Below are 57671 nucleotides of genomic sequence, written 5' to 3'. Positions count from 1 at the left end.
AACATGACTATTAAAAAAGTGATTATTCGTTGCCATAAGCTGGATGGTTTTTCTGAAAGCTGGGATAAAACGTCCTCGGTAAAAAAACCGTCGGTAAGCTTTACCTGCTTTGAAGCGGAAAAAGCGGATTATCCCGAATCTCTGGTGCCATTTCACCAGCATCCGCTGTATCAGAAACTTGATCATGAAACCAAGACGCGTATTCTTTCTGCGGCATGGATATGGTATAACGAAAAAACGGAGTTCCTGGAAGAATTAATAGTCAACCCTGCCTGCCAACTGATTGTAACCAAACGCTTTTTCGGTGCCTGTTCTAACGAAGTGAGGCGCTTAATATCACAAATTATGGTTGATGAACAGTATCATGCCTATATGAGTATCTATCCTTCCATTTTTACCCGGGAAAAGCGGGATCTTGAAGGATTATATTTTGAATATCCTCATGTGATAAAAAGATACCGTGATATTGACAATACTCACAATGATGAAGGTACGAAAAATATCTTGCTGCTTGCCTTTATGGTTGTTGCGGAATTATCTATTAATGGCTATTTGAACTTACTTTCAAAAAATGAGGATATACAGCCTCTAAATAAGGAAATTACCTATAATCACCAAAAAGACGAGGCGCGTCACTCCTTTATTGTTAAGCAAGTAGCAAAGGATATCTATATTAATATGAGCGAAGAAGAGAAAACGCTTTTTTCTGGGTTTATTAATGAGGCGCTCATTGCTTTTGTGAAGGCCGAGTTTCTTCCATGGAAGATTATTCTCGAATTTATCGGCGTGCCTTTTGCAGAAGAGCTTATCCGTTTTAGTGAGGAAAAACAAAATGGCGCACCTCTGTTCCGAGATGTAAGGGTACTCCAGGGATTTATTAACGAGTTGGGGTTTGGTCATCGTGTACCCTATTTAGAAAAATTGGTTGGGTGAGATGTACATTCCAAATGAGTTCAAACCTTCATGTGAAAATTTTACATCTGAGCTAGTAGGTAGTGAAGTGTTAGGATGCCTGCTGAGTTATCAGGAAAACAGACTGATAACTACGGCGCTTCCCTTTTTACAGGATAAATCGGATCAAAAAATTTTAGTTCTTTTGTCGCATATGGCCGCAGATAATTCACACTGGAAAGTTTTACAGCAGCAGAAAGAGGCTCACCTGCTTTTTATGGGCCCGCATGCTTATGTTTCACCTCAATGGTATAGTTCTCCGGTTAATGCGCCCACATGGAACTACGTGATGAGCGTATTACGGGTCACTATTGAAATTATTCAGGAGCGCTCTGCACTTCTGGCCCTGATGCAAAAAACAGTCATGCACTTTGAAAAAAGGTATGCGCAACCCAGTCAGATTAATCTGCAACCTGAGCGTTTAGAGCGCTTGTTGGGACGGATTGTCGGCCTCAGATTATCCGTCACCGATGTTCAAGAAAAAGCCCAACTGAACCAGAACAGAAGTATTGATGATCAATACTCTGTGGCGAAATATTTGGCCGATTCTGATAATGATAATTCGAATTTCATTGCAAAAATGATGCTCAATAATTTAAGAGATATGCCGTAATAAGGCCATATCAGGAGACGGAATGAAGCATATAAGAGTGGGAGTCGTGGGTTTTACGGGGCGACTAGGGAATCATGCCTGTACGGTTCTACAGAAAAAAAATTACGATTTATCGCTACTGGTTAGCAGTCATCAACATATTTTTCATTCACCACCGCAGGTTATTTTTGAATGTGCACACCATAGCGCAACAAAAAAAACCATTGAACTTGCCAGGCGTTTTAATTGTGCGGTGATATTCGCGACATCGGGCAGGGAGGAAGCCGACGAGGCATATATCAGAGAAGCGGCTAAAGATTTGCCGGTCATTATTGCGACTAACCTGGCGCAGGGGGCGTTGTTACAAGCCAGGCTGTCTTTATTCGCTAATGAGCACTGTGGAGCATGTGAAAAGACGATAATCGATCGTCATGCCAGTATTAAACAGGATCGGCCAGGAGGAACAGCCCGGCGTCTCGCCGCGATGCTGGACGCTAAAATTGAAACGCTGAGGTATGGGCAAGGTGTGGCCGATCACCATGTGGTTTTTCACTGGCAGGATGAAACGCTGGAAATCACCCATCGTACGTTCTCTTTATTGCCAGCGGTTAACGGCGCTATTCGTGCTATCGACTATGCGTTAAATATTAATAAACCGGGTCTTTACGATTTTTCACAATGCGTAACTTCGCTCGGGGGATAGTTTTTTTAACGGCTGGATTGTTTCATTTTCTGATATTTTGATCCGTTGGGATGTCGCAGCAGGTATAGGCCGAATCCGTCAGTTAGCTTGAGCGGTTTACCACTTTGTTTACCAGCAAAAGGGTGTACTTCGAGTGAAGTTGAACGGATGTGTGTAGACGTTGGGTAAGGGGGCATCAGTGAATAGAAAGCAAAAAACCAGACGCCCGTAGACATCTGGTTTCTTAAATTTGGCTCCTCTGACTGGACTCGAACCAGTGACATACGGATTAACAGTCCGCCGTTCTACCGACTGAACTACAGAGGAATCGTGTGAACGGGGCGAATAATAATAATCTTATGGATAAGTGTCAACGGAAAAAGTGGCGCCGGGTCATTGACTGCTGTTGTTTGCAGCAACCTGATGATTTGCTAAACATTTTAGCTTGAATTTCATTGATGTCAGGCAGCGTACCCATTGCCAAAGATCTGTTTTTATCACCACCTCGGTGAACATATTCGTCAAATAAGCAGGTACGGCATCTGCTCTCAACGCCGTACCTGACTATCAGGTCAAAAGTACCTTGCGCTCGCGGCGCAGAGAATAAATAAATGCCACGGTAAAGATCAGGGCAAACAGCACCACGATGGTTGGGCCGGGGGCACTGTCAAGGAAGAATGACAGATACGTGCCGCTAAAGCAGACCGTAATTGCCAACAGTAATGCGCAGATCATCACCGATGAGAAAGTGCGCATTAACAGAATGGCAATGGCGCCAGGGGCGATAAGCAGCGCAATGGACAACACAATCCCCACGGCTTTTAGCGTGGCGACGATGGTCAGTGCAATCATGCTTAGCAAGCCGTAGTGCAGTAGCGTTGTGTTCAAACCACATGCTTTCGCCTGCTGCGCGTCAAAAGCATGCAGCACTAAGTCGCGCCATTTCATGCCAATGACCAGTGCAACAACGCAGGAAATCGCTGCGCTTTGCAGCATATCGCTGGTTGAGATACCCAGCATATCGCCGAACAGAATATGGTCGAGATGCACCTCGGATTTCACCGAGATATAGAGGATCAGACCAGCGGCAAACATCCCGGAGAAGATAATACCCATCACGGTATCCTGCTTGATGCGGCTGTTTTCCTTCACGTAGCCTGTCGCCAGCGCGCAGAACAGCCCGGCACAAAATGCCCCGATGGCCAGAGGAATGCCGAGGATCCAGGCCAGCACCACGCCGGGAAACACCGCATGGCTCATGGCATCGCCCATCAGCGACCAGCCTTTAATCACCATAAAACTGGAAAGCAGTGCACAGGGGATAGCGACAATCACCGAGATAGCCAGCGCGGTATTCATAAAATCAAACTGAAACGGGCTCAGCAGCAGTGCAGTCAGATTCATACGGCCTCCTGTGAGGAGTGGGCGACACGTCTGCGCCGTGCCAGTAGCCCGTGCTTAGGGGCCAATACAAATGCGATGAGAAACACCAGCGTCTGCGCCACCACGATGATGCCGCCGGTCGCGCCGTCAAGGTAGTAGCTTATCCATGCGCCAAAGAAGCTGGTGATGCTACCGATGGCGACCGCAATCATCAGCAGTGAAGGGAAACGGTCGGTCAGTAGATAAGCGGTAGCGCCGGGGGTGACCACCAGGCAAATAACCAGAAAAGCGCCGACGGTTTGCAGGGCGGCAATGGTGCAGGCCGCCAGCAGGGTGAAAAATAGCAGCTTCAGGCGCGTTGGGTTAAGGCCCACCGAGCGGGCATGATTTTCATCAAAGAAGGTCACCATCAGGTCTTTCCACTTGATCAGTAATATCAGCAGCGAGGTGAAGCCTATAATGGCGAGCTGAAGAATATCTTCCGGGGCAATGGCCAGAATATTGCCGAGTACGATTGTCTGAATATTCACCGAAGTGGGGTTCAGAGAAACCATAAACAGCCCAATGCCGAAGAAAGAAGAGAAGATTAGCCCGATAATCGCGTCCTCTTTCAGACGTGTTCGCTGATTAAGAAACAGCATGCTGCCCGCTGCCAGACCACCGGAGAGAAAAGCCCCAAGGGCGAAAGGCAGCCCCAGCATATAGGCCCCGGCCACTCCCGGCACTATTGAGTGTGACAGTGCATCGCCAATCAGTGACCAGCCCTTTAGCATCAGGTAGCAAGAAAGGAAAGCGCATACGCCGCCCACCAGCGCTGAAACCCACATTGCGTTCAGCATATATTGATAGTGGAAAGGTTCAGTCAGCCATGCCATCAGCGGTTCCCCTCAACGAGAGAGAGGGCAGGAGGATCCTCAGCATCGCTGAATGTCAGATCGCGCAATGCGCCGCTAAAGGCATTTTCCAAGTTGCTGCGGGTAAAGGTGGTGGCCGTAGGGCCGCAGGCCAGCACCGTGCCTTTGACGATAACCGTGTGATCACAATAATCCCTGACGGAGGCCAGATTATGGGTTGAAACCAGCAGGGTGCGCCCTTCGTCGCGCAGCTCATGCAGCAGGTTGATAATTTGCTGCTCGGTATTGACGTCAACACCGGTAAAGGGTTCATCCAGCAGGATCACCTGACCACGCTGTGCGATGGCGCGAGCGAGAAAGACACGCTTTTTCTGGCCGCCGGACAGTTCGCCGATCTGACGACGACGGAAGTCGGACATGCCAACTCGCTCCAGGGCGGCAGTGACCAGGCGTTTGTCTTCGTCACGCGCAATACGTAGCATGCCCATATGGCCATAGCGACCCATCATCACCACGTCTTCAACCAGTACCGGAAACGACCAGTCGACATCTTCGGACTGGGGCACATAGGAGACCAGGTTGTTTTTCAGCGCTTTGTGGCACGGCCGGTCGAGCAGGTCAATCGTTCCGGCAGAGAGCGGGACAAACCCCATAATGGCCTTAAACAGCGTCGATTTCCCGGAGCCGTTGATGCCCAGTAGCGCAGTGATACTGGCGGTGGGAACCTGTAATGAGGCATCGCGCAGGGCGGTGTGCCCGTTGCGATAGGTCACCGTGAGGTTATCCACCTTAATGCCATTCTGCTGTACGGCGTTGATGCTCACTTTGCTAACCCTTGTTGAATGCCGTGAACAATGGTTTCACTGGTGACGCGCAGCAGATCAAGATAGGTCGGAACCGGGCCATCTGCGGCACTGAGCGAATCAACGTACAGCACGCCGCCATAATGGCTGCCGGTTTCACGCGCAACCTGGCGCGCGGCCTTATCGGAGACGGTACTCTCGCTAAATACGGCCGGTATCTTGTACTGCCTGACCTTATCGATCACTTTACGCACCTGCTGCGGCGTTCCCTGCTGGTCGGCATTGATCGGCCACAAATAGAGTTCCTGCAAACCGAAATCGCGCGTCAGATAAGAGAATGCGCCTTCGCTAGTGACCAGCCAGCGTTTTTCTGCGGGCAGTTGTGCCAGTGCCTGCTGCACCGGGGCGATAGTGGCGCTGATTTTTTCCTTATAGGCGGCCGCATTTTGGCGATAGGTTTCGGCATGGGCCGGATCGTATTTCACCAGCGCATCGCGAATATTATCCACATAGATCAGCGCATTTTTCGGCGACATCCAGGCGTGGGGATTTGGTTTACCACTATAGGGGCCTTCGCTGATGCCCATAGGAATAACCCCGTCGGACACCACGACTTCCGGCACGCCGGACAGGTGTTGATAAAAGCGTTTAAACCACAATTCCAGGCTAAGGCCGTTGGCAAGGATCAGCTGCGCGCCTTGGGCACGTTTAATATCGCCGGGGGTGGGCTGATATTCATGGATCTCCGCGCCGGGTTTGGTGATTGAGGCGACTTCTGCCGCCTCTCCGGCCACGTTCTGCGCCATGTCGGCAATGATGGTAAAGGTGGTAATGACCTTAAATTTATCCTGTGCCACCGCGGTATGCAGGGGTAACGTGGCGAGGATGGCGGCACAAAGCCATCCTTTTAATCGATACAGATATGACATGAATTTCTCCCGAGGTGCTTAAAAATACGTCTTAAATAGCAATTGCTATAAGATATAGCACAGGCTATGTCTCGTTGTGAAATTTATTCGCATTTTGTTAGCGCTGGGAGTGCTGGTAGAACGGGAAGGCGGCAGCGGATGGTATGAGCGACCAGAGTCGGCGCGATGTGACAATAAAGAAGAGAGGCAAGGTGAAGAAAACCCCCGGTAAGCCGTGCTTACCGGGGGCTTGTTTAGCGTATATCGAAGCGATCGAGATTCATCACTTTGTCCCAAGCTGCGACAAAGTCGGTGACAAATTTCTGTCGGGCATCGGCAGAGGCATAAACTTCTGCCACGGCTCTCAGGATGGCGTTAGAGCCAAAGACCAGGTCGGCGCGTGTGGCACTGTACCTGACTTCTCCTGTTTTGCGGTCGTAACCGTCGAACAGCTCGGCGGCGTCATCGGCGGCACGCCAGGCGGTGCGCATATCGAGCAGATTGACAAAAAAGTCATTGCTGAGTACGCCAGCCCGTTCGGTGAGCACGCCGTGCTGGCTGTCATCAAAGTTAGTACCCAGCACCCTCAGCCCACCGACCAGCACGGTCAGTTCCGGCGTACTGAGCGTCAGCTGCTGTGCCTTATCAATCAGCAGCGTCTCGGTGGATGGCCCGTCGGTGATGCGCCGGTAGTTGCGGAAGCCATCCGCCAGCGGCTGTAGCAGCTCGAAAGAATCGATATCCGTTTGCTCCTGACGCGCATCGACACGGCCGGCGGTAAATGGCACTGCAATAGTGACACCCGCAGCCGCTGCTGCCTGTTCAATCCCCACCACGCCCGCCAGCACCAGGGTATCCGCTAACGACATTTTACCGGATGCCTGCTGTATCGCCTGAAGCTGCGGCAGAGCACGGCTGGCAATCGCATTGACCGGCCACGCTTTTTGTGGAGCCAGCGCAAGGCGGGCACCGTTGGCACCGCCGCGCTTGTCACCGCCGCGAAAAGTCGAGGCGGAAGCCCAGGCAACCGACACCAGTTCACCGACTGAAAGCCCACTCTGGGCAATCGCTGACTTCACATCGTTGATATCACCGAGTGAAGGCTGGTGAATCGGGGCAGGCAGCGGATCTTGCCAAATCAGGTCTTCTTTCGGCACTTCAGGGCCGAGATAACGCGCTTTTGGCCCCATATCTCGATGGGTCAGCTTAAACCAGGCGCGAGCAAAGGCTTCGTTGAACGACTGCGGGTCCTGCAGAAAACGCCGGGAGATCTTGCCGAACTCCGGGTCGAAACGCAGCGTCAAATCGGTCACCAGCATGGTGGGCTTGCGCTTCTTATTCGCATCGAAAGGATCGGGGATTGACGCTTGTGCATCCTGAGCCTCGAACTGGATCGCGCCTGCCGGACTGTGGGTCTGAACCCACTCATAGTTAAACAGGTTCTCGAAAAAGTAGTTGCTCCACTGGGTTGGCGTTTGCGTCCAGACGACTTCCAGCCCGGAAGTGATGGCGTCTGCGCCTGAACCGCTGCCGTAGCTGCTCGTCCAGCCCAACCCCTGAGATTCAAGAGGAGCCGCTTCCGGATCGACGCCAACATGGCTGGCTTCACCAGCACCGTGAGTTTTACCCAGCGTGTGGCCACCGGCGATGAGGGCGACGATCTCTTCATCATTCATCCCCATATTACCAAAGGTGGCGCGGATGGCCGGTGCGGCTGATGCCGGATTACCGCTGGCTTCAGGGCCTTCCGGGTTAACGTAGATAAGCCCCATCTCCGTCGCGCCTAATGGCGCATTGGCAAGGCTTTCCGGGTGACGGTGCGCCAGCCACTCTTTCTCGTCACCCCAGTTGATATCGAGGTCAGGCTCCCACACGTCTTCGCGTCCGGCGGCGAAGCCAAAGGTACGGAAACCGGCGTTTTCCAGCGCCACATTTCCGGCCAGAATATAGAGGTCGGCCCAGGATATTTTCTGACCATACTTCTGTTTCACCGGCCATAGCAGACGCCGTGCCTTATCCAGACTGACGTTATCCGGCCAGGCATTAAGGGGAGCAAAGCGCTGCTGACCGCGACCGGAGCCGCCACGACCATCTACGGTGCGGTAAGTCCCGGCGCTGTGCCAGGCCATGCGGATAAACAGGCCAATATAGCTGCCCCAGTCGGCGGGCCACCACTCCTGCGAGTCGTTTAGCAGCGATTTGAGGTCGGCTTTGAGTTGAGGATAGTCGAGCTTGCTGAACGCCTCGCGATAACTGAAGCTGTCATGGAGTGGGTTAGAGCGGTTTGAGTGCTGATTTAATAAATCGACACGTAATTGCTCGGGCCACCAGTCACGGTTACTGGTTCCACCACCAGCACCTCGGGCCAGAACGCTTTTTTCCTCTTTTTGGGCATGGAAAGGGCATTTTCCAGCAGCGCTATCATTCGTATTATGCGTACTCATCTTAAGGCTCCATCACTCTCATTGATGAAGCCAGCATAACGGCCGATGACGATAGGAGCTATCTGGATTAATCAACTTGTTTGATAGGTTTTTCCTTTCTTATTGTTGCACCGTGCTCCATATCAATATTGCACAATGGACAAAAAGGACGGTTTATACTTGCGGCTAATGGCCTGAGAGCGCGATCTTCAAATGCGGGTAAAAAGAACACCGAACCGGCTTTACCAGCAAAAGGGTATCGCTTCGGGGGATTTTTAGCAGACGTTTTCAGGCGTTGGGAAGGGGGGCAACAGCCAAATAGCAAAAAACCAGACGCCCATAGGCATCTGGTTTCTTAAATTTGGCTCCTCTGACTGGACTCGAACCAGTGACATACGGATTAACAGTCCGCCGTTCTACCGACTGAACTACAGAGGAATCGTGTGAACGAGGCGAATATTAGCGATCCGCTATCTGACTGTCAACCGTAAAAAACAGACTGGTTTTCAACTGGCTGCGTTTAAATCAATCCGCTTGATTACTGAGCGGTTGAGGTCGTGTGGTACTGCTGTAGACGCTGCCAGGGGTCCTGGCGATAAAACTGGCAGAAACGCCGGTATAGCGCCGGGAAACGGGCTACCAGCAGTTCCGGGGCGCTAAAGAAATACTCGGAGAGCACGGCGAAACATTCGGCCGGCTCGCTGGCCGCATAGGGATCTATGCTGGCGGCGTCTTCCCCGACGATATCTGCTTCATCGCCAATCTGCATCATCGCGGCGCGCAGGTCGTGTTCCCAGCCAGCGACGTCGCGCAGCGCAACAGACGGCACACCATTCGCTTCGCCACTGCCGCGTGCATCCAGTTTATGCGCAACCTCGTGGATGACCAGGTTATAGCCGGAACGGTCAAAGGAATCTTGTATATCCCGCCAGTTGAGGACAATCGGGCCCTGCTGCCAGCTCTGACCGGCCTGTACTATGCGCTCACGGTGTACCAAACCAAACTCATCCTGCCATTCGTCGTCGACCACAAAGGGAGAAGGGTAAATCAGAACTTCATGAAAACCGTCCAGCCAGTCATAGCCCAGGTTTATCACCGGCAGACAGAACAATAACGCCAGGCGGCAGCGATTTAACCGATCCAGCTCCAACTCCTGCAACAGGATCAGGCTTTTCTGGCGTAAAAAACGCGCGGCAAGCTGGCACAACGCCTGACTTTCAGCCGCGCTAAGGGTGGAGAGTAACGGTATGTCCAGCGCCTGTTGCCAGGGCAGTTCGGCGTCCCGCGCATCGTCTTTACTTTTCCACGGCCACTTAATCATCTCTCCTCGCTCCCGTTTGACATAAAGCTGGCGTCAATGTTTGACTCATCTTCACTGCGGGCTATTTAAAACGCTGCTGAATCGATAAGCAATAAAAGGTTTGTCGTCGGTGAACTGTCACCTTTCGTGCATAGCACATAGAGAAATTACGATATGTCATCAGTGACATGTTTTATAGCAACACCGGGCCTGAGGGTGAAAATAAGAGTTGGCTGATGTCGGGAACAGGATTAGGGTCGCGACAAAATCGGTACAGGTGATTGATATAAATGATTATTCTAACCAGTAACCTTTTATTGACCGTTGCATCATTTCATCAGAGAAAAGGGTTGTCCTGCATGAACATAGCCGGGCGGAAACGGCTGAAATAAAGCGTTAACGTAAAAAAATTGATGTGCTAACCCACGAACAAACGTTATAAGTTTGATGTGGATCTCACTTATGCCGTCGACATGGCTACCGGCTGCAAATGGGTAATCACTAATGACATCTCAAAAGTGTAAACAATAAGGAGAAGTCCATGACGCTGATGCAATGGCAATCACGTTTTGAACACTGGCTAAATGAAAGCTGGCAGCATGATGATAAAGCCCATGATGTGGCTCACCTCAAGCGGGTTTGGCAAACCGCGCAGCGCATCCTGCAAAGCACGGAGGCCGATGCGCTGGTGGTAATGGCCGGCTGCTATTTCCACGATATTGTTAACCTGGCGAAGAACCATCCGCAGCGTCATCTTGCCTCTGCACAGGCTGCTGTTGAGACCCGGCGCATTTTACAGCAGGTATTTCCTGAGTTTCCATCTGATAAAATTGATGCAGTGACGCATGCCGTCCATGCACATAGTTTCAGTGCGGAAGTGGCGGCTGAAACCATCGAAGCAAAAATCGTTCAGGATGCAGATCGGCTAGAGTCACTGGGGGCGATTGGCCTTGCGCGCGTATTTTACGTCTCTGGGGCCTTGGGGCGTGCACTATTCGACAGCAGCGATCCGCTTGGTCGTGAACGTCCGCTGGACGATGCGCAATGGACATTAGATCATTTTCAAAAAAAACTCCTCAAGCTACCGGAAACGATGCAAACGGCAGAAGGGAAGCGCCTTGCCCAATACAATGCTGATTTTTTGGTGACGTATATGGCGAAACTGTGTGCGGAACTGAAAGGGGATTTTGACGCGCTGGACGAAAGCGTGCTGGCTGAATTTGCTCGTTAACAATTTTTACCGTCAACAGATCGTTTCCCTACTCGGCGTCCCCGGTTACAGGGACGCAATCTCATCGTTTACAGAACAAACTGACTCACGCTACGTGCCAATCTTGCGGCATGACTAACCAGTAATTCAGACGTTTCAGCGCTGCGGTGCGTTAAGCGCTCGCTCTCTTTGGCCTGTTGATTCAGCTGGGCAATCTCCTGTGCGACAGCATTGACTCGCCGACTCTGCGCATCAGCATTCTGCTGAAGTTCATTGAGTAAACTGACAACGCCCGTCACGGCAGTGGCAATCTGATGATACAACCCATCCAACGTTTGAACCTGATGAAAACCGCTGTTGATATGCTGATGGGTATTATCTATCAGTCCGTCAATGGTTCGCGTTGAGGCGCTACTCTTCTCGGACAGCAGGCCAATCTCCTTTGCCACAATGGAGAAACTGCGCCCGTAGACGCCCGCATGGGCAGATTCAATCGCTGCGTTCAGCGCCAGCAGCCTGGTTTGCAGAGAAATCCCTTCCAGTAAGGTGACGAAACTGGCGATTTCACCGGACGCAGCAACAATCTGGTGCATCTGTGTTTCAACCGACGCGACAACTTTGCCACAGCGCTGCGCCAGAAGGTCAGCGGCCTGTACTTCGCGCGTGGCGTGGTGCGTAAACTCAACGCTATGACCGACTTCTTGCGCCACCCTGTTGAGACGCTGGCTGATATGATTGAACGCCAGTATCTGCTGCTGATGCTGGGCGCTGAACTCGTCATTTTGCTGAGCCATACATCCGGCGCTGTGATGTACCGCGCCAGAGATGGTATTGATTTCCCCAACAATGTGCTGTAATCCCCGCTGCATCGCGCCAATGCTTGCCGTCAACTGGTTAATTTCGGTCGACTGAAAACCGCCCCCGCCTGGCCGGTGTGAAATATCCCCGGTGGCAATCTGCGCCAGCCACTCAGAAACGCGATCCAGCGGCAAAATAACCCCGCGCAGTAACATTGCGCCACCCAGCAGCAGCAAGGTTCCCAACAGGGCTGAAATGGCCATTGCCAGATTGCGGTTGTTGGTCAGTGAGGAAAGAGTCAGTCGATTCAAATCAGCAGACTGCTGGTTGGCCTGCGCCAACGTTTGGTAGTACGCCTCATTGAACTGTTGCGAAAAGGCCTGCATGGGAACCATAAAGAAAGCGTCAATATTTTTGGCGTTTAGCCCTTTCAGTTGTTCCTGAAGCCCATCTGCAAGCAGCATAAAGTTCTGCGTCAGTGGGCTGTCTGCTGCCACGGGATATTGCTCAAACAGCTGGCGTGCGCGGTTTAGAGAGAGCTGCGCGGCTTCGGCCAGGCTTTTCCAGCTGTCAACCGAGCCGGTCTGATTATCCTGCATAAGAAATATGCCCGCGCGGTGGCTGTTATCACTTGCGCTAAGCAGTTCACTGCGGGTTTTATCCAGTAAGGCCTGGCGATGCGACAGCTGATGTGCTTCGGCAATATTGGTGCTGGTCGTGTTCACCAGGCGGGTGAGTAGCAGAATACTGACGCCCTGAACCAGGCCAAAAATAACCAAGAACAGGATAAATCCTCCGCGCAGACTTTTTAGCCAGACGGGGAAACAGAGTGTTAGAGATGGGCGCTTTAGCAGACGGAGCAGGGGGGAAATCGTTAACAGTGACATAATACATCCCGAAAAATAAATGAGAGTATTGGTTGCCATTATGTCACTGATATTACAGCTAAATGGGGAAGGGCTAAAACGGTGATATATCTGCCGTAAAGGCAAATTTCTTCAGGCTATTCCGCCTGATCATCACCGTAATAGAGCACGCCTAGTTTGATTAACGGACGTCCCTGGCTTTTACGATGCAGATTGGTGTCGCGTAGCGAGTACACACAGCCGCAGTATTCCTGCTGATAGAAACGTTCACGTTTGCTGATCTCAATCATGCGGGCAGAACCACCTTTCTTGCGCCAGTTATAGTCCCAATAACTGATGCCCGGATAGGGGGCGGCTGCGCGGTCACCGCAGTCGTTAATCTGCTGCATATTTTTCCAGCGCGAAATGCCCAGGGAGCTGGAAATGACCGGGAAATCGTTTTCCCATGCATAGAGAGCGGTACGTTCAAAGCGCATATCGAAACACATGGTACAGCGCACGCCGCGTTCTGGTTCCATCTCCATGCCTTTCGCACGTTCAAACCAATTGTCCGTATCGTAGTCGGCATCGACAAAGGGGACACCGTGCTGTTCAGCAAAACGAATGTTTTCTTCTTTACGCAGCAGATACTCTTTCTGCGGGTGAATATTCGGATTATAGAAGAAAATCGTGTAGTCAATCCCGGATGCCTGTATGGCCTCCATCACTTCGCCGGAGCAAGGAGCACAGCAGGAGTGCAGCAGGAGTTTTTTTGCGCCGTTGGGCAGCGTCAGCAGGTCGCGTTGTGGTGCGCTCATGGGAACAGTTCCAATACTATTAAGAAAACCGCACCATTGTAGTAGCACCCTGCGGTGCTGTCATTACCCTTCATCACGTCAGGGATGAATTATCCTGGCCATGTGTCATTGAAGTGATATGCTGTCACTCATTTATCCCATTTACCGAGTGATTATGAGCGACTTTGACCGAGTGGCTGCCGAACTGGCCCAACAGGCGCGAGTGCAGGCACAGCACAAAGAACAACAGGACCGGCAGCTTTTACTGCGCGTGCTGGAAATTTACGATCAGAAAACCGTGGCGGCAACGTTACGCAAGGTCAGCCAGCGCGAGTGGACGCGTGAGTCCGTCAACCGCTGGATAAAAGGCAGCAGGAGCACCACCCTGACCGAGGCTGAGGTCAGTATGCTGGGCAGTATGCTGCCCGCACCTCCCGCACATCATCCTGATTATGCGTTTCGCTTTATCGACCTGTTTGCCGGGATTGGCGGCATACGCAGCGGTTTCGAGGAGATTGGCGGTCAGTGCGTCTTTACCAGTGAATGGAACAAGCACTCGGTGCGGACCTACAAAGCCAACTGGTATTGTGATGAAAAACAACACGTTTTTAACCAAGATATCCGCGATGTTACTTTGAGCGGCAACCCGCAGGTCGATGAGCAGCAGGCTTACCAGCATATTCAGCAGCAGGTACCGGATCATGACGTGCTGCTGGCCGGTTTCCCCTGCCAACCCTTCTCGCTAGCGGGCGTGTCGAAGAAAAACGCGCTGGGGCGTGCGCACGGTTTTGAATGTGAAGCACAGGGAACGCTGTTTTTTGATGTCGCGCGCATTATCACGGCTAAAAAGCCGGCTATTTTTGTCTTGGAAAACGTCAAAAATCTGAAAAGCCACGATAAAGGACAAACTTTCCGTATTATTATGTCCACGCTGGATGAGCTGGGCTACGAGGTGGCGGATGCCGACGTCGTCGGGCCGCAGGATCCGAAGATCGTTGACGGCAAGCATTTTTTGCCGCAGCACCGTGAGCGTATCGTTCTGGTTGGTTTTCGTCGCGATCTCCAACTGCCCGCCTTCAGCCTTAGTGCACTACCTGCACTTTATCCGCAGCAGCGGATCCCGTTAAAAGCGCTGCTTGATAGCCCGGTGGAGGAAAAATATATTCTCTCGCCCACCCTGTGGAAATATCTTTATCAGTATGCCAAGAAACACCAGGCGCGTGGCAACGGTTTTGGTTACGGGCTGGTGGACCCGGCGCTTGAAAATGGCGTGGTACGCACGCTTTCGGCGCGTTATTACAAAGATGGGTCGGAGATCCTTATCGATCGCGGCTGGGATAAAGCGTTAGGCGAGCAGGATTTCGATAACGCCGACAACCAGCAGCGCCGACCGCGCCGCCTGACGCCGCGTGAATGCGCAAGGTTGATGGGCTTCGAGCAGCCCGGATCGCAGACCTTCCGTATTCCGGTCTCGGACACCCAGTCTTATCGCCAGTTTGGCAACTCGGTGGTGGTTCCCGCCTTTGCCGCCGTGGCAAAACTCTTGCTGCCGTGGATCGAGCAGGTGGTAAGTAAACGTCGTTGAAAAAGGCTGCGCTGCCGTCACTGCCGGGCAAGATTTAGCTATAATTAATGTCATCATTAAAGGAATATCAAGATGGCCGACGTTCACTCCTCTCAGGTGCGCAGCAAGAACATGCGCGCCATTCGTACTCGCGATACGGCAATCGAGCAGCACCTTGCGGCCCTGCTGACCGACCTCGGTTTGCATTATCGCTTGCAGGATAAATCGCTGCCCGGACGGCCAGATTTTATCCTGCCAGATTGGCGGGCGATTATTTTCGTCCACGGCTGTTTCTGGCACGGTCATCACTGCCATCTGTTTAAATTACCCGCAACGCGCACGGCGTTCTGGCAGGGGAAAATAGACAGTAACGTTGCCCGCGATCGGCGCCATATTGAAGAGTTGACGGCCAGCGGCTGGCGAGTATTACTGGTTTGGGAATGCGCAATGCGCGGAAAAACCCGGTTAGAGCAACAGGCGATGAGTGCGCGTCTGGAAGAGTGGATCTGCGCCGCTGCGGGCAACGGCGAGATCGACGAATGCGGAATACGTCAGTTGTAAGAGGTTAAGGTTCGCAGGGTTTAACGACGGGCTTCGCCGGTACCAGATATTTCCCCAGCGTCACCAGAATCACCGCTGAGACGATAATTCCGAGCGCCAGCCATTCGCGCCCCGAGAGGCTTTCACCCGCGAAGGCAATACCCAGCAGCACGGCGACCACAGGATTCACGTAGGCGTAACTGGTGGCAATGGCCGGACTCACATTGCGGATCAGGAACATATAGGCGCTGATGGCAATCACCGAACCGAACAGGCTAAGATAGCCAAGCGCCAGTATTCCGCTCAGCGCCGGTGTCTGTGTCAGATGTTCACCGCTGATAAAACTTGCCGTCAGTAACACCACGCCAGCAGCCAGCATTTCAACGGCTCCAGCCATCATACCAAACGGCAGATTAACCCGTGATCCCCAGACTGAACCAAACGCCCAGCTCAACGAACCGAGAAGAATCATCAATGCTGCCCAGGGATTGCCTGCCAGATGTCCTCCGCTGTTAAGCAGGATTATACCTGACAGCCCGATGCCAATGCCCAGCCACTCAATCCACCGGGTAGCGATACCAAAAAGACGGCTGAAACACATGGCGAACAGCGGTACGGTCGCGACCATCACCGCCGCCAGCCCGGAGGGAACGTGCTGATGCTCGGCCACGGTAACGGCACCGTTACCCATCGCCAGTAGCAGTACGCCGACCAGCGCCGCGTTCGCGGCCGATTGCAGCGAAGGCAGTTTCTCACCCCGCAGTAGCAGCACGGCCAACAGCACGGCGCCTGCCAGCAAAAAACGCAGTCCGGCCATCATCATCGGCGGCCAGCTTTCGACGCCGATACGAATAACCAGGTAGGTAGATCCCCAGATAAAGTAGAGGGCAAACAGAGCCGCTATTAGCGGCAGCACTTTGGGCGCACGGCGTAGTGTCATGTCAGAAGCTCATTCCCGAAGCCAATCAGGTTATCAGAGTGTTAAGTGGCAAGGAGTTTGCCACTCATTAACAGAATAAACGTCATTTTTTTTACAAAATTTGCACTCGTTGCGCATAATTGTTTAGATCGAGCTCTTTTTAATACAGCCAGTCAAAGGTGGGCCATGGGCAGTGTCAAGCTGACGGTAAGGCGTTTATATCAACTTAGCGGCGAACGCATGGTGAATACCCAGGCGACCGCGCGTATTTATGTCGGTGAACATCTGATCGCTACTGAACAGATCGGCGGAATGACAGAAAGCCCGGTCAGTAAGTATCTGCACCATGCGCACGCACAAGGTCAGGCGGTACGCGTTGAATGGGACTGTGACGGCATCGCCGACATGGCGGTGACTGAAATCGAACAGTGCCCCTGTTGTCACTATGATGAATGAGAAAAAGGAATAAGATTTTGGCTGGAAGTAGTTTACTGACCTTACTGGATGATATTGCCACGCTGTTGGATGACGTGGCCGTGATGGGCAAAGTGGCGGCAAAGAAAACCGCTGGCGTACTGGGTGATGATCTTTCGCTGAACGCACAACAGGTCAGCGGGGTAAAAGCCAACCGTGAACTGCCGGTGGTGTGGGCCGTGGCGAAGGGATCGTTCCTCAATAAGCTTATCCTGGTGCCGCTGGCGCTGTTGATTAGCGCCTTTGCTCCCTGGGCTATCACTCCGCTGCTGATGGTAGGGGGCGCGTACCTCTGCTATGAAGGCGTGGAAAAAGTCCTGCACAGCCTGCATAAAGACAAAAGCCAGGAGACGCCAGAGGCGCGGGAACAGCGGCTGCTGAAGATTGCGCAGCAGGACCCTGCCGCTTTTGAAAAGAAGAAGGTGAAAGGCGCAGTGCGCACCGACTTTATTCTCTCGGCAGAGATTGTGGCGATTACGCTGGGTATTGTCTCCGAGGCACCGCTGCTTAACCAAGTGATTATCCTGGCGGGCGTGGCGATTCTGGTCACCATTGGCGTTTATGGCATTGTGGCGGGCATCGTGAAAATTGACGATCTCGGCATGTGGCTGAAGCAAAAAAGCGCATCGTCTGCGCAGGCGGTAGGCGGGGTACTGCTGGCGGCGGCTCCCTGGCTGATGAAAATCCTGACGGTGGTCGGTACGCTGGCGATGTTCCTGGTCGGCGGCGGAATTATCGTGCACGGAGTACCACAGCTCCATCACCTTATCACTGAATTCAGCGCGCAGATGCACGGTTTGATAGCCGCTGCGATCGGCAACCTGGCCAATCTGGTACTGGGTTTTGTCGTGGGGTCGATTGTGCTGTGCCTGGTAAATCTGGTTGCTAAAATACGCCAGAAATCCGTATAAAGACGGATTGAAAGGTTTTGATAAGTGAGGATTGTCATGCAAGACGATATGTTCGAATTTGATATCGATGCTCAGCTAGAGCAGGCTCGTGCCCGCGCCGAGCAGAAAGCAGCCGAAGTTCCTGCCGATTTGGGCGATGAAGCGGACTGTGAAGGCTGTAAAATCTAGCGCTGAAATGCGATGCGTTTCACATAAAAAGCGAGTGCTCGGACCACTCGCTTTTTTTATTGCCAGATTTTTTAACGGCTTGATGATATTTAACAAATATTTAACATGGTATTGACGGGGTAAATAACAGGCGGATGCGATAACCTGATTAAAGAATGTTAATTCTGCAGTGAGGATTTATGGACTTATCTGTGAGTGACGAAGTTCAGCGCAAGGAAGGGGGGCCAGTGATGGTGGTAACCGATTTTCCAGCGATATGGTCGAGTGTTGCTGGTACCACCGCTTCAGCGTGCGGAAATAAGCGTTTCGCGAAGAGGAGCTGTCGCTATCAACGGCTGCCGCCAGCCTGTCTGGCTAACAAGGCGGGGCATAGGATATTGCTGCAATCGGACTGACTCCCCGATGAACAGCGCTTCGCGATCGTCCACGCGCTGTTCTTCTTGTGGGAAAACCCTCTAGAGCTCGTTTTTAATACAAAATTCTTCCCAGCTCATGCCCAACGCTTCTGCGTGGGTATGCAGGTATTGTTCAATCGCCGCTACCATCACCTCTTTATCCGGTTCGGCCAGTTGAATAGCAAACAGCACGCCATCGAGTTTCTTTTCACGAACCCAGGCCGCATAAGCGCGATCTTTCTGGATTGACTGCAACTGTTGCAGGCTCATACCTAGCGTGGCGGCCTGTTCGGTTGTCAGATTCTCAATGCCGGATTTCAGCGTGGGGTGCGCCTCAAGAAAGCGTTCTTTGGCGATGGCGTAATATTCTTCAACGGTTTTCATAGCGGTTCTGCCTGAATGAGTGCCTGGATAGATGCGGGCCATAGTGTACACGGGGCGTGGAAAGGGGGGAAGTCGACAGCAGGTCGACCCCTGTTGTGATATTCAACTTTCGCCCGTCAAGCGGCTTTACAGGCGGTTAATTTTATCTGATGGCACGACAGAACAAGCAGAAAGATGGCGGTAATAGCAGGACAAGACTTGCGGCAGGGCAGGTAAAGATTATAACTTATCGCGTTACTAAGAAAATCAGGATGAAAGAATGAAAAAGTGGATTATCGCGACGGTAGGAGCCATGATTTTGAGCGGCTGCGCAGAGCTGCCAAACTATTCCAGTGCGGTGAAAACGCCAGCTCCGGCCGAACTGGTCGGCAACTGGCAAACTCTCGGACCACAGAGTGGTCTGGTCAGTGACCAGGCGAAAGCCAGCCTGATTATCACCGCAGAAGGCGATACCCTTGACTGCCGCCAGTGGCAGCGCGTGCTGGCGAAGCCCGGTAAACTGACCCGGGCTGACGATCGTTGGGTTAACGTTAACAATCAGCAACGCGTGATGCCGCTGGAACTGGACGGTGCCGAGCTGCATTACGATCGACTCATTTTACAGAAGGTTGCGCAGCCGACGAAGGAATGCCAGCAGCAGCTGAGCGCCCTGAAGAAGTAGGCAGTGCGTGCACACCGGCCGGAAACCCGGCGCGGTGGCGTTCGTTAAGCGGCCATAGCCTGTCGCCATAATTTCACGCGCTGACAGGCTATTCGGCAGGCACCCACAGGCTGACGCTGCCTGGCTGACAGCGAAAAACGGCAGTGCCCTGTTTGTCGCTTTTTATCCGCTCTTTTTCATGGCCAAGATAGTCATACCACTCTCTTTCGGCAACGTTTTCTCCCAGTTCCAGCGTTTTTTCTCCCGCCTCACCGTTGGACATAATGACTATGCAACCGGGGTGTTCATCCGTGCCGCTGCGGGAAAAAGCGATGCAGTTAGGATGATCAAACCATTCGCTTTGCGCTCCGTGAGCAAAGAGCTGGCGCGCGCGCACCAGCGCCTCCAGCTCGGGTATCACCGGGATGTCAATTTTGTACTGTTCGCCGTCACCGCCTTCATCTTCGTAGCTGGCGCCAAACAGATCGGGATAAAACAGCGCCGGAACACCATTTTCACGCAGCAGGATCAGCGCGTAGGCCAGCGGCTTAAACCAGCTTTCGACCGGCGCTTCCAGCGCCTGAAGCGGCTGAGTGTCGTGGTTAGCGACAATAGTCACCGCATGCCACGGATCGGCCGCCACCAGCGTGCCGGTGAAGATCTGACTGAGATCGTAGTCAGCCCCTTGTTTAGACGCATTATGGAAGTTCATTTGTAGCGGGGCGTCAAACAGCATGGTCTTTCCTTCGACCTGATGAATATAGTGTTGCAGCTTCTCCACCTCGTGCGACCAATATTCCGCGACGATAAACAGCGGCTCTTCGGCCACCTCCTGGACATGTTCAATCCACTCCTTATAGAACCAGGCGGGGATATGCTTTACCGCGTCGAGACGAAAACCGCTACAGTGGACTTCATTCATCACCCAGCGCGCCCAGTACTTTAGCTCTTCGGTCACCGCTTTATTGCGGAAATCGATATTCGCGCCCATCAGGTAGTCAAAATTGCCCAGCTCGTCATCCACCTGCTGGTTCCAGCCCTCGCCGGTGTAGTCATTGACGATTTTAAACACGCCGTTCTCATCGGGGTTTTCAATATGATCGACGCCGCTGAAGCACTTGTAGTCCCAGACAAACTGTGAATACTGCCCGCCACGCTCCGGAAAGGTAAAGCGCGTCCAGGCCTCGGCCTCCAGCACCTCGGTATCGATCTCCTCGCGGTTCTCAGGATTAACGCGGTTGACCTGCACCTGCTCTTTTTCGTCGGCACCCATTTTATGATTCAACACCACATCGAGAAGCACCCCCACGCCGTGGGCTTTCAGTGTTTCTACCGCATGTAGCAGCTGCTGTTTATCGCCATACTTGGTCGCGCGTGAACCCTTTTGATCGAATTCCCCCAGGTCAAACAGATCGTAGCTGTCGTAGCCAACGGAATAACCGCCGGATTCGCCTTTAGATGCAGGGGGGAGCCAGACGGCACTGATGCCAATTTCCGCCAGCCATGGGGCGCGCTCGGCCGCTTCTGGCCAGAGTTTACCGCCAGTGGGGTAATACCAGTGAAAAAACTGCAACAGCGTGGGATTGTGCATAGACCTGTTCCATTTTCAACCGATGTGAAAATGAAGTATGCGCGAGAGTGGGAGAAAAGCGCGGGCCAGCACGAATTTATTTTTTCCGGGCTGGCCAGATGGCGGTACGACTCTTTTTTATCCGCTTATGCGGGTGGGAAACAGCACCACTCCGGCGCTTTTGCTATAGGCATTATTCACTGATTTTTGACGGCTGTTCTGCTGCATCAGGGTGGCAATTTCATCCTGGCGGTACTTGAGCAGCTTCTTAACTTCCGTTTCATTATCAAGGATATGGCGCAGCACGGGGCGCAGCCTGTCGTGAGTCTGCGGGGTGATCTGCTGATGCTGCATCGCCTGCTCCAGCTTTTTCACCGCGCCGACATAATGATTGACTTCACTGTCGATCAGCTCTTCCCACTGGTTGTTTGCCGCCAGACGCAGCATAGACTGACTGTGGGTTAAAATATCTTGATACAGCGCGAACAGATACTGGGCACTATTCATGTTAAAGCGTCCTAAACCAGAGCGGTAGTGCCAGAAACCTCTTTCCAGGCGTCGGCGATATTGCGCAGCAGCGCCTCAACTTCTTCAATGCCTTCGGCATCGTTATCCAGATTAGCGCGCAGCAGCCGATGCACCATATAGCGGTACAGCCCGGCCAGATTGCGCGTTAACTCGTCATCGCTGGTTTCATCTACACCCAGTTTCAAACCGTTATCGATAATATTTATTGCTTTGGAGAGTGATTCTCCTTTTTTTACCGTATTACCTTCCTGCAAGAACAGGCGTGCGCGCACCAGGGCGCTAAGCGCCCCGTCGAACAGTAAGGTAATCAGCTGGTCATTGCTGGCACTCATTACTGCACTTTCCACGCCGATTTTTGCATAGGCTTTGGTACCGCTGGCGCTATACATATTGGCTCCTTACTGCCTAACTGCTTGATTTACTTGATGTGTCGAACTGTGCCGTCAGATAATCACTGGTACTGTTCAGTTTACTGACGGTAAGATCCAAAGCGGTAAACTGCGTTTTTAAACGCGCGATGGTGGCATCAATACGGTCGCTCACCTTAGTGTATTGCGCGCTCAGGCTGGTCAGAGTTTTGCTGACGCCATCTTTCGCCGTTTGAATTTCACCGCTGCTGGATAACCATCCGGTCAGGCTGGTGGCCATCTTGCTGGCAATACCGGTGGTTTTGCCATCGCCGACAATCATCGCCTTAATCCCATCCGGATCTTTAGCCACGGCGGCATTGAGCGCCGTGGTGTCGGTGTTCAGCTTGCCGCTGGTGGGATCGCTGGTGATTCCGATCTGCGAAAGGGTTTTAAAGGTCGAGGTGCTGGAAGCGTTGGTGAGCATCGATTTCATCTGTGACTGAATCGAACGTAGGGTGCTGTCACCGAGCAGGGCACCGTTACTGCTGTCCTGGGTGGCGGTGTTGGTTTTCACCGCCGTGTATTTTGTCAGGGTATTAAATGTGTCCAGCAAGGTGTTATACGCCGTTGCCAAGTCGGCAATTGCCGTTGAGGTGCCGCTGCTGTCTTTAGCGATCGTCAGCGTCTGGTTACCGCTGGTCACGTCGCTAATATTGAGGGTGATCCCTTCCAGCGCATCACTAATGCTGTTGCTGCTACTCTCTATATCAACGTTATTCACCGACAGTTTGGCGTTCTGTGCCGCGACGCTCTGGGTCATGTTGCTGCTACTGCTGCCATCGTAATTCAGCATGCTCTGCAACGTACTGTCGCCGCTAACGGACAGCGTCATGGCGTTGTCGCTGCCGGTTTTTGTCGAGGACAGTGACAGTCTGTAGCTACCGTCACCGGTTTTAATAATGCTGGCGTTGACGCCTGCATTGGCTTTATTGATCGCATCACGAATGCCGGTCAGAGAAGAGTCTGCGGCGCTAACGCTGACATCCACGGCCTTATCACTTCCCGCCAGTTTAATCGAGATAGTGCTATCGCTGCTGGCCAGCGCTGTGCTGCTGCTGCTTTGTATGCCTGTCGTGAGCGTTTGTGCTTTAGCCAACGCGGTGACGCTAATGCTGTAGCTCCCCGCAGCGGCGGTGGAAGAGGTGGTCGCACTAAAGGCGCCGGTGCTGCTGCTGGTCTTACTGGCGCTAAACAGATCGGCGCTGTTTAGCTTGCTGTTGGCGGTCTGAAAGGTTTCCAACGCGCTTTTCATGGTGCTGTAGGCGCTCAGCTTAGCGGTGTAGGCTGTCTGCTGGGTAGCGATTGGTTTTAACGCGTCTTTTTCCGCCGTCTGTAATTTGTCCAGAGTGCTACTTAAGTCGAGGCCGGAGCCGATACCGAGAGTAGAGATGCTAGCCATGATTTTTTCCTTTTTATCCTGCGCACGGAGTGTCAATACCGTGGTTATCGGCTATTAATGAGCAAAGTTTACGATTATTTATCAGGCGGCAATAAAACGAATAGCGGTAATAAAGAGGGTTATTTCGTGCAGTAGTGGGCAAGAAAAAAAAACGGCGTGAGGCTAAAAAAGTTCTAAAGGTTAGCGCAGGACAGACGATAACAATTTTGACGGCGATGAAGCCGGGGGCGAATAACCCTAACCAACTTAACTGAAATGATTAAACAGGAAACTTTATCATGGCACAAGTTATCAATACCAACAGCCTCTCGCTGATCACCCAGAACAACATCAACAAAAACCAGTCTGCACTGGCCTCTTCTATGGAGCGTCTGTCTTCCGGTTCACGTATCACTAGTTCTAAAGACGATGCAGCGGGTCAGGCGATTGCTAACCGCTTCACCTCTAACATCAAGGGTCTGACCCAGGCGGCACGCAACGCTAACGATGGTATCTCTCTGGCGCAGACCACCGAAGGCTCTCTGTCTGAAATCAACAACAACTTGCAGCGTGTACGTGAACTGACCGTTCAGGCTAAAAACGGTACTAACTCTGATTCTGACCTCTCTTCCATCCAGGACGAAATCAAATCCCGTCTGGACGAAATTGACCGCGTATCTGGCCAGACTCAGTTTAACGGCGTGAAGGTTCTCTCTGGCGACAAAACGACCCTGTCTGTACAGGTCGGTGCTAACGATAACGAAACCATTGATATTAAACTGCAAAAAGTGGATTCCACAGCCCTTAACCTGAAAGATTTCACCGTGGCGTCTAAAGACAGCACCGGTACTGCTGTGACTCCTACAGCTGACCCGCTGGCACTGTTGGACAAGGCTATTTCGTCTGTCGATACCTTCCGTTCAAGCCTGGGTGCGGTGCAGAACCGTCTGGATTCAGCGGTAACTAACCTGAACAACACCACCACCAACCTGTCTTCTGCACAGTCACGTATTCAGGATGCTGACTACGCAACTGAAGTGTCTAACATGTCTAAGGCACAGATCATTCAGCAGGCCGGTAACTCAGTGTTGGCGAAAGCGAACCAGGTTCCACAGCAGGTTCTGTCTCTGCTGCAGGGCTAACCGTCGCGTTAACCCCCTTACTGAACTCGTTAAACCCCGCGCTCGCGGGGTTTTTTTTCTCTGGAGTGTTTTATGCGCTTCAATTATGACCTGATCCCCGGGGAACTGCTGCCGTTTGAGGAGATAAACGACCGCTACAGCAAAAAGTACCCTGATGATAAATCGTTAACCGCGCATGGGCTGCTCAGCCCGTCCACCTCCAGCAAAAACGGGACGATCCGCGCGGTGTTTGCCAGTAAAGACAGCCATATTGCCCAAGAAGATCTGTTGTTTATCAGCCAGGATAACGAGCGCAAAAACCATCTGGCGCGCTTTGAACACTATCTGTTAAGTCAGCAGAGCTTCCTTTATTTTCGTCGCCCGGTGATCCCGGCTCCGTGGAACACCTGGAAGGTGATGGGTGAAAGCCGGGTGTTGGCGATGCTCGATCCGGCGTCGATCATGGCGCAAAGCCTGCTGCAACAGCGCGGCTACACGCTGACGCTGCTGCGCACTGAAGAAGAGGATGAGTTTTGGCAGCTATATGACAGCCAGTCGCAGCCCTGTTTTGAATATGCCCGCCAGCTACAGTTTATCGTGGTGCTGACCTCGCCGCTGCTGCTGCCGCCTGCCGGAGTGATGGCCGGAACCCAGGTCGGGCGGCGAGTGAAGGCTCGGCTTTGGCACCGTGCCAGTCATCATGAGTTTACCGCCGCGCTGCGTGAGCGCTACGGGGCCTGCGTGGTGACCGGCACATTACTGGCCGATGAACAGGCATGGCCGTGGGTGGAAGCCTGCCACATCGACACGCGCGAAAATGAGCAGGGGTTCATGCTGGATAACAGCACGGATAACGGTTTGTTTCTGCGTAGCGATCTGCAACGGCTGTTTGCCAGCCGCCGCATGACCATCGATCCTGTTCAGGGTACGGTGCATTTTCGCTGCACGTTACCGCAGGATAGCGCCCTGTTGCCGTTTTATCAGCAGCTGGAAGGTCAGGTCTGTGCCTTATGGACGCAGGTGCCGCCCGCCACACGCCAGCGGCTGCAAAACAAAATATGACCTGACGGCTCCCCGCGCCAGCGATGCTGATTGCGTGGGGCCGTCGCTCAACAAAATGAAATAACCCGCCTTTTAACCGCTATTCCACCAATCAAAATACCTACAGAAACCGATAATCGTGCCGATAACTTAATTAATCCAGGGTAGGTCAGAGTGAACGATCTGTATACCGCCAATGGCGTGATGGACAAACATTCGCTGTGGCAGCGTTACGTACCGCTGGTACGCCATGAAGCGCTGCGGCTACAGGTGCGCCTGCCGGCCAGCGTTGAACTTGACGATCTGCTCCAGGCGGGGGGTATCGGCCTGTTGAATGCGGTAGAACGTTACGATGCCATGCAGGGGACCGCTTTTACCACCTACGCCGTACAGCGTATCCGTGGGGCGATGCTTGACGAGCTGCGCAGCCGCGACTGGGCACCGCGCAGCGTGCGCCGCAACGCGCGCGAAGTGGCCGGAGCCATGCATAAGGTCGAGCAGGCGCTGGGGCGCTCGGCCAGCGAGCAGGAGGTGGCGGCCCAGTTAGATGTTTCGCTGGACGAGTACCGACAAATCCTGCTGGACACCAATAACAGCCAGCTCTTCTCCTTTGATGAATACCGTGAAGAGCATGGCGACAGCGCGGAACTGGTGACGGAAGGGCACGAACAGGAAAATCCGTTGCATCAGTTGCTGGAAGGGGATCTTCGCGACCGGGTGATTGAAGCGATAGAGGCTCTGCCCGATCGCGAAAAAATGGTTCTGACGCTTTATTACCAGGAAGAACTGAATTTGAAAGAGATTGGCGCAGTGCTGGAGGTGGGGGAATCCCGTGTCAGCCAGCTGCACAGTCAGGCGGTAAAACGCCTGCGCGCCCGGTTATCGGGGGCGCGCTGACAAAGTCAGTTTGCACTTTAAACTCGAACCGGGGAATCTCTTGTGGGATCGAAAACAACAACCAGGCCATTGAGCCGTTACTTAAAAGACTATAAACACAGCCAAAGCCATTGTTCCCATTGCGCGAAAGTACTGGACCGTATGGCGCTGGTATTTCGTGGTCAAATCATTAATAAAGAAGCCATCGCCCGGATGGACCAGCCCGTTGATGAACGGGTCTGGTTGAAATTACAGCTTGAACTTACCGCGCTGTGTCGATTCTGTAGTGATATTTACTGCAACACCCATCCGACCTATTTCGACATTATGAAGTTTAAACAGTACCTGTTTGAGCAGACGGAAATGAGCCACAGCACCATTCGCGAATATGTTGTTCGCCTGCGTCGTCTTGACGGGATGCTGTCAGCGCGTAATTTCCCATCGGAACGGCTTACCGGGCCGAGCTGGCATGAATGTCTGGAAAACGACCTGCCGGATGCTGGTAATAATAACTACCGCATTGCGCTGCGTAAGTACGATCAGTTCCTCGGCTGGCAGCGTAATTAGTTATCTCTCATCGCCAGATGACGTGCGGGGAATGTTCTGCAACACTGTAGAGACACATTAAGCGCCAGCTATGGAAACCCGCATGTCTTTACATAATATAGTTAACTTTCCCCGCATCGAGCTGCTGGGTTCGCCCACGCCCTTAGAACATCTTCCTCGCCTGTCTGATTATCTGGGACGCGATATATTTATTAAACGTGACGATGTCACGCCGATGGCATTCGGTGGCAATAAGCTGCGCAAGCTGGAGTTTCTGGCCGCCGATGCCCTGCGCGCCGGTGCTGATGTGCTGCTGACCGCTGGCGCGATTCAGTCTAACCATGTGCGCCAGACGGCGGCGGTGGCGGCAAAGCTGGGCTTAAAATGCGTGGCGCTGCTGGAAAATCCCATCGATGCTAAAAGCGAAAATTACCTGAGTAACGGTAATCGTCTGCTGCTGGATTTGATGAGTACGGAAGTTATCATGGTGCCTGTGCTGCACGATCCGGTTGCACAGTTAGAACAGCAGGCAACTCTGCTGGAAGCACAGGGATTTCGCCCCTATATCATTCCCGTCGGCGGTTCTGATGCGCTGGGTGCGCTGGGCTACGTCGAATGCGCACAGGAAATTACCCACCAGAGCGAAGGCGTGGTTGATTTTGCCGCCGTGGTGGTGGCTTCGGGCAGTGCAGGCACGCACGCCGGGCTGGCGGTCGGACTGGAGCAGCTTCTGCCTGAATGCGAACTGGTCGGCGTTACCGTGTCCCGCCGTTCGGCTGACCAGCGGGTGAAAGTGGAGGCGATCCGTCATCCGCTGGCACAGTCGCTGGCGTTAGAGAGTCGCGCGCCGATCACCCTGTGGGATGATTATTATGCTCCGGGCTACGGTCACCCGAACGAAGAGGGCATGGAGGCGGTGAAACTGCTGGCTCGGCTGGAGGGGATATTCCTCGATCCGGTCTACACCGGCAAGGCGATGGCAGGGCTGATTGACGGCATTGCGCAGGGCAGATTTCGTCGCCAGGGACCGCTGCTGTTTGTCCACACCGGCGGTGCTCCGGCGCTGTTTGCTTATCATCCTTGATTGCCCGATGGACTAAGCGACAAAAAAACAGCCCGGCGAATGCCGGGCTGTTAATTTAAGCAGCATGACACTGCTTACCATCACATCAGGCAGCCGTTAGCCGATGGCCATCAGGCTGGCGTTGCCGCCCGCCGCTGCGGTGTTGACGCTAAGCGAACGCTCCAGCAACAGCCGCTCCAGCAGCAGATTGGTTTCCCCGCGCTCGAACCCTTGCACCGAAACAATCGCGCCATCACGCGCTGCAACGGCTTCACACAGGGTGCGAAGCTGGTCGGCATCACCGTGATAGATCACCGCGTCAAATTCGCTCTGCTCCAACGGTCTGGCAGCGAATTCAATGCGCTGGCGTACCAGATCGGGTAACTGCCGCCACAGGTTGCGATGTAGCTCATCGTCGCTCCATAATGCCCGGCTGCCAACGGCGGTAACGGCAGCCAGCTGAATCAGCGCATCCTGTTCGTTGTCCGCCAGGCATAACACCTGTTCGCGGGGGAGCAGGGCAAAGGTATTGCGTTCCCCTGTCGGCCCCGGCAGCAGGCGCACGGTGCCTCCCTGACCCAGCTCCGCGTAGCGTGCGCAGCAGGCGGCCAGTTCACGACGATCTGCTGCCCACTCGCCCAGTGCCTGATGCGGCAGAAGCAGTGCAGGGCGCAGTAGCGCATCTACGGGACGCTCTTTATCCTGTCGATCCAGCGTCACGCGCAGTGCGTTGTCCGGGCGGTGTGACAGCAGACGGTACAGGTACAGTGGTCCACCGGCTTTTGGCCCGGTGCCGGACAGGCCTTCACCGCCAAACGGCTGTACGCCCACGACAGCACCAACGATATTGCGGTTAACGTAGAGATTGCCAACGTGTGCTTTCTGCGTGACCTGGGCAATAGTTTCATCAATACGCGTATGTACGCCGAGGGTTAATCCGTAGCCAGATGCGTTGATCTGTTCCACCAGATTCGGCAGGTTTTTACGCGCGAAGCGCACCACATGCAGCACCGGGCCAAAAATCTCTTTCGTCAGGTCGGCGACGTCGTTCAGCTCAATAAGGGTGGGCAGCACGAAGGTGCCGCTCTGCCATTCACGGCGGTCCTGTGCCTGTTGCTGAGCCGTCTGGAATACGCTGAATCCTTTGCTTTGCATCGCCTGAATGTGCTGTTCGATACCGGCTTTGGCTTCAGCATCGATCACCGGGCCAATGTCGGTGGAGAACCGTTCAGGATTACCCATACGGCATTCGGCCATCGCGCCGCGCAGCATCTGTAACGTATGTTCCGCAATATCGTCCTGGATACACAGCAGACGCAGAGCGGAACAGCGCTGTCCGGCACTGTCGAAAGCGGAGGCGACGATATCGGTAACCACCTGCTCAGTCAGGGCCGAAGAGTCAACGATCATCGCATTCATCCCGCCGGTTTCAGCCACCAGTGGCGTCGGGCGGCCCTGCGGGTCAAGACGTCCTGCCAGGTTACGCTGTAGCAGGGTAGCCACGGCGGTGGAGCCGGTAAACATCACGCCGCGCACGCGATCGTCCTGTACCAGCTGTGCGCCCACGGTTTCGCCCGTACCGGGCAGCAGCTGTAGCGCACCCGGTGGTACGCCGGCCTCGTGCAGAATAGCCACCGCGCGGGCGGCAATCAGCGGCGTCTGCTCTGCCGGTTTAGCCAGCACGCTGTTGCCCGCCGCCAGCGCGGCCGCAATCTGCCCGCTGAAGATCGCTAGCGGGAAGTTCCACGGGCTGATGCACACCACCGGGCCCAGCGGGCGGTGGGTTTCATTGTCGAAATCGTCGCGTACCTGGCCGGCGTAATAGTGCAGGAAGTCGACCGCCTCGCGCACTTCGGCAATGGCGTTGTTGAAGGTTTTACCGGCTTCGCGCACCAGAATGCCGATCAGATGCTGCATCTGGCCCTCCATCATCACTGCGGCGCGTTCCAGAATGGCGGCGCGCTCCTGTGGTGGCGTTGCGAACCAGATAGCCCCCTCGCTTACGGCCGCCGCCAGCGCGACAGAAACTTCTGCTGGCGTTGCATGACGAACGTGGCCGACCACATCCAGCGGCTCTGCCGGGTTGAGCACCGGCAGCAACTCTCCCGCTTCCAGCGGGCCATCAATCAGCGGCTGCGCCTGCAAGTCTTGGCTGGCACCGCTTAACAGGGCGCTGGACAGCGAAGCCAGGCGATGTTCATTGGCCAGATCCAGGCCAGCGGAGTTCGGGCGGTGTTTTCCGTACAGATCTCGTGGCAGTGGAATTTTCGGATGCGGCAGGCCAACTGTGCCTTCGCCGTGGGCCAGTTTTTCCACCGCTACCACCGGGTCTGCCACCAGCTCGTCAATCGGCAAGGTGGCATCGGCTATGCGGTTAACGAAAGAGGTATTGGCGCCATTTTCCAACAGGCGGCGTACCAGGTATGCCAACAGCGTTTCATGCGTTCCGACTGGTGCATAGATACGGCAGGGGCGGTTAAGTTTGCCGTCGGCCACTTTGCCCACTACCTGTTCATACAACGGTTCGCCCATGCCGTGCAGGCACTGGAATTCGTACTGACCCGGATAGTAGTTATTGCCCGCCAGCTGGTAAATGGCCGCCAGCGTATGGGCGTTATGGGTGGCGAACTGCGGATAGACCAGGTTGGGTGCGGCCAGCAATTTGCGAGCGCAGGCAATATAGGAAATATCCGTGTAGACCTTGCGCGTGTATACCGGGTAGCCTTCCAGCCCGTCCATCTGGGCGCGTTTGATTTCGCTATCCCAGTAGGCACCTTTGACCAGGCGGATCATCAGGCGACGGCGGCTGCGCTGCGCCAGGTCAGTCAGAAAATCGATCAGCATCGGACAGCGTTTCTGATAGGCCTGGATCACAAAGCCAATACCGTTCCAGCCCTCCAGCTCCGCTTCGAAGCACAGTTTTTCCAGCAGGTCGAGCGACAGTTCAAGGCGGTCGGCCTCTTCGGCATCGATATTAATACCGATATCGTAAGAGCGGGCGAGCAGCGTCAGTGACTTAAGCAGCGGATACAGCTCTTCCATGACCCGCTCGTGCTGGGCGCGGCTATAGCGCGGATGCAGGGCCGAAAGCTTGATCGAGATGCCCGGGCCTTCATAAATCCCGCGCCCGTTAGATGCTTTACCAATGGCGTGGATCGCCTGTTGATAAGAAAGCAGATAGGCTTTGGCATCCTGCGCGGTTAGCGCGGCTTCACCCAGCATATCGTATGAGTAGCGGAAGCCTTTCTCTTCCAGCTTACGCGCATTTGCCAGCGCTTCAGCAATGATTTCACCGGTAACAAACTGCTCACCCATCAGGCGCATCGCCATATCGACCCCTTTACGGATCAGCGGCTCGCCGCTCTTGCCGATAATGCGGTTGAGCGAACGCGATAAATTGGCTTCGTTGTGGGTGGAAACCAGACGCCCGGTAAACAGCAGTCCCCAGGTAGCGGCGTTGACGAACAGCGACGGGCTGCGCCCGAGGTGCGAGTGCCAGTTGCCGTTACTGATTTTATCGCGGATAAGCGCGTCACGCGTTGGCTTATCGGGAATGCGCAGCAACGCTTCCGCCAGGCACATTAACGCGACGCCTTCCTGTGAAGACAATGAAAACTCTTGCAGCAGGCTTTGCACCATTCCGGCGCGCCCACCCGCACCTTTCTGGTGCCGCAGCTTATCGGCAAGCTGCCAGGCAAGACGATGCGTAGCCTGTGCCTGGTTATCGGGTAAACGTGCCTGTTCTAACAGCATCGGCACCGCTTCCGTCTCCGGGCGCCGCCATGCGGAGGTAATAGCTGCGCGGGCCACCGACTGCGGCAGGATGTGCTCGGCGAAATCCAGGAACGGTTGGTGAGCCTCTTCCGGCGGGCGCTCTTCGCTTTCGGCCAGCACGCCATTTACCGGCAGTTCCGGCAATGCGCTGCCGTGTTCAATCTGTTGCAGATAATTAAAAATCGCCTGCTTGATGAGCCAATGTGGCGTGCGGTCGATCTGCGCCGCCGCTTGTTTAATCCGATCGCGCGTGGCGTCGTCCAGTTTCACACCCATAGTGGTAGCGCCCATGCCTTACAGCTCCTGAATCAGTAGATGACAAACGATATAGACTGCAATATCACTGATGTTGCAACTTTGTGCAACCTTGTTAAATGTGACGCCTGCCTCACTCCTGACATCCGGGGAACGGGGAGCCAGAAAAAAGCGGCATGGAAATTGCTGCAAGATCCTTGCCAGCTGACTAATCCCGGCTAGACCCACTTTCTGAAGGCTGATTAAGGGGTGCAACCTGACTAATTGTGACGTAGTGCAACCTGTGAGCATTTATAAGTAACTTCCAGGTGAAAGTAATGTACATGCTGTGTTAAATCGTTTGTGCGCTGTTGCCGATTACGGCAGGATACCGCCCCCGACTAGAGCCTGACGTCCGTTGCCTCGTTCCGGCAGTTGACGAGAATGCTTGTAGTCAGAGGATACTGATAAAAAATGGAGAAGCTGAATGACTCTAAGTACACCAATGATGGTGACGTTTTGTATTTACATTCTCGGCATGGTGTTGATCGGGTTCATCGCCTACCGCTCAACGAAAAACTTTGATGACTACATTCTGGGTGGTCGAAGTTTAGGCAGTGTTGTCACAGCACTCTCTGCCGGAGCATCCGATATGAGTGGCTGGCTGCTCATGGGCCTGCCGGGAGCGATCTTCCTGTCGGGGATCTCTGAAAGCTGGATTGCCATCGGCCTGACGCTGGGTGCTTACCTTAACTGGAAGATTGTTGCCGGGCGTCTGCGCGTGCAGACTGAACACCACGATAACGCCCTGACGCTGCCGGATTTCTTCTCCAGCCGCTTTGAAGACAGCAGTAAAGTGCTGCGGGTGATTTCGGCGCTGGTTATCCTGGTGTTCTTTACCATTTATTGTGCATCTGGCGTGGTAGCCGGCGCGCGTCTGTTTGAAAGTACCTTTGGTATGAGCTACGAAACCGCCCTGTGGGCCGGTGCCGCCGCGACGATTATTTATACCTTTGTCGGCGGTTTCCTCGCGGTGAGCTGGACCGATACGGTGCAGGCCAGCCTGATGATTTTTGCGCTGATCCTGACGCCGGTGATGGTGATTGTCGCCGTGGGCGGTTTGGGTGATGCGATGCAGGTGATTGCCAGCAAAAGCACGCAAAATATGGATATGCTGAAGAACCTTAACTTTGTGGCGATCGTCTCGCTGCTGGGCTGGGGCCTCGGTTACTTTGGTCAGCCACATATTCTGGCGCGTTTTATGGCGGCAGACTCACACCGTTCGATTCGCACTGCACGCCGTATCGGTATGATATGGATGATCCTGTGCCTGGTGGGAGCGGTGGCGGTCGGCTTCTTCGGCATCGCCTATTTTGACAACCATCCTGAACATGCAGGGGAAGTGTCGAAGAACGGTGAACGTATCTTTATCGAACTGACACGTATCCTGTTTAATCCGTGGATTGCCGGGGTTCTGCTGTCGGCGATCCTGGCTGCGGTGATGTCCACCCTCAGCTGCCAGCTGTTGGTTTGCTCCAGTGCCCTGACTGAAGATCTGTACAAGAACTTTCTGCGTAAAGGTGCCAGTCAGCGTGAGCTGGTCTGGGTGGGTCGCCTGATGGTGTTGCTGGTGGCTGCCATTGCTATCATGCTGGCGTCTAACCCGGAAAACCGCGTGTTGGGTCTGGTGAGCTATGCCTGGGCAGGATTCGGCGCTGCTTTTGGTCCGGTGGTGCTGTTCTCGTTGATTTGGCGGCGTATGACGCGTAACGGTGCGCTGGCCGGAATGATTATCGGTGCTGCAACGGTACTCATCTGGAAGCAGTACGGCTGGCTGGATCTCTATGAGATTATCCCAGGCTTCCTGTTCGCCAGTATCGGTATTGTACTGTTCAGCCTGGCTGATAAAGCGCCATCAGCCGCTGCCCAGCAGCGTTTTGCTGCCGCTGAAGCGGAATATCAGGCCGACTAAACGGCTGTTCTGCGCTGATGCCGCCCGGCATCAGCGCATCACTATCTCCCCGCCCCTGACGGCCCAGTCTGCGGCCTGAACAGCACAAAAAAATCGGCTTCTGACTTGTATTTCCTTTCCCGATAATGATAATCCATATCGTTCGTATTTTACTTTTCTTTACCCGTCTTGACGGAATTCCACCTGGTTGAGGTTTAAGGCATGTTTGTCCCGTTTCTTATTATGTTACGCGAAGGTCTGGAAGCGGCGCTGATTGTCAGCCTGATCGCCAGCTATCTGAAACGCACCGGACGTGGTCAGTGGTTTGCTGCTATGTGGACGGGTGTGTTTGTTGCTGCCGCCATGTGTCTTGGCCTGGGCTGGTTTATCAATGAAACAACCGGTGAATTCCCACAAAAACAGCAGGAGCTGTTCGAAGGCCTGGTTGCCGTTATTGCCGTGGTGATCCTCACTTGGATGGTGTTCTGGATGCGCAAAGTGTCACGTAATGTGAAGGCGCAGCTGGAGGACGCGGTAGACAACGCGTTACAAAAGGGCAGCAGCAGTGGCTGGGCGCTGATCCTGATGGTGTTCCTTGCCGTAGCACGAGAAGGCCTGGAATCGGTGTTCTTTCTGCTGGCGGCCTTTCAACAGGACTTGGGATACGCGCCCCCGCTTGGGGCGATGCTGGGCCTGGGGACGGCTATCGTACTGGGGATGCTGATATATTGGGGCGGTGTGCGCCTTAATCTGGCCAGTTTCTTTAAATGGACCAGCCTGTTTATTATTTTTGTTGCCGCAGGGCTGGCAGCTGGAGCCGTGCGCGCTTTCCACGAAGCAGGGCTGTGGAACCACTTCCAGGACATGGCCTTTGACTTCAGTCAAGTCCTCTCCACCCACAGCGTCTTTGGCACGTTGCTGGAAGGGCTGCTGGGTTATCAGGAAGCGCCAAGCATCAGTGAAGTGGCGATGTGGTTTATTTACCTGGTGCCTGCACTGCTGCTGTTTTTCATGCCCGGGCGTACGCCATCTTCTGCGGCCTCTGCGATACGCTGATTTTGCCAGGCAGGTCATCGATCTGCCCGTTTCAACTCTCTGACAGGAATGACTTAATGATCACAGATTTTCGCCGTCACGCGCTGAATATCGCCCTGCTGGCAGCTTTAACCTCATCGGGTACGACCCTGGCAGCGGACATCCCAAAGGTCAAAGTTAGCGTAAACGATCGGCAGTGTGAGCCGATGACGCTGACGGTGGCTGCCGGGAAAACCCAATTTATCATCCAGAATAACAGCCAGAAAGGACTCGAGTGGGAGATCCTCAAAGGGGTGATGGTAGTGGAAGAGCGCGAAAATATTGCGCCAGGCTTTACGCAGAAGATGACCGCTAATCTGGAGGCCGGTGAATACGACATGACCTGCGGTCTGTTGAGCAATCCGAAGGGCAAACTGATTGTCAAAGCCAGCGGCGACCAGCAGGCTAATGATGGTAAGCCGGAGCTGATGCAGCTGGTTGGGCCGATAGCCAACTATAAGCTGTACGTTACGCAAGAAGTTGAACAGCTGGTGGCGGGGACGAAAGCCTTCACCGATGCGGTGAAAGCAGGGGACTTGACCAAAGCGAAAGCGCTGTACGCGCCGACCCGCCAGCATTATGAGCGTATTGAACCGATCGCCGAGCTGTTTTCCGATCTGGACAGTGCGATTGATGCCCGTGAGGATGACTTCGAGAAGAAAGCAGAAGATCCGGCCTTTACCGGCTTCCACCGCCTGGAGAAAGTGCTGTTTGCGGATAACACCACCAAAGGGATGGATAAATTCGCCGACCAGCTTTATAAAAATGTGCTGGATTTACAGACACGAGTCAGCGAGCTGGCTTTCCCGCCGGGCAAAGTGGTAGGTGGCGCAGCTGGACTGATTGAAGAAATCGCCGCCAGCAAAATTTCAGGTGAAGAAGATCGTTATAGCCGTACCGATCTGTGGGATTTCCAGGCCAACGTTGACGGGGCACAGAAAATCGTCAATCTGCTGCGTCCGTTGGTGGAGAAGGTCGATCCGCAACTGCTGGCGAAAGTAGACGGTAACTTTAACAAGGTTGATGCCATCCTGACCAAGTACCGCACTAAAGACGGCTTTGAATCTTATGAAAAGTTAACTGATGCCGATCGCAAGGCGCTGAAAGGCCCTGTCACGGCGCTGGCCGAAGACCTTTCTCTGCTACGTGGCACTCTGGGTTTGGATTAATCAGCAATGGTAAAAAAATCTGACGGGGTGGCGTTAGCGTCACGCCGCCGTTTACTCAAGGGAATGGGCATTCTTAGCGGTGCCCTGGCGGTCGCTGGCGGTTGCCCTGCTCATGCAGCAATGCCTGCTGTTGGTGACAAAAGCTCTTCACCGGGTACGCTGTCACCCGGTGCCCGTGAGGAGCGCCAGCCGTTTTATGGTGCGCATCAGGCGGGGATCACAACGCCGCAGCAGGCGGCGATGATGCTGGTGGCATTTGATGTTCTGGCCAGTGATAAGGCCGACCTTGAACGTTTGTTCAGGCTGCTTACCGCGCGAATTGCCTTTCTGACCACCGGGGGGAAAGCACCGCTGGTGACCAATCCGCAGCTTCCACCGATGGATTCCGGTATTCTCGGCGAGGATATCTGGCCGGATAACCTGACCATCACCGTTTCTGTCGGCACTTCGTTGTTTGATGAGCGCTTCGGCTTGCAGGGGTTGAAACCACTGAGGCTTCAGCCCATGACGCGATTCCCAAACGATGCGTTAGACGCCAGCCTGTGCCACGGTGACCTGCTATTGCAAATCTGCGCAAATACCAATGATACGGTTATCCACGCCTTGCGCGATATCATCAAGCATTCGCCGGATCTGCTTAGCGTACGCTGGCGACGTGAAGGATTTATTTCTAACCATGCTGCGCGCAGCAAAGGCAAAGAAACGCCGATTAATCTGTTGGGCTTTAAGGATGGCACCGCCAATCCTGATAGCACCGATCGTGGATTAATGAACAATATCCTTTGGGTCAGTAAAGAGCAGGGCGAACCGGCGTGGGCGGTGGGCGGCAGCTATCAGGCTGCGCGTATCATTCAGTTCCGCGTCGAGTTCTGGGATCGTACCCCGCTGCGCGAACAGCAGACCATATTTGGTCGCGAGAAGCACAGTGGGGCGCCGTTAGGGATGAAGCAGGAGCATGATGTGCCGGACTATGCCAGCGATCCGGCAGGGGATATTATTCCGCTGGATGCACATATCCGTCTGGCGAATCCACGTACCGCGCAAACCCAGAGCAGCCTGCTGCTGCGCCGTGGTTACAGTTATTCACTCGGCGTGTCAAATTCCGGCCAGCTGGAAATGGGGCTGCTGTTTATATGCTATCAACATGATTTGGAAAAAGGCTTTCTGACGGTGCAGAAACGGTTAAACGGGGAAGCGCTGGAAGAGTATATTAAGCCGGTTGGCGGGGGCTATTTTTTTGCACTGCCGGGCGTGCCTGATGAGCAACATTATCTGGCACAGGGGTTACTCTCCTCATGATGTCATTAGCGGATTAATTGTAATCCGCTAATTCACCCTTGATCCCCTCTTTATATCGCCCCCATCCTTTTTGGTTAAAAAAACATCATTAAGCGCATATTACTTATAAAAAATAAATATAACAGACTGATTTATAAGGAAAAGACGCTTTCGTTATACCAACCATAAAAAAAGTGTTGCATTTTTTAGCTATAATGCAGAATATGAATTTGCTGTTGTTTTTCGCAAATAGTATTTCACTATGGAGAGAGCGGATGCAGAAATCCTTTCGCGGGCCATTAGCCAGACGATGTTTCAACGCAATAACCTGTGGGGAACAATTCTCTTCTTCCGTTTTCACTTCTTTTCACCTCCAATCACCATTCTGTTCTTATAGTCCTTTGCGGTGCATTGCAATGCTCCTTTGCCATGCATTTGTTTTAACGGCCGTACAAGGCTTAAAAGGAAGCCACAACCTCTAAAGCGTTCACGTAATCGCGTCAATACAATTGATGCGGGAAATGAAACCAACTGTAAGGTGCCACTATGGGAAGACAGAAAGCAGTGATCAAAGCGCGTCGTGAAGCTAAGCGTGTCCTTCGTAGCGATTCACGCAGCCATCGTCAGCGCGAAGAAGAATCGGTCACCTCGCTGGTGCAGATGGGCGGGTTAGACTCAATCGGTATGGCGCGTGACAGCCGTGACCATTCGCCAATTGAAGCCAGAAACGACGCTCAGGCGCACTATCTCAATGCCATAGAAAGTAAGAAATTGATCTTTGCCACTGGCGAAGCAGGTTGTGGTAAAACCTGGATCAGTGCCGCAAAAGCGGCCGAGGCCCTGATACACAAGGATGTTGACAGGATTATCGTCACGCGCCCGGTACTGCAGGCGGATGAGGATTTGGGATTCCTTCCGGGGGATATCTCGGAAAAGTTTGCCCCTTATTTCCGACCTGTCTATGACGTTCTGGTTAAACGTCTCGGCTCTTCCTTTATGCAATACTGCCTGCGGCCTGAAATTGGTAAGGTAGAAATTGCCCCATTTGCCTATATGCGCGGCCGCACCTTCGAAAATGCGGTGGTGATCCTTGATGAGGCGCAGAACGTGACCGCTGCGCAAATGAAAATGTTCCTGACCCGGCTAGGGGAGAACGTGACGGTGATTGTGAACGGCGATATTACCCAATGTGATTTGCCCGCTCACGTTCAGTCCGGCCTTCATGATGCACTGGCGCGCTTTACCGAAGATGACATGGTGGGCGTGGTTCGTTTTGCTAAACAAGATTGTGTCCGTTCCGAGCTGTGCCAGCGCGCACTGCTGGCCTACGATTAACCTGTTGACACATTTCGGGGCAGTGTTCCACTGCCCCGTTGACGTCGAAAGCCCGGCAATGCCGGGCTTGTTTGTCTTTATTTGTTAACACCAAATCCCTGTTTGAGGATCGCTGGCTGTACCTGTGGGAAGTAGATATGTTGATAATAGCTGGCCGTATTGTTCCCCCAGTTTTCACCATCTTCACGCCCGCTTTGCTGCCAGTGAGCGGTGAGCACGCGGTTGTAGGCTTTGATCACCTCCGGCAGCACGCTCGTATCATAGCGTTCATTATGGCGGAAGCCCGCCAGCGACATGCGCGGTTTTTCCGCCGCGGGGCTGTCGATATAGCCGAGTACCACGCCTGCTACCGGGAAGGTGAGCTCCGGCAGCTGTAGCAGTTCAATCATCGCTTGCGGTTCGCGGCGAATGCCGCCAATCGGAACGATCCCCAGACCGTGTGAACGAGCGGCGGTCATCAGCGCACCCAGCGCGATACCCACATCGGTCGACCCGGAGATCAGGCTTTCAATGCTCTCATGGGCAATCTGTTTTTTACCCTCAGCGGCAATGCCCTGTTGGCTTTTATACATGTCCAGCACGACGGTGATAAATACCGGGGCTTTTGCAATCCACGCCTGACCACCCGCCAGTTCAGCAATGCGCGCGCGGGTAGCCGCGTCACGGATCACCACCAGTGAGACCTGTTGTGAATTGACCGATGTCGGCGCACGCCAGGCTGTTTCAATAATGTCATCCAGCACCTCTTCAGGGACAGGTTTATCAAGATAGCTGCGGTCGCTGCGATGACTCTTCAGTAATTGGGTTATTTCATTCATGGGATACCTGGGGCTTTCCAAATGGGTAGCAATGTGAGGATAAGATAGTAAAGATTTTGCGAGAGAGAATAGTCAGTTTGTGCGAGACGTCACATTTTTTTAGCCATGCAAAAAAACGGGGTCAAGGCTTGGGCGGCTATTCTTTTATAGGGGCGATCGCTCATTGCCCATTACCGCCTTATCCTCACCCGCTTTACAGAGAGATAGCCATTTTGTCTCAAACCGGTCTCCTGATATTTTTCGCAAATTTTACTTATGTGGAGCATGGGTGTGGCATACAACGTCTTTACTCTTTCAATGCTGACCTGGCCTGGCGGTTCCTTTGCCGCTGCCGATCTTGCTACCCGGCACCGCGCCGTTCGTGACGCTATCCCCCCTGACGGACGGCATAGGTCAACAAATATAATTCGCTTTTCGTGCTGATGGCGCATGATTATTATCAAGGTGACACCTCCTCACAGGAATATCCCCATGCAGCAAAATTTGTTACGTGTTCGTGACGATCACGGTGCCAGCGTGTCGTTTTCCGAATTGCTGTTTGATCTGATCTATGTTTTCGCCGTTACGCAACTTTCACACTACTTACTGCATCATCTAACCGCTATTGGCGCGCTGCAAACTCTGCTGCTGTGGTTTGCCGTCTGGCTGGCCTGGCAATATACCGCCTGGATGACTAACTGGTTTAACCCCGATACCCGACAAATTCGCCTGCTGCTGTTTGCGATCATGCTGCCTGGCGTGTTTGCAGCAGCGGCACTCCCGCAGGCATTCACCGGGCGCGGCTGGGTTTTTGCTTTGTTTTATATCACCATGCAGGTAGGGCGCAGCGCCGCGACTTTATGGCTGCTTCCGCCAGCTCATCCGCTGCGACCTAATTTTCAGCGTATTCTCGGATGGATGTGCATTTCCGCGCTGTTTTGGGGGCTGGGAAGTGTGGTAACGGGAGAAGCTCGGCTATTTCTGTGGGCAATTGCCGTGGCCTGTGAATACTTTTCGCCGATGATCGGCTTTGCGCTGCCCTGGCTGGGGCGATCTGATAGCCGCAGCGAGTGGACTATTGAAGGTCACCATCTCGCTGAACGCTGTCAGTTATTTGTGATCGTTGCGCTGGGCGAAACGATTCTGACTACCGGTGCCACGCTGAGTGACATTGAGACCTGGCATCCATCGGTGATTATCGCTTCGCTAGTGGCGTTTCTGGGTAGTCTGGCGATGTGGTGGATCTATTTTGATACCAGCAGCAGCGCAGGGAGCCATGCTATCCAGCATGCTGAAAACCCGGGGCAGATGGGGGCCTGTTTTCACTATGTGCATGTTGTGCTGGTCGGGGCCATCATTGTTTGCGCCGTGGGCAATGAGCTGGTCATTGCCCATCCCGACGGTCAGAACGATGGAATTAGCGCCACCGTATTGCTGGCAGGGCCGGCGTTATATTTACTGACAAATGGCGTTTATAAGCTCATGGTGTATAAACGCTTCCCGCTATCCCACGTCGCCGGACTTATTGCGCTGTTAGTGCTGACAACGGTAGCTTTCTTTACCGATCGGCTGATGGTTAATGGGCTAACGACGTTAATAGTGTTGACGGTGGCGGGGTGGGAAACGGTGACATGTCGCCGCTAGTAGGGGCGAGTAAAGTGAGGTTATGCGCACAAAAAAATGCCTGAACTTTCGCTCAGGCATTCTCTTTAAATATGGTGGTGAGAGAGGGGGATCACGGGGCACATCCCTGTGCCCCGCCCTGGCGGGCAGCCTGCGGCTGTGCAAAACGGCCGTCCTGCCGTTTTGTCGAACCCTGGCGAGGGTTCTTCACTCCCTCTCTCATCCGGGAAATATGCAAAAAAAATGCCTGAACTTTCGCTCAGGCATTCTCTTCAAATATGGTGGTGAGAGAGGGGTTCGAACCCTCGATACGTTGCCGTATACACACTTTCCAGGCGTGCTCCTTCAGCCACTCGGACACCTCACCATATTGTTGCCGCAATCAGATTGCTGACGGGCGCTAATGTAAGGAAATCACCTGCAGCGGTCAACCATCATTGCAGAAAATCTGGTGCGTTTAGCCACTTTTACAGCAGTCTGCTGCTTTAAGCACCACTAATGCAGGTTTATCCGGGGCTTAACGTAAATCTGCCTCCACCCTCCGGATGAAAGGTGCATAATGACCGGCTTATTTTGGCAGGAAAATCGAGGTTAGCGGTGGAACATACCAACCAGATACCCCTACAGCGAGCTACGGCGGGAACCGGCGCGCTGTTCTTTATCCAAACTTTTGCCACGATGGGCTTTGCGGTGCTTTACTCCAGCCTGGTGCTGTATGCCACCAAACGGCTCGGTTTTAGTGAGGGGCAGGCCAATACCATGATGGGAGTTTTTGGCGCATTTAACTACGGACTGCACCTGTTCGGCGGTTATCTGGGCGGGCGTTTTCTCAGCAACCGGAGCCTTTTTACCCTCGGCATGGTGTTACAAATCGCCGGTTGCTGGACGCTGTCGGGGCAGAGCGCAGAAGGATTGTACTGGGGGCTGGCGATGTTCCTGACCGGCAGCGGACTTAATGTGACCTGTATCAATATGATGCTGACCCAGCGCTTCTCTCCTCAGGATAACCGCCGAGAGAGCGCTTTTCTGTGGAACTACGCCGGGATGAACCTCGGTTTCTTTCTCGGCTTCACCGGCGCGGGGTATTTTCAGCTTAGCGAACACTACGAAGCGCTTTTCCTGTTTGCCACCACAGGCAATACGGTAGCCATAATCATATCGCTGTTATGCTGGAAGACTCTCGCCGATATCAACACGCCGCTGCTACAGGCCAGCCGCAGCCAGTTCCGCTGGCGTCTGCTTGGCGGGCTGGCGATTCTGCTGTTGTTAGTACCGACCATTCGCCTGATGTTGCATCATGCCGGATTCACCGGCAGCTTTGTTCTGGTGCTGGGGGCGGCTGTTTTCCTGATGCTGTGCCTGACGACACTGCGCCATCGCCCGCATGACGAGCAGCGCCGCATGAGCGCTTATTTATTGCTTTCGCTCGGTGCGTTGGTGTTCTGGACGCTGTATCAGCTGGCACCAATGGGCCTGATGTTGTTTACCGAACACAATATCAATCTCAATGTTTACGGTATTCAGGTTGCCCCGCAGTGGGTGCAAAACACCAACACGTTGGTGATCGTCTTTGGTGGCCCGCTGCTGGCACTCTCTTTCCGTCGTCTGCGCGAGCGCGGCTGGCGTATCGACATCCCGCGACAATTCGCTTGCTCACTGTTCTTTATCGGGCTTGGCATGCTGGTGTTGCCGTGCGGCATTGCGCTGGCGGGCGGCGATGGCCTGGTCGCGTTTAAATGGATTGTCACCAGCTATGTGTTGCAGAGCATCGGTGAACTGCTGATCTCGCCCATTGGCTATGCGATGATCGGCAAGCTGGCACCGGTACGCTATCAGGGCGTAATGATGGGCTGCTGGATGATGACCACCGGCGTTGCATCGGTGTTGGCCGGGTATGTTTCGGCGCTGATGCCGGAAAACAGCGGCAGCACGCCGCTGCTAACCAACCCGGGCTACAGCCATATCTTTAGCCTGCTTGGCTGGGGCAGCGTTGTGGTGGGCCTGCTGCTGGTCTTCCTAAGCCCGCTGCTACGCAGGTTGATACAGACCGGCGATCAACGCTAAACCTTTTTGGGGCAGCAGGCTGCCCCACATTTCACTTGTCAGCCATCCGTTTTTCACGCAGCCTGAATAAAAAAACAGGAGGAAAAAAACGTGGACATTATTTTCTATCATCCGTCGTTTAGCGCCGGGACTTGGATCGACGGATTACGGCAGCGCTTACCCAATGCCCGTATCCGTCAGTGGCAGGCCGGTGACAATGCTCCGGCTGATTATGCGCTGGTGCGTCAGCCGCCTCTGGAGATGCTGGAAGGGCGTCGGCTGAAGGGCGTTTTTGCCCTGGGCGCAGGCATTGACGATATTCTCGGACAGCTGCGCGAGCATCCGCAGATGCTCGCGGCAGGCGTTCCGCTGTTCCGGCTGGAAGATACCGGTATGGGGCGACAGATGCAGGAGTATGCGGTTTATCATGTACTTGGCTGGTTCCGCCGTTTTCCTGAATATCAAAAACAGAAAAATGCGGCGTTGTGGCGCGACCTGCGTGGGCCTGACCGCCGTCATTTTTCCATTGGTATTCTTGGGGCGGGCGTATTGGGCAGGAGTGTGGCGCAGAGTCTGCTGGCATGGGGCTTCCCGGTAAGCTGCTGGAGCCGGACGCCGAAGCATATAGAGGGCGTGACCAGCTTCCACGGGCAGCAACAGCTCGGTGAATTTCTGGCCACGAGCCAGGTGTTGATCAACCTGCTGCCCAATACGCCGCAAACCGCAGGTATCCTCAATCGTGCCTTGTTCAGTCAGCTTAAACCCGGCGCTTTCCTGATCAATCTGGCGCGTGGTGCCCATCTGGTTGAAGCCGACCTACTGGCGGCGCTGGAAGCCGGTGAAATCAGTGCAGCGGCACTGGATGTGTTTAACCAAGAGCCGCTGCCAGCAGATCACCCTTTCTGGTCCCATGCGGAGATTGCAATCACCCCTCATAATGCGGCAGTGACTCTGCCCGATGAGGCGATGGACTATATTGCGCAGTCGATACGGCAGTGTGAAAACGGCGATATGCCGTCGGGTCGTGTTGATATCAGTCGTGGCTATTAACCTATTGCTGGATACCTTTATCGTGACGTTGTCACGTATAACCTTCTACGGAACTGAAAGAGATGAATGAATTTTCCATTATCTGCCGCGTACTCGGCTCGCTGTATAATCGCCCCCCGCAGGACCCGCTGCTGGCCCCACTGTTTACGCTGCTGCGTGAAGGTAAGCTCCAGCAGCACTGGCCGCTGGAGCAGGACGAGCTGCTAAATCGTCTACAGCAGAATTGTGAACCGCAGTCGTTGACGGCGGATTATCAAGCGCTGTTTGTAGGCAGCGACTGCAAGGTCACGCCGTACGGTTCGCAGTGGGAGAATGGCCCACAGGAGGCCGAGGTGCGCGCTTTTCTTAGCCAGCGCGGCATGCCGTTGACCGATGCGCCAACCGACCACATTGGTGCGCTGCTGCTGGCCTCTTCATGGCTTGAGGACCAGTCCGAAGCTGATGAGTATCAGGCACAGATTGCGCTGTTTGACAGCTATCTGTTGCCGTGGGTGGGTGCGTTTCTTGGCAAGGTTGAAGCCCACGCGGCGACCGCCTTCTACCGCACCCTTGCGGCCATTAGCCGCGAAGCGATTCAGGCGATGCGCGACGAACTGGCAGACGAAGCTGCTGATACAGACGATAACTAAGCCTCATTGGTCACTTTAATGGCGGCGGAGACGCGCGTGGATTTTCAGGCTACGCAAATTGATCACCGCTATTGCCGTGCCGACAATCACCAGCAGCGAACCGATAACTTTAAAAAGATTCATGCTGTCACCTAACACAATGACGCCCATCAGCACGGCCAGCACCGGGGTTAACAGCGAATAAGGCATAATCAGATTCACGTTATAGTGCTTCAGCAGGCTATACCACAGTGAATAAGCGACAACAGACGAGGCGATGGCGCTAAACATAATGGCAAACCAGCCTCGCCATGAAGCGTTTAGCAGTAGCGTAAGCTGATGTGATTCATACAGCCACGAGGCGCATCCAACCAGCGGAATGGCAAACAGAGAGAGCCAGGCGGTCAGGGTTAACGGTGGCACCGACGGTGATATTTTCACAATCAGATTGCTGGTCGCCCAGCCGAATGCGCTAAGCAACAGCAGCAGTAAAACGCCCCAGCCAGGGATGGTCGGACTGCCCGACAGTACCACAACCCCGCTCAGTGAAACCGCAATGCCCAGCAGCTGTATCAGCCGCAGCTTCTCTTTGAGCACCACCATTGCCAGCAGCATGGCAATAGGGGTGCCCAGCTGTACAATGACGGCGGCCGTTCCGGCATCGGTATAGCTCAGGCCAACAAACAGCAGGGCGAAATGTAAAAAGCCGAAGGTGAAACCCAGGGCAGCCAGATAAGGAATTTGCTGACGGGAAACGCGGGTAAAAGGCACCAGAATAAGTGCCACAACCACAAAGCGCAGGGTTATCATCAGCAGAGGCGGCAGGTCGAGCAGCCCCCACTTTATCGCGATGTTATTAAATGCCCAGATGGACACCACCATTAAAATCAGCAAAAAATGACGCAAAGCCACCGCAAAATCCTCTGTAAAACAAAGTTGTTCTATTAATCCTGGCACGAAATGGCATGAATGGAATGACTTAATCTGGCGTTTTTCGGTTATTTATACTGCTGTTAAAAAAAAACGCCGCCGCAGCCGATGGATACGCCATGTTGTACCACGCCACGCTTTTCATTCTCTGCGCTGACAGCATGCCCGTTCATCCCTGTGCGATGTCACGTTTTTCAGCTCCCGACCCCATGTTCTTTTCGACAACGTCACAATTTCCTGTCAGGCGATCTGACATTCTCTTGCAGGTCTAATAGGTTACTCAAAGGTTAATTAGTTGTTATATCAACCCCGACCGCACCGAGTACTCTCGCTACAGGAGAATAACCATGCGCTATGCCCGTCCTGGCAGTAACGATTCACTGATTATCCTTAAACCAAAGTATGGCAATTATATCAACGGGGAATTTGTCGCGCCGGTTAACGGCGCCTGGTTTACCAACATCTCGCCCGTTAACGGTTCGACAATCGGCGATTTTCCGCGTTCCGATGAACAGGATGTTGAGAATGCGCTGGATGCTGCGCACGCTGCCGCCGATGCATGGGGTAAAACGTCAGTGCAGGCGCGCTCGCTGGTACTGCTGAAAATGGCCGATCGGCTGGAACAAAATCTGGAGCGGCTGGCGGTGAATGAAAGCTGGGACAATGGCAAGCCGGTGCGTGAAACTCTCGCCGCCGATCTGCCCCTCGCCATCGATCATTTTCGCTATTTTGCCGGCTGTCTGCGCGCCCAGGAGGGAGCCGCCGCCGAGATCGACGAGTCTACCGCCGCTTATCACTTCCATGAGCCGCTGGGCGTGGTGGCGCAAATTATCCCGTGGAATTTTCCGCTGCTGATGGCGGCATGGAAACTGGCTCCGGCACTGGCGGCGGGTAACTGCGTGGTGCTGAAACCGGCTGAACAGACGCCGCTGTCGATTACTCTGTTTGCTGAACTTGTCGCTGACCTGTTGCCGAAAGGGGTGCTGAACATTGTGCATGGTTTCGGGCGTGAAGCGGGGGAGGCGCTGGCGTCCAGTCCGCGTATTGCTAAAGTTGCCTTTACTGGCTCAACGGCCACCGGCGGGCATATTCTTGAGCTGGCGGCGAAAAACCTGATCCCGTCTACCGTCGAGTTGGGCGGCAAGTCGCCAAATATTTTCTTCGCCGACATCATGCAGGCTGAACCCTCGTTTATCGAGAAGGCAGCGGAAGGCGTAGTTTTGGGTTTCCTTAACCAGGGGGAAATTTGTACCTGTCCGTCACGCGCGCTGGTACAGGAGTCGATATATGAGCCCTTTATGGCAGCGGTACTGCAACGCATGAAAACCATTAAACGTGGCGATCCTTTGGACACCGATACGATGGTCGGGGCGCAGGCTTCACAGCAGCAGTTTGACAAAATTCTGGCTTATCTGAATATCGCGCGGCAAGAGGGCGCACAGCTGCTGACCGGGGGCGAGATTGAAACACTGCCGGGGGATTTGTGCGGCGGTTATTACATCCAGCCCACGTTGCTGAAGGGAAATAACCGTATGCGCGTGTTTCAGGAGGAGATATTTGGGCCGGTAGTGGGGATAACCACCTTTAAAGATGAAGCAGAGGCGATTGCGATTGCCAATGACTCCATTTATGGCCTGGGAGCTGGCGTCTGGACACGCGATATTAACCTGGCCTGGCGCGTTGGGCGGGCGATCAAAGCCGGACGTGTCTGGGTGAACTGTTACCATCTTTATCCGGCACACGCCGCATTTGGCGGCTACAAAAAATCCGGCATCGGGCGAGAAACCCACAAAATGATGCTCGATCACTATCAGCAGACCAAAAATCTGCTGGTGAGTTACAGCGTACAGCCGCTCGGTTTCTTCTGAATCGCCAGGGCCAGAATTATCTGGCCCGTATCCGGCCATTCCCACCATCACTATTTCCTATGGTGATGCAAATTGCTGGCTCACGTTATTTGTGGCACTTTATTTTTCAGGTTGTATAGACAAGATTACCCCACCTGACAGCTACAGTGTGGCCCCGCTCGCCGCTCGCGGCGATATCCGTTCTTTCAGACAGGGAGTTAATGAATGTCCATCACTTCGGAGTCGTCGTCGGCCGAGTCGCAGTCGCGGCGACTGATTGAGAGCCGCACGATTGATTATATCCCCGATGCCGAGCGTCATGGCCGGGTGTTCAGCCAGTTCACCCTGTGGTTCGGCGGCAATTTACAGATTACCGCTATCGTTACCGGCGCGCTGGCGGTCGTGTTAGGAGGTGATGTGGTGTGGTCACTGGCAGGACTGCTGGTGGGACAGCTTATCGGGGCGGCGATTATGGCGTTGCATGCCATCCAGGGGCCGCGCTTCGGGCTGCCGCAGATGATCACCTGCCGGGTTCAGTTTGGCATTTATGGTGCAGCGATCCCGCTGATGCTGGTGTGCATCATGTACGTCGGTTTTTCCGCCAGCGGCACCGTGCTGGCCGGGCAGGCGCTTGCCCATCTGGTCAACGTCAGCGATCGCGGCGGGATGATGATATTCGCACTGATTATTATTGTGGTGGCGACGCTCGGTTATCGTGTCATCCACGCGCTGGGAAAGGTCGCCAGCGTGGTCGGCATACTGGCATTTATCTATCTGTTTGCCCGCCTGCTGCTGGAAAACGATCTCAGTGTGCTATGGACTAATCGCCATTTTTCGCTGTCGATGTTTCTGCTGGCGGTGTCGCTCTCCTCCTCCTGGCAGATCGCTTTCTGCCCCTATGTGTCAGACTATTCGCGCTATTTGCCGCGTGCGGTCTCAGCACGCAGCACATTTCTGGCGGTATTCAGCGGCAGCGTGCTGGGTACACAGGCGTCAATGACGTTGGGGGTGATGGCTGCGGCATTGGCTGGGAGCGCGTTTTCCGGCAATGAAGTGGGATACATCGTCGGGCTGGGTTCCAGCGGAATGATGGCGTTGGTGCTCTATTTTGCTATCTGCTTCGGCAAGATAACCTTCACCACCCTTAATGCTTACGGCAGCTTTATGTCACTGGCGACCATCGTTTGCGGCTTCCGCCAGCGGATGGCGATGAGCGAAGGGATACGGATGCTGTTTATTGTTCTGATGGTGCTGATCTCCTGCGGCATTGCTATGTTGAGCCAGCCTTCATTCCTCAAGTCCTTTACCCACTTTCTGCTGTTCCTGCTGGTTTTCTTTGTCCCCTGGAGTGCAATAAACCTGACGGACTACTATTTTGTCACGCGCGGGCAGCTGGATATGGCGGCGTTGAGCGATCCTGACGGCTGCTACGGGCGTTGGAACTGGGTGGGCATAAGTACCTACGCGCTCGGCGTGCTGGTGCAGCTGCCGTTTATCGCCAATAGCTTCTATCAGGGAGCGCTGGTTGGGTGGTTTGCCGGAAATGATATTTCCTGGCTGATTGGCTGGGTCTTCACCGCACTATGCTGGCTGGGGATCGGTCGTTGGCGCAGGGATACGCTGTTCTGTTCCATTGGATAGCAGACACGCGCCCTTCCTCCCCATCCTGATCATATGCTTGAGCCTGACGGCGGAACATTGCTCCGCTGTCGTATGGCTGACTAAAAATCAGACTGATTAATATCCCTTACTTTTTGTTAATAATAAACCGCTGACAACAGAGATCCGATGCCGTCATCAACAGTCTGATTTCTGTCTGCGTTACCGCTATTTTAAGCCCGGGTGGCCTTCTCGAAAGGATTTCCCCCTCTTTTTGGGCACGGAATGGCAACATTTCCACCGAAATGTGAATGAGGCGGGCGGTTGCAGTTGAAGAATAAGCGTAAATAAAATACGTCACGCCAGTCGATGCACTGCGGCTCAAGGACACCGACAATGGCGCTAACCTGGCGTTATGATGACTTAATTTCATTATTTGGCAAAAGTGGTTTTGCCGAGTCATGTCATCAAGCATAACCTGCTGTTACCTTTCGATATGATATTTATGACAGATTAATCCTGGTGTTGATAGGTGTTTAACTATTATTTAAGATAAAAAAACTCTGTATTTTTTACTTTATTTACGAATGTTCACATATTTCTTTTTTGTTATTTTCCTGCCATTGCCTGAGGACTTTCTGCTTATTGTTTATTCTTTGTTTGATTAGTAGCTTTTCTATTCGATAGTGATGTTTTGTTTTGCTTAACTGTTTATTTTTAGATATTGATGGCTAATTAAGTGCATTCCTAAAAAAATAACTTAATGGAAGTGTGTTGTTGATATTTTATTTTTTATGGTGTTAATTGATTCGACTTCATAAAATGAGAATGTGATGATGGCGAAAATACTTTTGTCGGTAATTATTCCTGCCTGTAATGTGGGGAAGTATATTACCGAGTGTGTCGATTCTTTGCTGGTAGAAATACCCGCACCAAATGAACTAATTATCATTAATGATGGCTCAAGCGATGATACGCTGGAACAGCTGGAAAAACATTACGCCCGGCAAGCACGGGTACGCGTGATCACTATTGCCAACGGGGGGGCGGGGCTGGCACGCGATTATGGCGTAACTCTGGCAAATGGCCAGTTCATCTTCTTTTGTGATCCTGATGATATCATTTGCAAGGGGCTGTTCACTGAACTGAGTCGAACCATTGAACAGTCGCCGGATCTGGAGTTGTTTTGTTTTAATTCGCTGAGTTTTGCTGATGGCAATCCTCAAAAAACCTGGGCAAAAGTCAAACACCATCAGTTTGGTTTTCTGCCCGCTCATGAAGTATTTCAAGGCCTGTTGCGCAGCGGGACCTATACTTCAGCCTCATGGAATTATGTTATCAAAAAAGAAGTCATCGACAGATTTAAATTGAAATATGTGCAGCGCGTACATGAAGACCATCAATTCAGTCTTGAAGCCTTTATGCGCTGCCGCACCGCTTTTGTTAGCCGAAATGTTTATTATCGACAGCGTATTCGCAGCGGGTCTCTCACCAATAGCCGCAAAGATGAATCTTACTTTCGCCAGCGTTATGATGCTTTTATCGCAGCCTGGGAGACATTAGTCCGACTGACCGATTCTGCGGAATTACGTTATCTCTATTTAATTCATTCATTCAGGCTAATGATTCACCTCTTCATGGTGAGCGGTAAGCCGGTGCCAGATTATGTTCGGCAGGCGATACGCTATTTCGGGAAAAATCTGAAACCTGCGAAGGGTGTTGATTGGTTACTGTTAAGAAAACCAGAAATATACTTTAATTTGCTCAGGATCAGGCAGAGTGCGCCAACCCTAAAGGGATTTTTGTTAAAGGTCAGAGGCTGATGACTAAAGTAATTGATAAAGGTTTGTTGATCAATGTGTTCTCGCTGCTTGCTTATCGTGGGACATCATTCATCTTTCCTCTGGTGACCTTGCCTTATCTGGCGCGCATCCTGGGTGTGGAACATATGGGATTACTGGCGCTGGGACTTGCCTGCGTTGTGTATTGCAGCACCATCTCCGACTGGGGATTCAACATTTACACCACGAAAGATATTGCCCAGCACCGTCACGACAAAGTGAAAGTGACGCAGCTGTTCTGGTCAACCTTCAATGCAAAAATGATCCTTGGCACCTCAACTCTGGCGGTGGTGCTGCTGGCTACCTGGCTTAACCCGGCATGGCACACGCTTTTTTTTATTGTGCTGGCTAATTCATCGGTGCTTTACGGGCAGCTATTGTCTTTCGGCTGGCTGATGCAGGGGTTCGAAAAGCTGGGTAAGACGTCGATTATTTCTACCGTCGGGCAGTTCTGTTCGATTCCACTGACTTTCCTGCTGGTTCGAACGCCGGAAGATGTCTGGCTGGCGGCGCTGATCCCAGGGGTGGTGGCGTTTATCTCGGCAATGATTACCCTGTTTTTGGTGGTGCAGATGCGGGTCATTGGTTTCTATCGCTTTGAACCACAAGAAATTATTCAACGCATTAAGGATAGCCTGCATGTGTTTCTGGCTATTTTCGGTGCCAACCTGTTTAACAGCGTCAACGTGCTGATCCTTGCCGGTCTCACCAGTACCTATACGGTGGGGCTGTATAACGGAGCTGACCGCCTGAAAAAGGCCGCCAATTCCGTGCCGGAACAGATAGGTAATGCGTTTTTCCCGCGCGTCAGTCACCTGTTTCATAAAGACCGCGCTATGGCGATAGCCGCCACGCGTAAAAGTATCACTTTCTCATTTTTGATCAGCCTGTTTATCGTGGTGTTTACCTTTTTCTTTGCGGACGACGTGGTGCGTATCCTGCTGGGCGAGGCGTTTCATGACTCTGCCAACGTTTTGCGGGTGGCGGTGTGTGGCTTTGTCTTCGGCAACGTTTGCTATCCCGCCGGATTGCAAATCCTTATCCCACACGGGCTGGCAAAGCAGCGTATGTATGTGATGTTTATCGTTGGGCTGATCAATATTCCCGTCTGCTGCCTGCTGGCATGGAAGTATGGTGCTATCGGCGCCGCCGGCTCTCTGGTGATGTCAGAGTTCCTGGTATTCCTCGGCATTTTGCGCATTATGATCCGGCACAACCTGTTGAAAACCTATCTTAGCGGGCCGCCACCGTTCAGGCAGCCCGGCAATCAACAGGGATAAGGGGAGGATTATCGGCGATTTCGGCGCGCCTGACGCCAGTTAAGCAGTGGCGTCACCGAGATGCCGTGTACCACTACGCTGGCGACGATAAGAGTGAAAGCCATATCGGCCATGCGGTTTGCGTCAACGCCCGTCAGGCCGTGGGTGTAGGCCCAGGCAATATAGTTAATACTGCCGATGCCGCGAATGCCCAACCAGCCGATGGTGGCACGCTGCAAGCCCGGCGTTTTCATGCCTGCCGTGGCAAGCCAAACCGACAGCGGACGGATGACCATAAACAGCAGCGCCGCCAGCAGCAGCCCGCTCGGGTTCCAGTGATGTGCCAGGGTGATACCCAACACGATAATAATGGCGGCGGCGAACAGGCGTTCAATGGTATCACCGAATGAGAGCGCATCACTCACTACCAGCCCGGCGGAGCTGGCAGGATTAGTGCCTTCAAACGCATGGCGGGCGTTGGGGTTGATCAGTTCCTCGGCCGGTGGATGCGGGTTACCTTCCTGATAATCCTGGTAAGGGAAGCGCCGTACCACGCCAATTTCAGCACGTCGCAGGCCAACACCGGCCGCAAACGCCGCGAGGAAACCGGAAGCATCCAGTGCCTGGGCCGCCGCATAGCTGAGGGCGATCAGTGCCAGCGCCAGAAAGTCGTTGGGCGCAACGTCCTGCTGGGTATGACGCAGGTGCGTGGCGTACTGCCCAATCAGGCGACCGAGGACAAAACCGATTGCGCTACCGCCGATCACCGCCCACAGCACATCAACCAGCGCCCAGTGACCGACAAATGCCCAGGACATTTCGCCATCACCGGTCAGCAGCGCCATTGCCAGCATCAGCAGCGGCAGGGCGGTGCCGTCGTTCAGCCCGGCTTCACTGGACAGCGAGACGCGCAGGTTATCGCTGTCGCTGGCATCATTGACCGAGATCAGGCTGGCGAGTACCGGGTCGGTTGGCGCGACAATAGCACCAAACGCCAGCGCCAGCGGCCAGGAAAACCCGGCCAGCAGATGTGCGGCCAGCGTCACGCCCGCCACCGTCAGTAACATAGCGGGAAACGCCAGCCGCAGCCCCATGCGCCAGCCCGGGTCGTTCAGCGGCAGCCTTAACTTCAGCCCGGTAATAAACAGCGATGCGGCCATAGCGATTTCGGTCAGGTTTTTAGCAAGCTCTGCATGGGCCGCAATATCAATGCTTAACAGGTCCAGCAGCCACGGCCCGCAAACAATCCCGGCAAACAGATAGAGGGCAAAGCCCGTCACCGGGCCGCGACTAATCCAGCCGGAGGCCAGTGAAATAAGTAACAGTAAGCCACCGGTCGCGGCTGTCCAGCCGATAAATTCCATCATTACTCCTGAGTCGATTTTTTTTATCTGCTCAGTATGGACGGAATATCGGGAAATGTTGCCGCCGTCTGCCGTTTTTTTCGCGCAATCAGGGTTTAAGCTCTTTGGCTTACAGCTAGCGCCAGCGCCTCCAGCTGGGCAGTCAGATGATGACGGGTGCTTTCATCGCTAATGACCCCATTCACCACGTCAATACGGCTGCCGGCCTGACCGATGAAAATTTCCGGCTTGTTCAGTATGCGGGCATTGAGAAACACCATGCTCTGACGCAGATGATATTGGGCGCGGGCGCCGCCGATAGCACCTGGGGAGGCGGTTTGAATGGCGATCGGCTTATTGGCGAAAGGATTTCCCGGCAGGCGAGACAGCCAGTCGATGGCATTTTTCAGTGCGCCCGGCAGCGAGTAGTTATACTCCGGCGTCACAATAATCACCGCGTCGGCGGCGGCAATGGCATTTCCCATTGCCAGCACCGCAGCCGGAAGACCTTTAGCTTCAATATCGGCGTTGTAGTGGGGGAAATCAGCAATTGAACCCAGAGCGCTGATTTCAATCCCGGCTGGAGCCAGTGCGGGCAGATTGTTGGCTATCACGGCATTAAATGAGGCCTGGCGCAGGCTGCCCAGCAGGGTGACAAAATGCAGGTTTCTTTTCTCAGACATGATGGTTTCCATTAATTAACAGAAAATAGGCAAGGTTAATAAAGCGCCATTTGTTGCCTGTTTTCAAGGGAAACCGCGTTTTTAAGGTCTTTCGGATTACACATTCTGTGCCGCCAGGCACGGCGGTTATTGCTGAAAGATTGTCATTGTGCGCCCTGGGGTATACTGTTAGCACACTATTTATTTTCATCCTCTCCGGGCCAGTATCCGGTGGATGACCCGCTAAATACGAGGTTGTTTTGTCCAGTTACTCTCCCATTCAGCGTCCACGACGTCTGCGTCAGTCCGCTTCCCTTCGTTCTCTTTTTCAGGAAAACAGCCTCAGTCTGAACGATCTGGCGCTGCCGATCTTTGTCGAGGAGGGCCTTGACGACTATAAGCCGATTGCCGCCATGCCGGGCGTGATGCGCATTCCGGAAAAGCGTCTGGCGTATGAGATTGAGCGCATTGCCAAAGCGGGCGTACGTTCGGTGATGACCTTCGGTATTTCCCATCATACCGATGCTGATGGCAGCGATACCTGGAATGAAAACGGACTGGTGGCGCGGATGTCACGTATCTGCAAACAGACGGTGCCGGAAATGATTGTGATGTCCGATACCTGTTTTTGCGAGTACACCAGCCACGGTCACTGCGGCGTGCTGCATGATCACGGCGTAGATAACGATGCCACGCTGAAAAATCTCGGCAGGCAGGCGGTAGTGGCCGCCGCCGCAGGGGCTGATTTTATCGCGCCCTCGGCGGCAATGGATGGACAGGTCGCTGCGATCCGCCATGCGCTGGATGCGGCGGGCTTTACCGATAACGCCATTATGTCCTATTCCACCAAGTTTGCCTCTTCCTTCTACGGCCCGTTCCGTGAGGCGGCAGGCACTTCGCTGAAAGGTGACCGCAAAACCTACCAGATGAACCCGATGAACCGCCGCGAAGCGATCCGTGAATCGCTGATCGATGAAGCGGAAGGGGCAGATGCACTGATGGTTAAACCGGCGGGTGCCTATCTGGATATTCTGCGCGAAGTCCGCGATCGGACCCAGCTGCCGCTGGCGGCTTATCAGGTGAGCGGTGAGTACGCGATGATTAAATTCGGCGCACAGGCCGGGGCCATCAGCGAAACTGAAGTGGTGCTGGAAAGCCTGGGCGCGATCAAACGTGCCGGTGCCGATATTATTTTCAGCTACTTTGCGCTCGATCTTGCCGAGAGAAAGCTGTTGTAAACGCGGTTAATCGCGCATGACCGCTGGTGGGGGCTGACCTCCGTCAGCGGCATGGCGATATTGTCGTTGCAGCCGCTGCCCTTTATCAATCCAGGGCTGCACCACATCCGGGGCAGCGCTACAGCGTAACCCTTAAGTGCCGCTGTCAGTCGCTGTGGTGGGTGTTGAAAATCATCTGTCCGCCTACCTGTAATCCATCAGGCCCAGGCCTGTCCCGTCATATTTAGCAATAACTGGATTCAGGTGAGTTGCTTATTCTGGAAGTTGTCAGATTTTCGCACAAACGGAGGCAGATTAATCACGGTCGCTCGGCGGCTTTTAACCACTCTTCGACGCCATCAACGCCCAGTGACAGTAGCCCGTCCTGTACGCCCACCACGCGTTGTAACATCACACCCTCATCAGACTCCTCTCGCTCATCTGCTTGTGCAAAAAGGCGGGTCATTAACTGGGTGAGACTATTATCATCATTATGTATATATGATTTGCCATGACTGACACAGGCCAGATAAATTTCAGCTGCGGCCAGGGCTTGCTCTGGATCTTGTTGCGACATCGCGTTAAGCCATTGATGAAACCCATAGAGGTGATGTTGTTCACTTCCAAAACTGCTATGGCTTTCAAATACTGAAAAACAGCGACTGATAAGTTCTACAGGCACAAAAATTACATCGGTGTTATCGTCAAAAATAAGAGCTGTCTGCCTGGCAACTTCTAAGGCATGTGTGCCACCTGAACGTAAACCCGAATTAATCCCGGCAAGGCACTGTTCCTGATGCTGTCGAATATTTTTAGCATTTGTCCACACGTTAGCCGCGCCACACCAAGCTTCCGCATTATCCAAAGTATGCAAATGATCTAACAATTCAGTAAATTTGAGGTGTGGGGTCATGGCCGCTAAAGCTGAAATGTGCCCCCAGGTCTTCAGGTCTTTACCACCTCCCTCATTGCGTAGGCGTGTCAGCAACGGTCCCACTATCTCAAAATGATTACGGTAGGAATTGTACAGGCATCGCTCGGCGATTTGCCAAAGTCCGCATGCATCCCGCATGGCGAGATGGAACAGCTCCCAGCCCAGATTGAAAGATATGCTTTGCAAATAGGGTAAGCGACGTAAGATCATGGCGCGGACTGCGGGGTGTTCGTCGCTGGCAAAGCGGCGCAGCGTGGGAAGCAGTAATTCAGGAAATTCGCTGCCTTGTTCCAGGAAATTATCAGCCAGGATCATCAAGGCATCGGCAATGTTCCCCTTCGCCATATTGATACCTATATCAATTAAATCTATGGCATCGCCCTCGATGGGATCGGCTTCATGCAGGCTGGCAAAGTCTGTGGCGATGAAAATGAGTCGCTCTGCCTCTTGCGAACTCTGTATCACATTCGCGCAGGCTTCAAGCGCTTTTGCCGTCGAACGCCGGTGCCGCCATTCGGTCGGGTGTCTTTCAAGTTCAGTGAGGATCTGGTTTGCCAGTAGTAAGGCATCAGGCTCTTCGACCGCCTGCCAGTCTTTGTGAGAACGTAGGTTGCCGTAGCGATAGGCAAGATAGCTGGCCGCGCCATTTATAATGTCATCACGAAAGCCGTTGGGGATTTCCGTCCAGTGAACGAATAGAAAATTCAGGAATCGGGCTGGATGCCGGGATGCGGCTTCCTGTAACTGCCTGCCAACTTCGCGTTCTCCGCCAATCAGAAAGTCCTCGCCATCCATATGCGAATGACCCGCGTAGTGTGCGAGTAATCTCAACACCCAGCTATCGCTGATATCAAGAAATACCTCAAATGAAAAGGGTGCGCTAACGACGCCGCTTTGTTCATGGATCCTCGGTTGACGGACGACTATCCCCGCTTTTTTCTCGCAGGCATCGACAACCGCCTGCACTTCAGCTGAACGCAGGTGGCAAGGAATCGCTATGATCAGCTCTGCTTGCGCTTTCATTAACCA

Annotated in this window: 50 protein-coding genes and 3 tRNA genes (2 of these 53 only partly in view); 30 read left to right on the top strand and 23 right to left on the bottom strand. The window is 53.5% G+C overall.

What is annotated here, in order from left to right:
• The 4 genes in view from pabB to EPIR_RS10570 are tightly spaced (at most 22 nt apart) and all read left to right on the top strand, a layout consistent with a single transcriptional unit that may run on beyond the window.
• On the top strand, nucleotides 1-14 hold the end of the coding sequence (gene pabB, locus EPIR_RS10585; protein ID WP_023655391.1) for an aminodeoxychorismate synthase component I. 2080 nt of this gene lie to the left of the window's left edge; the window shows 14 of its 2094 coding nt (coding positions 2081-2094); the start codon falls outside the window, past its left edge; the stop codon is at nucleotides 12-14.
• Entirely contained in the window at nucleotides 4-933 is a 930-nt protein-coding gene (locus EPIR_RS10580) for a diiron oxygenase (RefSeq protein WP_048697343.1), read from the top strand. Before pabB ends, EPIR_RS10580 begins: the two co-directional genes overlap by 11 nt.
• A gap of 1 nt (nucleotide 934) precedes the next feature.
• Nucleotides 935-1564 (top strand): FMN-binding negative transcriptional regulator, encoded by a 630-nt coding sequence (locus tag EPIR_RS10575; RefSeq protein ID WP_072066030.1) that lies wholly within the window; start codon nucleotides 935-937, stop codon nucleotides 1562-1564.
• A 22-nt stretch (nucleotides 1565-1586) separates the two neighbouring features.
• Complete coding sequence (locus tag EPIR_RS10570) at nucleotides 1587-2246, top strand: dihydrodipicolinate reductase C-terminal domain-containing protein (protein WP_023655388.1); 660 nt, start codon at nucleotides 1587-1589, stop codon at nucleotides 2244-2246.
• Between the two features lie 230 nt (nucleotides 2247-2476).
• On the opposite strand, the gene EPIR_RS10565 is transcribed toward EPIR_RS10570, so the two are convergent.
• The 8 genes from EPIR_RS10565 to mtfA form a co-directional block, all read right to left on the bottom strand.
• Nucleotides 2477-2552, bottom strand: a tRNA-Asn gene (locus tag EPIR_RS10565).
• A 240-nt stretch (nucleotides 2553-2792) separates the two neighbouring features.
• Nucleotides 2793-3629 (bottom strand): metal ABC transporter permease, encoded by an 837-nt coding sequence (locus tag EPIR_RS10560; protein WP_023655386.1) that lies wholly within the window; start codon nucleotides 3627-3629, stop codon nucleotides 2793-2795.
• Nucleotides 3626-4483: an iron/manganese ABC transporter permease subunit SitC gene (sitC, locus tag EPIR_RS10555; RefSeq protein ID WP_023655385.1), complete on the bottom strand. Its 858-nt coding sequence runs from the start codon at nucleotides 4481-4483 to the stop codon at nucleotides 3626-3628. The genes EPIR_RS10560 and sitC overlap by 4 nt, the downstream gene beginning before the upstream one ends.
• Complete coding sequence (locus EPIR_RS10550) at nucleotides 4483-5286, bottom strand: manganese/iron ABC transporter ATP-binding protein (protein ID WP_023655384.1); 804 nt, start codon at nucleotides 5284-5286, stop codon at nucleotides 4483-4485. Before EPIR_RS10550 ends, sitC begins: the two co-directional genes overlap by 1 nt.
• Complete coding sequence (locus tag EPIR_RS10545; protein ID WP_023655383.1) at nucleotides 5283-6194, bottom strand: metal ABC transporter substrate-binding protein; 912 nt, start codon at nucleotides 6192-6194, stop codon at nucleotides 5283-5285. Before EPIR_RS10545 ends, EPIR_RS10550 begins: the two co-directional genes overlap by 4 nt.
• 233 nt (nucleotides 6195-6427) lie before the next feature.
• A complete protein-coding gene (katG, locus tag EPIR_RS10540) occupies nucleotides 6428-8617 on the bottom strand; it encodes a catalase/peroxidase HPI (protein ID WP_023655381.1) in 2190 nt (729 codons plus the stop codon).
• 341 nt (nucleotides 8618-8958) lie between these two features.
• Nucleotides 8959-9034, bottom strand: a tRNA-Asn gene (locus EPIR_RS10535).
• Nucleotides 9035-9134: 100 nt separating this feature from the next.
• Nucleotides 9135-9917: a DgsA anti-repressor MtfA gene (gene mtfA / locus EPIR_RS10530; RefSeq protein ID WP_023655380.1), complete on the bottom strand. Its 783-nt coding sequence runs from the start codon at nucleotides 9915-9917 to the stop codon at nucleotides 9135-9137.
• A 520-nt stretch (nucleotides 9918-10437) separates the two neighbouring features.
• Here mtfA and EPIR_RS10525 point away from each other — a divergent pair.
• On the top strand, nucleotides 10438-11127 hold the full coding sequence (locus EPIR_RS10525; RefSeq protein ID WP_023655379.1) for a phosphohydrolase: 690 nt from the start codon (nucleotides 10438-10440) through the stop codon (nucleotides 11125-11127).
• Nucleotides 11128-11195: 68 nt separating this feature from the next.
• Here EPIR_RS10525 and EPIR_RS10520 read toward each other — a convergent pair whose 3' ends face one another.
• Together EPIR_RS10520 and EPIR_RS10515 are read right to left on the bottom strand one after the other, a co-directional pair.
• Nucleotides 11196-12791 carry a methyl-accepting chemotaxis protein gene (locus EPIR_RS10520; RefSeq protein ID WP_023655378.1) on the bottom strand — a complete coding sequence of 532 codons (1596 nt, stop codon included), beginning with the start codon at nucleotides 12789-12791 and terminating at the stop codon, nucleotides 11196-11198.
• A 116-nt stretch (nucleotides 12792-12907) separates the two neighbouring features.
• On the bottom strand, nucleotides 12908-13567 hold the full coding sequence (locus EPIR_RS10515; protein WP_023655377.1) for an epoxyqueuosine reductase QueH: 660 nt from the start codon (nucleotides 13565-13567) through the stop codon (nucleotides 12908-12910).
• A gap of 154 nt (nucleotides 13568-13721) precedes the next feature.
• Between EPIR_RS10515 and EPIR_RS10510 the strand changes: the two genes are divergently transcribed.
• Nucleotides 13722-15131, top strand: a complete 1410-nt coding sequence (locus EPIR_RS10510) for a DNA cytosine methyltransferase (protein WP_048697491.1) — start codon at nucleotides 13722-13724, stop codon at nucleotides 15129-15131.
• A 72-nt stretch (nucleotides 15132-15203) separates the two neighbouring features.
• A complete protein-coding gene (locus tag EPIR_RS10505) occupies nucleotides 15204-15671 on the top strand; it encodes a very short patch repair endonuclease (protein WP_023655375.1) in 468 nt (155 codons plus the stop codon).
• Between the two features lie 4 nt (nucleotides 15672-15675).
• On the opposite strand, the gene yedA is transcribed toward EPIR_RS10505, so the two are convergent.
• Nucleotides 15676-16590: a drug/metabolite exporter YedA gene (yedA, locus tag EPIR_RS10500; RefSeq protein WP_023655374.1), complete on the bottom strand. Its 915-nt coding sequence runs from the start codon at nucleotides 16588-16590 to the stop codon at nucleotides 15676-15678.
• A 165-nt stretch (nucleotides 16591-16755) separates the two neighbouring features.
• Between yedA and EPIR_RS10495 the strand changes: the two genes are divergently transcribed.
• From EPIR_RS10495 to EPIR_RS19195, 3 genes are read left to right on the top strand one after another with little or no spacing between them, the layout of a single operon-like run.
• The gene (locus tag EPIR_RS10495) at nucleotides 16756-17025 is read left to right on the top strand and encodes a hypothetical protein (protein ID WP_023655373.1); all 270 of its coding nucleotides are present in this window, start codon (nucleotides 16756-16758) and stop codon (nucleotides 17023-17025) included.
• Nucleotides 17026-17042: 17 nt separating this feature from the next.
• Nucleotides 17043-17954 carry a DUF808 domain-containing protein gene (locus tag EPIR_RS10490; protein WP_048697337.1) on the top strand — a complete coding sequence of 304 codons (912 nt, stop codon included), beginning with the start codon at nucleotides 17043-17045 and terminating at the stop codon, nucleotides 17952-17954.
• Nucleotides 17955-17990: 36 nt separating this feature from the next.
• Nucleotides 17991-18122, top strand: coding sequence for a hypothetical protein (locus tag EPIR_RS19195; RefSeq protein ID WP_023655371.1), 132 nt, complete (start codon nucleotides 17991-17993; stop codon nucleotides 18120-18122).
• 455 nt (nucleotides 18123-18577) lie between these two features.
• On the opposite strand, the gene EPIR_RS10485 is transcribed toward EPIR_RS19195, so the two are convergent.
• The gene (locus EPIR_RS10485; RefSeq protein WP_048697334.1) at nucleotides 18578-18901 is read right to left on the bottom strand and encodes a DUF6388 family protein; all 324 of its coding nucleotides are present in this window, start codon (nucleotides 18899-18901) and stop codon (nucleotides 18578-18580) included.
• A gap of 259 nt (nucleotides 18902-19160) precedes the next feature.
• Here EPIR_RS10485 and yedD point away from each other — a divergent pair, with 259 nt between their 5' ends.
• Complete coding sequence (yedD, locus tag EPIR_RS10480) at nucleotides 19161-19562, top strand: lipoprotein YedD (RefSeq protein WP_023655369.1); 402 nt, start codon at nucleotides 19161-19163, stop codon at nucleotides 19560-19562.
• An 88-nt stretch (nucleotides 19563-19650) separates the two neighbouring features.
• On the opposite strand, the gene amyA is transcribed toward yedD, so the two are convergent.
• The 4 genes from amyA to fliD form a co-directional block, all read right to left on the bottom strand.
• Nucleotides 19651-21132 carry an alpha-amylase gene (amyA, locus tag EPIR_RS10475; protein ID WP_023655368.1) on the bottom strand — a complete coding sequence of 494 codons (1482 nt, stop codon included), beginning with the start codon at nucleotides 21130-21132 and terminating at the stop codon, nucleotides 19651-19653.
• A 117-nt stretch (nucleotides 21133-21249) separates the two neighbouring features.
• Nucleotides 21250-21618: a flagella biosynthesis regulatory protein FliT gene (gene fliT, locus EPIR_RS10470; protein ID WP_023655367.1), complete on the bottom strand. Its 369-nt coding sequence runs from the start codon at nucleotides 21616-21618 to the stop codon at nucleotides 21250-21252.
• An 11-nt stretch (nucleotides 21619-21629) separates the two neighbouring features.
• The gene (gene fliS / locus EPIR_RS10465) at nucleotides 21630-22028 is read right to left on the bottom strand and encodes a flagellar export chaperone FliS (RefSeq protein ID WP_023655366.1); all 399 of its coding nucleotides are present in this window, start codon (nucleotides 22026-22028) and stop codon (nucleotides 21630-21632) included.
• Nucleotides 22029-22044: 16 nt separating this feature from the next.
• Nucleotides 22045-23448, bottom strand: coding sequence for a flagellar filament capping protein FliD (gene fliD / locus EPIR_RS10460; protein WP_023655365.1), 1404 nt, complete (start codon nucleotides 23446-23448; stop codon nucleotides 22045-22047).
• A gap of 278 nt (nucleotides 23449-23726) precedes the next feature.
• Between fliD and EPIR_RS10455 the strand changes: the two genes are divergently transcribed.
• From EPIR_RS10455 to EPIR_RS10435, 5 genes are all read left to right on the top strand, one after another.
• A complete protein-coding gene (locus tag EPIR_RS10455; protein ID WP_023655363.1) occupies nucleotides 23727-24569 on the top strand; it encodes a flagellin N-terminal helical domain-containing protein in 843 nt (280 codons plus the stop codon).
• Nucleotides 24570-24641: 72 nt separating this feature from the next.
• A complete protein-coding gene (locus EPIR_RS10450) occupies nucleotides 24642-25610 on the top strand; it encodes an HNH endonuclease signature motif containing protein (RefSeq protein WP_023655362.1) in 969 nt (322 codons plus the stop codon).
• Between the two features lie 153 nt (nucleotides 25611-25763).
• The gene (locus EPIR_RS10445; RefSeq protein WP_023655361.1) at nucleotides 25764-26486 is read left to right on the top strand and encodes an RNA polymerase sigma factor FliA; all 723 of its coding nucleotides are present in this window, start codon (nucleotides 25764-25766) and stop codon (nucleotides 26484-26486) included.
• Nucleotides 26487-26528: 42 nt separating this feature from the next.
• Nucleotides 26529-27032 (top strand): flagella biosynthesis regulatory protein FliZ, encoded by a 504-nt coding sequence (gene fliZ / locus EPIR_RS10440; RefSeq protein WP_023655360.1) that lies wholly within the window; start codon nucleotides 26529-26531, stop codon nucleotides 27030-27032.
• A gap of 82 nt (nucleotides 27033-27114) precedes the next feature.
• The gene (locus EPIR_RS10435) at nucleotides 27115-28095 is read left to right on the top strand and encodes a D-cysteine desulfhydrase (protein ID WP_048697328.1); all 981 of its coding nucleotides are present in this window, start codon (nucleotides 27115-27117) and stop codon (nucleotides 28093-28095) included.
• A 96-nt stretch (nucleotides 28096-28191) separates the two neighbouring features.
• Here EPIR_RS10435 and putA read toward each other — a convergent pair whose 3' ends face one another.
• Nucleotides 28192-32139 (bottom strand): trifunctional transcriptional regulator/proline dehydrogenase/L-glutamate gamma-semialdehyde dehydrogenase, encoded by a 3948-nt coding sequence (gene putA / locus EPIR_RS10430; protein WP_023655358.1) that lies wholly within the window; start codon nucleotides 32137-32139, stop codon nucleotides 28192-28194.
• Between the two features lie 430 nt (nucleotides 32140-32569).
• On the opposite strand from putA, the gene putP reads away from it, so the two are divergent.
• From putP to phoH, 5 genes are all read left to right on the top strand, one after another.
• The gene (putP, locus tag EPIR_RS10420; protein WP_023655357.1) at nucleotides 32570-34054 is read left to right on the top strand and encodes a sodium/proline symporter PutP; all 1485 of its coding nucleotides are present in this window, start codon (nucleotides 32570-32572) and stop codon (nucleotides 34052-34054) included.
• 201 nt (nucleotides 34055-34255) lie between these two features.
• Nucleotides 34256-35089 (top strand): iron uptake transporter permease EfeU, encoded by an 834-nt coding sequence (efeU, locus tag EPIR_RS10415; protein WP_023655356.1) that lies wholly within the window; start codon nucleotides 34256-34258, stop codon nucleotides 35087-35089.
• Between the two features lie 56 nt (nucleotides 35090-35145).
• A complete protein-coding gene (efeO, locus tag EPIR_RS10410) occupies nucleotides 35146-36276 on the top strand; it encodes an iron uptake system protein EfeO (protein ID WP_023655355.1) in 1131 nt (376 codons plus the stop codon).
• A gap of 6 nt (nucleotides 36277-36282) precedes the next feature.
• Complete coding sequence (gene efeB, locus EPIR_RS10405; protein ID WP_023655354.1) at nucleotides 36283-37575, top strand: iron uptake transporter deferrochelatase/peroxidase subunit; 1293 nt, start codon at nucleotides 36283-36285, stop codon at nucleotides 37573-37575.
• Nucleotides 37576-38100: 525 nt separating this feature from the next.
• Nucleotides 38101-38889, top strand: coding sequence for a phosphate starvation-inducible protein PhoH (phoH, locus tag EPIR_RS10400; protein ID WP_023655352.1), 789 nt, complete (start codon nucleotides 38101-38103; stop codon nucleotides 38887-38889).
• A 77-nt stretch (nucleotides 38890-38966) separates the two neighbouring features.
• Here the strand turns inward: phoH and EPIR_RS10395 are convergent, their stop codons facing one another.
• Nucleotides 38967-39707 (bottom strand): NADPH-dependent oxidoreductase, encoded by a 741-nt coding sequence (locus EPIR_RS10395; RefSeq protein ID WP_023655351.1) that lies wholly within the window; start codon nucleotides 39705-39707, stop codon nucleotides 38967-38969.
• A 471-nt stretch (nucleotides 39708-40178) separates the two neighbouring features.
• On the opposite strand from EPIR_RS10395, the gene EPIR_RS10390 reads away from it, so the two are divergent.
• Nucleotides 40179-41330 carry a low temperature requirement protein A gene (locus EPIR_RS10390; protein ID WP_023655350.1) on the top strand — a complete coding sequence of 384 codons (1152 nt, stop codon included), beginning with the start codon at nucleotides 40179-40181 and terminating at the stop codon, nucleotides 41328-41330.
• 258 nt (nucleotides 41331-41588) lie between these two features.
• Here the strand turns inward: EPIR_RS10390 and EPIR_RS10385 are convergent.
• A tRNA-Ser gene (locus tag EPIR_RS10385) sits at nucleotides 41589-41676 on the bottom strand.
• A gap of 230 nt (nucleotides 41677-41906) precedes the next feature.
• On the opposite strand from EPIR_RS10385, the gene EPIR_RS10380 reads away from it, so the two are divergent.
• The 3 genes from EPIR_RS10380 to EPIR_RS10370 all read left to right on the top strand — a co-directional run bounded on the left by EPIR_RS10380 (nucleotide 41907) and on the right by EPIR_RS10370 (nucleotide 45031).
• Entirely contained in the window at nucleotides 41907-43373 is a 1467-nt protein-coding gene (locus EPIR_RS10380; RefSeq protein ID WP_023655349.1) for a peptide MFS transporter, read from the top strand.
• Nucleotides 43374-43463: 90 nt separating this feature from the next.
• Nucleotides 43464-44402, top strand: a complete 939-nt coding sequence (gene ghrA, locus EPIR_RS10375; protein ID WP_023655347.1) for a glyoxylate/hydroxypyruvate reductase GhrA — start codon at nucleotides 43464-43466, stop codon at nucleotides 44400-44402.
• A gap of 62 nt (nucleotides 44403-44464) precedes the next feature.
• Nucleotides 44465-45031: a TorD/DmsD family molecular chaperone gene (locus EPIR_RS10370; RefSeq protein WP_023655346.1), complete on the top strand. Its 567-nt coding sequence runs from the start codon at nucleotides 44465-44467 to the stop codon at nucleotides 45029-45031.
• Between the two features lie 15 nt (nucleotides 45032-45046).
• Here the strand turns inward: EPIR_RS10370 and EPIR_RS10365 are convergent, their stop codons facing one another.
• Nucleotides 45047-45922, bottom strand: a complete 876-nt coding sequence (locus EPIR_RS10365) for a DMT family transporter (protein ID WP_023655345.1) — start codon at nucleotides 45920-45922, stop codon at nucleotides 45047-45049.
• Between the two features lie 365 nt (nucleotides 45923-46287).
• Between EPIR_RS10365 and exaC the strand changes: the two genes are divergently transcribed.
• The 4 genes from exaC to EPIR_RS10340 all read left to right on the top strand — a co-directional run bounded on the left by exaC (nucleotide 46288) and on the right by EPIR_RS10340 (nucleotide 52507).
• Nucleotides 46288-47808, top strand: a complete 1521-nt coding sequence (gene exaC / locus EPIR_RS10360) for an acetaldehyde dehydrogenase ExaC (RefSeq protein ID WP_023655343.1) — start codon at nucleotides 46288-46290, stop codon at nucleotides 47806-47808.
• A 204-nt stretch (nucleotides 47809-48012) separates the two neighbouring features.
• The gene (locus tag EPIR_RS10355) at nucleotides 48013-49428 is read left to right on the top strand and encodes a purine-cytosine permease family protein (protein WP_023655342.1); all 1416 of its coding nucleotides are present in this window, start codon (nucleotides 48013-48015) and stop codon (nucleotides 49426-49428) included.
• A 794-nt stretch (nucleotides 49429-50222) separates the two neighbouring features.
• Nucleotides 50223-51209 (top strand): glycosyltransferase family 2 protein, encoded by a 987-nt coding sequence (locus tag EPIR_RS10345; protein ID WP_048697487.1) that lies wholly within the window; start codon nucleotides 50223-50225, stop codon nucleotides 51207-51209.
• Nucleotides 51209-52507: a flippase gene (locus tag EPIR_RS10340; protein ID WP_023655340.1), complete on the top strand. Its 1299-nt coding sequence runs from the start codon at nucleotides 51209-51211 to the stop codon at nucleotides 52505-52507. Before EPIR_RS10345 ends, EPIR_RS10340 begins: the two co-directional genes overlap by 1 nt.
• Before the next feature lie 8 nt (nucleotides 52508-52515).
• Here EPIR_RS10340 and EPIR_RS10335 read toward each other — a convergent pair whose 3' ends face one another.
• Both EPIR_RS10335 and EPIR_RS10330 read right to left on the bottom strand, forming a co-directional pair.
• A complete protein-coding gene (locus EPIR_RS10335) occupies nucleotides 52516-53850 on the bottom strand; it encodes a cation:proton antiporter (RefSeq protein WP_023655339.1) in 1335 nt (444 codons plus the stop codon).
• Between the two features lie 95 nt (nucleotides 53851-53945).
• Nucleotides 53946-54524, bottom strand: coding sequence for an NADPH-dependent FMN reductase (locus EPIR_RS10330; RefSeq protein ID WP_023655338.1), 579 nt, complete (start codon nucleotides 54522-54524; stop codon nucleotides 53946-53948).
• 227 nt (nucleotides 54525-54751) lie between these two features.
• On the opposite strand from EPIR_RS10330, the gene hemB reads away from it, so the two are divergent.
• On the top strand, nucleotides 54752-55729 hold the full coding sequence (gene hemB, locus EPIR_RS10325; protein ID WP_023655337.1) for a porphobilinogen synthase: 978 nt from the start codon (nucleotides 54752-54754) through the stop codon (nucleotides 55727-55729).
• 298 nt (nucleotides 55730-56027) lie between these two features.
• Here the strand turns inward: hemB and EPIR_RS10320 are convergent, their stop codons facing one another.
• Nucleotides 56028-57671 carry the 3' end of an AAA family ATPase gene (locus EPIR_RS10320; protein WP_023655336.1) on the bottom strand. Its footprint extends 2919 nt past the window's final position, so 1644 of the gene's 4563 nt are visible here — the last part of the coding sequence; the start codon falls outside the window, past its right edge; it ends in the stop codon at nucleotides 56028-56030.

The organism is Erwinia piriflorinigrans CFBP 5888 (assembly GCF_001050515.1).
In the GTDB taxonomy this organism is placed as follows: Bacteria; Pseudomonadota; Gammaproteobacteria; order Enterobacterales; family Enterobacteriaceae; genus Erwinia; species Erwinia piriflorinigrans.
The sequence above is the reverse complement of the archived record's forward strand: the minus strand, read 5'-3'. Positions and strand labels throughout refer to the sequence as shown.

Excerpts from the sequence above, each read along its gene's own strand:
- EPIR_RS10580 (WP_048697343.1), top strand. The coding sequence starts at position 4 with ATGACTATTAAAAAAGTGATTATTCGTTGCCATAAGCTGGATGGTTTT.
- EPIR_RS10575 (WP_072066030.1), top strand. The coding sequence starts at position 935 with ATGTACATTCCAAATGAGTTCAAACCTTCATGTGAAAATTTTACATCT.
- EPIR_RS10570 (WP_023655388.1), top strand. The coding sequence starts at position 1,587 with ATGAAGCATATAAGAGTGGGAGTCGTGGGTTTTACGGGGCGACTAGGG.
- EPIR_RS10560 (WP_023655386.1), bottom strand. The coding sequence starts at position 3,629 with ATGAATCTGACTGCACTGCTGCTGAGCCCGTTTCAGTTTGATTTTATG.
- sitC (WP_023655385.1), bottom strand. The coding sequence starts at position 4,483 with ATGGCATGGCTGACTGAACCTTTCCACTATCAATATATGCTGAACGCA.
- EPIR_RS10545 (WP_023655383.1), bottom strand. The coding sequence starts at position 6,194 with ATGTCATATCTGTATCGATTAAAAGGATGGCTTTGTGCCGCCATCCTC.
- katG (WP_023655381.1), bottom strand. The coding sequence starts at position 8,617 with ATGAGTACGCATAATACGAATGATAGCGCTGCTGGAAAATGCCCTTTC.
- mtfA (WP_023655380.1), bottom strand. The coding sequence starts at position 9,917 with ATGATTAAGTGGCCGTGGAAAAGTAAAGACGATGCGCGGGACGCCGAA.
- EPIR_RS10525 (WP_023655379.1), top strand. The coding sequence starts at position 10,438 with ATGACGCTGATGCAATGGCAATCACGTTTTGAACACTGGCTAAATGAA.
- EPIR_RS10520 (WP_023655378.1), bottom strand. The coding sequence starts at position 12,791 with ATGTCACTGTTAACGATTTCCCCCCTGCTCCGTCTGCTAAAGCGCCCA.
- EPIR_RS10515 (WP_023655377.1), bottom strand. The coding sequence starts at position 13,567 with ATGAGCGCACCACAACGCGACCTGCTGACGCTGCCCAACGGCGCAAAA.
- EPIR_RS10510 (WP_048697491.1), top strand. The coding sequence starts at position 13,722 with ATGAGCGACTTTGACCGAGTGGCTGCCGAACTGGCCCAACAGGCGCGA.
- EPIR_RS10505 (WP_023655375.1), top strand. The coding sequence starts at position 15,204 with ATGGCCGACGTTCACTCCTCTCAGGTGCGCAGCAAGAACATGCGCGCC.
- yedA (WP_023655374.1), bottom strand. The coding sequence starts at position 16,590 with ATGACACTACGCCGTGCGCCCAAAGTGCTGCCGCTAATAGCGGCTCTG.
- EPIR_RS10495 (WP_023655373.1), top strand. The coding sequence starts at position 16,756 with ATGGGCAGTGTCAAGCTGACGGTAAGGCGTTTATATCAACTTAGCGGC.
- EPIR_RS19195 (WP_023655371.1), top strand. The coding sequence starts at position 17,991 with ATGCAAGACGATATGTTCGAATTTGATATCGATGCTCAGCTAGAGCAG.
- EPIR_RS10485 (WP_048697334.1), bottom strand. The coding sequence starts at position 18,901 with ATGAAAACCGTTGAAGAATATTACGCCATCGCCAAAGAACGCTTTCTT.
- yedD (WP_023655369.1), top strand. The coding sequence starts at position 19,161 with ATGAAAAAGTGGATTATCGCGACGGTAGGAGCCATGATTTTGAGCGGC.
- amyA (WP_023655368.1), bottom strand. The coding sequence starts at position 21,132 with ATGCACAATCCCACGCTGTTGCAGTTTTTTCACTGGTATTACCCCACT.
- fliT (WP_023655367.1), bottom strand. The coding sequence starts at position 21,618 with ATGAATAGTGCCCAGTATCTGTTCGCGCTGTATCAAGATATTTTAACC.
- fliS (WP_023655366.1), bottom strand. The coding sequence starts at position 22,028 with ATGTATAGCGCCAGCGGTACCAAAGCCTATGCAAAAATCGGCGTGGAA.
- fliD (WP_023655365.1), bottom strand. The coding sequence starts at position 23,448 with ATGGCTAGCATCTCTACTCTCGGTATCGGCTCCGGCCTCGACTTAAGT.
- EPIR_RS10455 (WP_023655363.1), top strand. The coding sequence starts at position 23,727 with ATGGCACAAGTTATCAATACCAACAGCCTCTCGCTGATCACCCAGAAC.
- EPIR_RS10450 (WP_023655362.1), top strand. The coding sequence starts at position 24,642 with ATGCGCTTCAATTATGACCTGATCCCCGGGGAACTGCTGCCGTTTGAG.
- EPIR_RS10435 (WP_048697328.1), top strand. The coding sequence starts at position 27,115 with ATGTCTTTACATAATATAGTTAACTTTCCCCGCATCGAGCTGCTGGGT.
- putA (WP_023655358.1), bottom strand. The coding sequence starts at position 32,139 with ATGGGCGCTACCACTATGGGTGTGAAACTGGACGACGCCACGCGCGAT.
- putP (WP_023655357.1), top strand. The coding sequence starts at position 32,570 with ATGACTCTAAGTACACCAATGATGGTGACGTTTTGTATTTACATTCTC.
- efeU (WP_023655356.1), top strand. The coding sequence starts at position 34,256 with ATGTTTGTCCCGTTTCTTATTATGTTACGCGAAGGTCTGGAAGCGGCG.
- efeO (WP_023655355.1), top strand. The coding sequence starts at position 35,146 with ATGATCACAGATTTTCGCCGTCACGCGCTGAATATCGCCCTGCTGGCA.
- efeB (WP_023655354.1), top strand. The coding sequence starts at position 36,283 with ATGGTAAAAAAATCTGACGGGGTGGCGTTAGCGTCACGCCGCCGTTTA.
- phoH (WP_023655352.1), top strand. The coding sequence starts at position 38,101 with ATGGGAAGACAGAAAGCAGTGATCAAAGCGCGTCGTGAAGCTAAGCGT.
- EPIR_RS10395 (WP_023655351.1), bottom strand. The coding sequence starts at position 39,707 with ATGAATGAAATAACCCAATTACTGAAGAGTCATCGCAGCGACCGCAGC.
- EPIR_RS10390 (WP_023655350.1), top strand. The coding sequence starts at position 40,179 with ATGCAGCAAAATTTGTTACGTGTTCGTGACGATCACGGTGCCAGCGTG.
- EPIR_RS10370 (WP_023655346.1), top strand. The coding sequence starts at position 44,465 with ATGAATGAATTTTCCATTATCTGCCGCGTACTCGGCTCGCTGTATAAT.
- exaC (WP_023655343.1), top strand. The coding sequence starts at position 46,288 with ATGCGCTATGCCCGTCCTGGCAGTAACGATTCACTGATTATCCTTAAA.
- EPIR_RS10355 (WP_023655342.1), top strand. The coding sequence starts at position 48,013 with ATGTCCATCACTTCGGAGTCGTCGTCGGCCGAGTCGCAGTCGCGGCGA.
- EPIR_RS10345 (WP_048697487.1), top strand. The coding sequence starts at position 50,223 with ATGGCGAAAATACTTTTGTCGGTAATTATTCCTGCCTGTAATGTGGGG.
- EPIR_RS10340 (WP_023655340.1), top strand. The coding sequence starts at position 51,209 with ATGACTAAAGTAATTGATAAAGGTTTGTTGATCAATGTGTTCTCGCTG.
- EPIR_RS10335 (WP_023655339.1), bottom strand. The coding sequence starts at position 53,850 with ATGGAATTTATCGGCTGGACAGCCGCGACCGGTGGCTTACTGTTACTT.
- EPIR_RS10330 (WP_023655338.1), bottom strand. The coding sequence starts at position 54,524 with ATGGAAACCATCATGTCTGAGAAAAGAAACCTGCATTTTGTCACCCTG.